Origin of the sequence: Tenacibaculum piscium (assembly GCF_021390755.1) — a bacterium.
GTDB classification, from domain to species: domain Bacteria; phylum Bacteroidota; class Bacteroidia; order Flavobacteriales; family Flavobacteriaceae; genus Polaribacter; species Polaribacter piscius.
Genome location: NZ_JAJGWR010000003.1, coordinates 173,015 through 230,685 on the forward strand (window position 1 = coordinate 173,015; position 57,671 = coordinate 230,685).

Annotated in this window: 56 protein-coding genes (2 of these 56 running past the window's edge); 18 read left to right on the forward strand and 38 right to left on the reverse strand. The window is 31.2% G+C overall.

Annotated elements, in window-relative coordinates; genetic code table 11:
* From rpsE to rpsL, 22 genes are all read right to left on the reverse strand, one after another.
* On the reverse strand, positions 1-518 hold the 5' portion of the coding sequence (gene rpsE, locus L0U72_RS07005) for a 30S ribosomal protein S5 (protein ID WP_101903633.1). The gene continues 7 nt to the left of window position 1, outside the view; 518 of the gene's 525 nt are visible here — the first part of the coding sequence; it begins with the start codon at positions 516-518; its stop codon lies off the left edge, out of view.
* Positions 519-526: 8 nt separating this feature from the next.
* Entirely contained in the window at positions 527-877 is a 351-nt protein-coding gene (gene rplR, locus L0U72_RS07010) for a 50S ribosomal protein L18 (protein WP_101916652.1), read from the reverse strand.
* Between the two features lie 18 nt (positions 878-895).
* Positions 896-1,441, reverse strand: a complete 546-nt coding sequence (rplF, locus tag L0U72_RS07015; protein WP_233883539.1) for a 50S ribosomal protein L6 — start codon at positions 1,439-1,441, stop codon at positions 896-898.
* 12 nt (positions 1,442-1,453) lie between these two features.
* Entirely contained in the window at positions 1,454-1,852 is a 399-nt protein-coding gene (rpsH, locus tag L0U72_RS07020; protein WP_101916654.1) for a 30S ribosomal protein S8, read from the reverse strand.
* 629 nt (positions 1,853-2,481) lie between these two features.
* Positions 2,482-2,751, reverse strand: a complete 270-nt coding sequence (gene rpsN, locus L0U72_RS07025) for a 30S ribosomal protein S14 (protein ID WP_233883541.1) — start codon at positions 2,749-2,751, stop codon at positions 2,482-2,484.
* A gap of 3 nt (positions 2,752-2,754) precedes the next feature.
* Positions 2,755-3,306, reverse strand: a complete 552-nt coding sequence (gene rplE, locus L0U72_RS07030; RefSeq protein ID WP_101907017.1) for a 50S ribosomal protein L5 — start codon at positions 3,304-3,306, stop codon at positions 2,755-2,757.
* 2 nt (positions 3,307-3,308) lie between these two features.
* Complete coding sequence (gene rplX / locus L0U72_RS07035) at positions 3,309-3,617, reverse strand: 50S ribosomal protein L24 (RefSeq protein WP_233883543.1); 309 nt, start codon at positions 3,615-3,617, stop codon at positions 3,309-3,311.
* Between the two features lie 12 nt (positions 3,618-3,629).
* Positions 3,630-3,998 carry a 50S ribosomal protein L14 gene (gene rplN / locus L0U72_RS07040; protein WP_058885427.1) on the reverse strand — a complete coding sequence of 123 codons (369 nt, stop codon included), beginning with the start codon at positions 3,996-3,998 and terminating at the stop codon, positions 3,630-3,632.
* A 1-nt stretch (position 3,999) separates the two neighbouring features.
* On the reverse strand, positions 4,000-4,257 hold the full coding sequence (rpsQ, locus tag L0U72_RS07045) for a 30S ribosomal protein S17 (protein WP_058885428.1): 258 nt from the start codon (positions 4,255-4,257) through the stop codon (positions 4,000-4,002).
* An 18-nt stretch (positions 4,258-4,275) separates the two neighbouring features.
* Positions 4,276-4,467 (reverse strand): 50S ribosomal protein L29, encoded by a 192-nt coding sequence (rpmC, locus tag L0U72_RS07050; RefSeq protein WP_058885429.1) that lies wholly within the window; start codon positions 4,465-4,467, stop codon positions 4,276-4,278.
* An 11-nt stretch (positions 4,468-4,478) separates the two neighbouring features.
* On the reverse strand, positions 4,479-4,910 hold the full coding sequence (gene rplP / locus L0U72_RS07055; RefSeq protein ID WP_101916655.1) for a 50S ribosomal protein L16: 432 nt from the start codon (positions 4,908-4,910) through the stop codon (positions 4,479-4,481).
* Positions 4,911-4,932: 22 nt separating this feature from the next.
* Entirely contained in the window at positions 4,933-5,658 is a 726-nt protein-coding gene (gene rpsC, locus L0U72_RS07060; protein ID WP_101916656.1) for a 30S ribosomal protein S3, read from the reverse strand.
* Between the two features lie 11 nt (positions 5,659-5,669).
* Positions 5,670-6,074, reverse strand: a complete 405-nt coding sequence (gene rplV / locus L0U72_RS07065) for a 50S ribosomal protein L22 (RefSeq protein ID WP_101916657.1) — start codon at positions 6,072-6,074, stop codon at positions 5,670-5,672.
* 9 nt (positions 6,075-6,083) lie between these two features.
* A complete protein-coding gene (gene rpsS / locus L0U72_RS07070; protein WP_101914885.1) occupies positions 6,084-6,362 on the reverse strand; it encodes a 30S ribosomal protein S19 in 279 nt (92 codons plus the stop codon).
* Positions 6,363-6,365: 3 nt separating this feature from the next.
* On the reverse strand, positions 6,366-7,190 hold the full coding sequence (gene rplB / locus L0U72_RS07075; protein ID WP_101916658.1) for a 50S ribosomal protein L2: 825 nt from the start codon (positions 7,188-7,190) through the stop codon (positions 6,366-6,368).
* Positions 7,191-7,201: 11 nt separating this feature from the next.
* On the reverse strand, positions 7,202-7,492 hold the full coding sequence (gene rplW / locus L0U72_RS07080; protein ID WP_101916659.1) for a 50S ribosomal protein L23: 291 nt from the start codon (positions 7,490-7,492) through the stop codon (positions 7,202-7,204).
* 7 nt (positions 7,493-7,499) lie between these two features.
* Positions 7,500-8,129 (reverse strand): 50S ribosomal protein L4, encoded by a 630-nt coding sequence (gene rplD, locus L0U72_RS07085; protein ID WP_101916660.1) that lies wholly within the window; start codon positions 8,127-8,129, stop codon positions 7,500-7,502.
* Positions 8,129-8,746 carry a 50S ribosomal protein L3 gene (gene rplC / locus L0U72_RS07090; protein WP_058885437.1) on the reverse strand — a complete coding sequence of 206 codons (618 nt, stop codon included), beginning with the start codon at positions 8,744-8,746 and terminating at the stop codon, positions 8,129-8,131. Before rplC ends, rplD begins: the two co-directional genes overlap by 1 nt.
* Positions 8,747-9,038: 292 nt before the next feature.
* Positions 9,039-9,344, reverse strand: a complete 306-nt coding sequence (gene rpsJ / locus L0U72_RS07095; RefSeq protein WP_058885438.1) for a 30S ribosomal protein S10 — start codon at positions 9,342-9,344, stop codon at positions 9,039-9,041.
* Between the two features lie 12 nt (positions 9,345-9,356).
* Positions 9,357-11,474 (reverse strand): elongation factor G, encoded by a 2,118-nt coding sequence (fusA, locus tag L0U72_RS07100; protein ID WP_233883545.1) that lies wholly within the window; start codon positions 11,472-11,474, stop codon positions 9,357-9,359.
* Between the two features lie 3 nt (positions 11,475-11,477).
* On the reverse strand, positions 11,478-11,954 hold the full coding sequence (rpsG, locus tag L0U72_RS07105; protein ID WP_058885440.1) for a 30S ribosomal protein S7: 477 nt from the start codon (positions 11,952-11,954) through the stop codon (positions 11,478-11,480).
* Between the two features lie 32 nt (positions 11,955-11,986).
* Positions 11,987-12,361 carry a 30S ribosomal protein S12 gene (rpsL, locus tag L0U72_RS07110; protein ID WP_028887479.1) on the reverse strand — a complete coding sequence of 125 codons (375 nt, stop codon included), beginning with the start codon at positions 12,359-12,361 and terminating at the stop codon, positions 11,987-11,989.
* Between the two features lie 372 nt (positions 12,362-12,733).
* Here rpsL and L0U72_RS07115 point away from each other — a divergent pair, with 372 nt between their 5' ends.
* The 3 genes from L0U72_RS07115 (at position 12,734) to rlmB (ending at position 18,356) form a co-directional block, all read left to right on the forward strand.
* Positions 12,734-15,973, forward strand: coding sequence for a SusC/RagA family TonB-linked outer membrane protein (locus tag L0U72_RS07115; RefSeq protein ID WP_233898759.1), 3,240 nt, complete (start codon positions 12,734-12,736; stop codon positions 15,971-15,973).
* Positions 15,974-15,983: 10 nt separating this feature from the next.
* The gene (locus L0U72_RS07120) at positions 15,984-17,531 is read left to right on the forward strand and encodes a SusD/RagB family nutrient-binding outer membrane lipoprotein (RefSeq protein ID WP_233898760.1); all 1,548 of its coding nucleotides are present in this window, start codon (positions 15,984-15,986) and stop codon (positions 17,529-17,531) included.
* An 87-nt stretch (positions 17,532-17,618) separates the two neighbouring features.
* Entirely contained in the window at positions 17,619-18,356 is a 738-nt protein-coding gene (rlmB, locus tag L0U72_RS07125) for a 23S rRNA (guanosine(2251)-2'-O)-methyltransferase RlmB (protein WP_233897395.1), read from the forward strand.
* 67 nt (positions 18,357-18,423) lie between these two features.
* Here the strand turns inward: rlmB and L0U72_RS07130 are convergent, their stop codons facing one another.
* The gene (locus L0U72_RS07130) at positions 18,424-19,227 is read right to left on the reverse strand and encodes a rhomboid family intramembrane serine protease (RefSeq protein ID WP_233883552.1); all 804 of its coding nucleotides are present in this window, start codon (positions 19,225-19,227) and stop codon (positions 18,424-18,426) included.
* A gap of 76 nt (positions 19,228-19,303) precedes the next feature.
* Between L0U72_RS07130 and L0U72_RS07135 the strand changes: the two genes are divergently transcribed.
* Positions 19,304-20,575: a replication-associated recombination protein A gene (locus L0U72_RS07135; RefSeq protein ID WP_193699743.1), complete on the forward strand. Its 1,272-nt coding sequence runs from the start codon at positions 19,304-19,306 to the stop codon at positions 20,573-20,575.
* Here L0U72_RS07135 and L0U72_RS07140 read toward each other — a convergent pair.
* The 3 genes from L0U72_RS07140 to L0U72_RS07150 are packed head-to-tail and all read right to left on the reverse strand — an operon-like array spanning position 20,572 to position 23,362.
* A complete protein-coding gene (locus tag L0U72_RS07140; protein ID WP_101916667.1) occupies positions 20,572-21,270 on the reverse strand; it encodes a hypothetical protein in 699 nt (232 codons plus the stop codon). The genes L0U72_RS07135 and L0U72_RS07140 overlap by 4 nt on opposite strands.
* Before the next feature lie 56 nt (positions 21,271-21,326).
* On the reverse strand, positions 21,327-22,013 hold the full coding sequence (locus L0U72_RS07145) for a YjjG family noncanonical pyrimidine nucleotidase (RefSeq protein WP_233883553.1): 687 nt from the start codon (positions 22,011-22,013) through the stop codon (positions 21,327-21,329).
* Positions 22,014-22,054: 41 nt separating this feature from the next.
* The gene (locus L0U72_RS07150; RefSeq protein WP_233897391.1) at positions 22,055-23,362 is read right to left on the reverse strand and encodes a polysaccharide deacetylase family protein; all 1,308 of its coding nucleotides are present in this window, start codon (positions 23,360-23,362) and stop codon (positions 22,055-22,057) included.
* A gap of 142 nt (positions 23,363-23,504) precedes the next feature.
* Between L0U72_RS07150 and trkA the strand changes: the two genes are divergently transcribed.
* The 5 genes from trkA (at position 23,505) to L0U72_RS07175 (ending at position 30,719) form a co-directional block, all read left to right on the forward strand.
* Positions 23,505-24,851: a Trk system potassium transporter TrkA gene (gene trkA / locus L0U72_RS07155; RefSeq protein WP_101916670.1), complete on the forward strand. Its 1,347-nt coding sequence runs from the start codon at positions 23,505-23,507 to the stop codon at positions 24,849-24,851.
* Complete coding sequence (locus tag L0U72_RS07160; RefSeq protein WP_101916671.1) at positions 24,851-26,350, forward strand: TrkH family potassium uptake protein; 1,500 nt, start codon at positions 24,851-24,853, stop codon at positions 26,348-26,350. Before trkA ends, L0U72_RS07160 begins: the two co-directional genes overlap by 1 nt.
* 138 nt (positions 26,351-26,488) lie before the next feature.
* Positions 26,489-28,531, forward strand: a complete 2,043-nt coding sequence (locus L0U72_RS07165; protein ID WP_233898761.1) for a T9SS type A sorting domain-containing protein — start codon at positions 26,489-26,491, stop codon at positions 28,529-28,531.
* 3 nt (positions 28,532-28,534) lie between these two features.
* Positions 28,535-29,653, forward strand: a complete 1,119-nt coding sequence (locus tag L0U72_RS07170) for a phosphoenolpyruvate carboxykinase (ATP) (RefSeq protein WP_233898762.1) — start codon at positions 28,535-28,537, stop codon at positions 29,651-29,653.
* Positions 29,643-30,719: a nucleotidyltransferase domain-containing protein gene (locus tag L0U72_RS07175; protein WP_233898763.1), complete on the forward strand. Its 1,077-nt coding sequence runs from the start codon at positions 29,643-29,645 to the stop codon at positions 30,717-30,719. The genes L0U72_RS07170 and L0U72_RS07175 overlap by 11 nt, the downstream gene beginning before the upstream one ends.
* Here the strand turns inward: L0U72_RS07175 and L0U72_RS07180 are convergent.
* The 3 genes from L0U72_RS07180 to L0U72_RS07190 form a co-directional block, all read right to left on the reverse strand.
* Positions 30,716-32,068 (reverse strand): UDP-N-acetylmuramate--L-alanine ligase, encoded by a 1,353-nt coding sequence (locus L0U72_RS07180; RefSeq protein ID WP_233898764.1) that lies wholly within the window; start codon positions 32,066-32,068, stop codon positions 30,716-30,718. The two genes, L0U72_RS07175 and L0U72_RS07180, sit on opposite strands and share 4 nt — an antisense overlap.
* A 162-nt stretch (positions 32,069-32,230) precedes the next feature.
* Positions 32,231-33,382 (reverse strand): iron-containing alcohol dehydrogenase, encoded by a 1,152-nt coding sequence (locus L0U72_RS07185; protein WP_101914710.1) that lies wholly within the window; start codon positions 33,380-33,382, stop codon positions 32,231-32,233.
* A 116-nt stretch (positions 33,383-33,498) separates the two neighbouring features.
* Positions 33,499-34,335 carry a helix-turn-helix domain-containing protein gene (locus tag L0U72_RS07190; protein WP_233897385.1) on the reverse strand — a complete coding sequence of 279 codons (837 nt, stop codon included), beginning with the start codon at positions 34,333-34,335 and terminating at the stop codon, positions 33,499-33,501.
* Between the two features lie 204 nt (positions 34,336-34,539).
* On the opposite strand from L0U72_RS07190, the gene L0U72_RS07195 reads away from it, so the two are divergent.
* Positions 34,540-40,986 (forward strand): alpha-2-macroglobulin family protein, encoded by a 6,447-nt coding sequence (locus L0U72_RS07195; protein WP_233898765.1) that lies wholly within the window; start codon positions 34,540-34,542, stop codon positions 40,984-40,986.
* 84 nt (positions 40,987-41,070) lie between these two features.
* Complete coding sequence (locus L0U72_RS07200) at positions 41,071-43,008, forward strand: PLP-dependent aminotransferase family protein (protein ID WP_233898766.1); 1,938 nt, start codon at positions 41,071-41,073, stop codon at positions 43,006-43,008.
* A gap of 136 nt (positions 43,009-43,144) precedes the next feature.
* On the opposite strand, the gene L0U72_RS07205 is transcribed toward L0U72_RS07200, so the two are convergent.
* Positions 43,145-43,960, reverse strand: coding sequence for a DUF1338 domain-containing protein (locus L0U72_RS07205; protein ID WP_233898767.1), 816 nt, complete (start codon positions 43,958-43,960; stop codon positions 43,145-43,147).
* A 166-nt stretch (positions 43,961-44,126) separates the two neighbouring features.
* On the opposite strand from L0U72_RS07205, the gene L0U72_RS07210 reads away from it, so the two are divergent.
* The gene (locus L0U72_RS07210; protein WP_233883574.1) at positions 44,127-44,585 is read left to right on the forward strand and encodes an Lrp/AsnC family transcriptional regulator; all 459 of its coding nucleotides are present in this window, start codon (positions 44,127-44,129) and stop codon (positions 44,583-44,585) included.
* A gap of 18 nt (positions 44,586-44,603) precedes the next feature.
* Entirely contained in the window at positions 44,604-47,522 is a 2,919-nt protein-coding gene (locus tag L0U72_RS07215; protein ID WP_233898768.1) for an FAD-binding and (Fe-S)-binding domain-containing protein, read from the forward strand.
* 104 nt (positions 47,523-47,626) lie between these two features.
* Here L0U72_RS07215 and L0U72_RS07220 read toward each other — a convergent pair whose 3' ends face one another.
* The 4 genes from L0U72_RS07220 to L0U72_RS07235 form a co-directional block, all read right to left on the reverse strand.
* Positions 47,627-48,490 (reverse strand): OmpA/MotB family protein, encoded by an 864-nt coding sequence (locus tag L0U72_RS07220; RefSeq protein ID WP_233898769.1) that lies wholly within the window; start codon positions 48,488-48,490, stop codon positions 47,627-47,629.
* A gap of 69 nt (positions 48,491-48,559) precedes the next feature.
* A complete protein-coding gene (gene ctlX / locus L0U72_RS07225; protein WP_233898770.1) occupies positions 48,560-49,489 on the reverse strand; it encodes a citrulline utilization hydrolase CtlX in 930 nt (309 codons plus the stop codon).
* Positions 49,490-49,530: 41 nt separating this feature from the next.
* Positions 49,531-50,571 carry a flavin-containing monooxygenase gene (locus tag L0U72_RS07230; RefSeq protein WP_101916683.1) on the reverse strand — a complete coding sequence of 347 codons (1,041 nt, stop codon included), beginning with the start codon at positions 50,569-50,571 and terminating at the stop codon, positions 49,531-49,533.
* 217 nt (positions 50,572-50,788) lie between these two features.
* Entirely contained in the window at positions 50,789-51,583 is a 795-nt protein-coding gene (locus L0U72_RS07235; protein ID WP_193706360.1) for a S1/P1 nuclease, read from the reverse strand.
* A gap of 172 nt (positions 51,584-51,755) precedes the next feature.
* Here L0U72_RS07235 and L0U72_RS07240 point away from each other — a divergent pair, with 172 nt between their 5' ends.
* The 5 genes from L0U72_RS07240 to L0U72_RS07260 all read left to right on the forward strand — a co-directional run bounded on the left by L0U72_RS07240 (position 51,756) and on the right by L0U72_RS07260 (position 55,265).
* Complete coding sequence (locus tag L0U72_RS07240; RefSeq protein WP_233898771.1) at positions 51,756-52,337, forward strand: hypothetical protein; 582 nt, start codon at positions 51,756-51,758, stop codon at positions 52,335-52,337.
* Positions 52,338-52,358: 21 nt separating this feature from the next.
* A complete protein-coding gene (locus L0U72_RS07245) occupies positions 52,359-52,646 on the forward strand; it encodes a winged helix-turn-helix domain-containing protein (protein ID WP_101916686.1) in 288 nt (95 codons plus the stop codon).
* Entirely contained in the window at positions 52,647-53,126 is a 480-nt protein-coding gene (locus L0U72_RS07250) for a DUF2306 domain-containing protein (protein WP_233898772.1), read from the forward strand.
* A gap of 91 nt (positions 53,127-53,217) precedes the next feature.
* Complete coding sequence (locus L0U72_RS07255; RefSeq protein ID WP_233898773.1) at positions 53,218-54,525, forward strand: DUF819 family protein; 1,308 nt, start codon at positions 53,218-53,220, stop codon at positions 54,523-54,525.
* Between the two features lie 41 nt (positions 54,526-54,566).
* Positions 54,567-55,265: a DUF4369 domain-containing protein gene (locus L0U72_RS07260; RefSeq protein WP_101916689.1), complete on the forward strand. Its 699-nt coding sequence runs from the start codon at positions 54,567-54,569 to the stop codon at positions 55,263-55,265.
* A 95-nt stretch (positions 55,266-55,360) separates the two neighbouring features.
* Here L0U72_RS07260 and L0U72_RS07265 read toward each other — a convergent pair whose 3' ends face one another.
* The 4 genes from L0U72_RS07265 to ccoG all read right to left on the reverse strand — a co-directional run.
* Positions 55,361-56,200 (reverse strand): universal stress protein, encoded by an 840-nt coding sequence (locus tag L0U72_RS07265; protein ID WP_317170474.1) that lies wholly within the window; start codon positions 56,198-56,200, stop codon positions 55,361-55,363.
* 80 nt (positions 56,201-56,280) lie between these two features.
* Positions 56,281-56,979: a sulfite exporter TauE/SafE family protein gene (locus tag L0U72_RS07270; protein WP_101916690.1), complete on the reverse strand. Its 699-nt coding sequence runs from the start codon at positions 56,977-56,979 to the stop codon at positions 56,281-56,283.
* The gene (locus tag L0U72_RS07275; protein ID WP_193699733.1) at positions 56,979-57,425 is read right to left on the reverse strand and encodes a FixH family protein; all 447 of its coding nucleotides are present in this window, start codon (positions 57,423-57,425) and stop codon (positions 56,979-56,981) included. Before L0U72_RS07275 ends, L0U72_RS07270 begins: the two co-directional genes overlap by 1 nt.
* Positions 57,426-57,543: 118 nt before the next feature.
* Positions 57,544-57,671, reverse strand: the end of a protein-coding gene (gene ccoG, locus L0U72_RS07280) for a cytochrome c oxidase accessory protein CcoG (protein WP_193706358.1). Its footprint extends 1,294 nt past the window's final position; only the last 128 of its 1,422 coding nucleotides appear in the window; the start codon falls outside the window, past its right edge; it ends in the stop codon at positions 57,544-57,546.

The window sequence follows — 57,671 nt, forward strand, 5'->3', positions numbered from 1 at the left end:
TTAAAAACTTTCTCTAAAGAAATACCTCTTTGCTTAGCAATAGTTGCCGCATTACGTAATTGTAATAAAGCATCAAAAGTTGCTTTCACTACGTTATGAGGATTTGAAGATCCTTGAGATTTTGATAATACGTCTTTAACACCAACTGATTCCAATACTGAACGTACTGCACCACCGGCGATAACCCCTGTACCATGTGAAGCAGGCTTGATGAATACTTTCGCACCACCAAATTTACCTTTTTGTTCATGAGGTAAAGTACCGTCTAGAAGAGGAATACGTACTAAACTTTTCTTTGCATCTTCAATCGCTTTAGCAATTGCAGAAGCAACATCTTTAGACTTTCCTAATCCATGACCTACAACACCATTACCATCACCTACAATTACGATTGCAGAGAAACCAAATGCTCTACCCCCTTTTGTAACCTTAGTAACACGTTGTACACCTACTAATTTATCTACAAGCTCTAATCCGCTTGGTTTTACTCTTTCTACGTTTTTATATCCTAACATAATATAATTTCTTAAAATTTTAAACCAGCTTCTCTAGCAGCTTCAGCTAATACTTTAACTCTACCGTGGTATAAAAATCCATTTCTATCAAAAGAAACAGTTTCAACACCTTTTCCAGCAGCTCTTTCAGCAATTGCTTTTCCTACTGCAGTAGCAGCTTCTGATTTAGAACCAGATGTAATTTCTTTATCTCTTGATGATGCAGATGCAATTGTAGCACCAGTAACGTCATCAATTAATTGAGCATAAATTTCTTTGTTACTTCTGAAAACTGATAACCTAGGTTTAGCAGCTGTTCCAGTAATAACTTTTCTAATTCTATACTTAATTCGTTGTCTTCTTTCAAGCTTTGATAATGCCATAATAATTTCTCTTATTTATTATGCAGATTTACCTGCTTTTCTTCTTAATACTTCACCTACAAACTTAATTCCTTTTCCTTTATATGGCTCTGGAGCACGGAAAGAACGAATTTTCGCTGCAACTTGACCAACTAACTGCTTGTCAAATGAAGATAACTTAATGATTGGGTTTTTCCCTTTATCTGATACCGTTTCAACCTTTACTTCAGGAGCTAAGTTTAAAACAATATTATGAGAGAAACCTAAAGCTAAATCTAACTTTTGCCCTTGGTTAGATGCTCTGTAACCTACACCTACTAACTCTAATTCCTTAGTATAACCATTAGAAACACCTTCAATCATGTTACTGATTAAAGAACGGTATAAACCGTGCGCTGCTCTATGATCTTTACTATCTGATGCTCTTTTAACTGTTAAAACACCATCTTCAATTTCTGCAGTAATTTCAGACTTTAACTCTTGAGTTAATGTTCCTAATTTACCTTTTACTGTAACCACATTTCCGTCTACTTTAACTTCAACACCTTGTGGTAATGCGATTGGATTTTTCCCTATTCTACTCATCGTACAAAGTGATTAATAAACGTAACATAATACTTCACCACCAACATTTTCAAGTTTTGCTTTTTTGTTTGTCATTACACCTCTCGATGTAGAAACAATAGCAATACCTAAACCGTTTAATACTCTTGGCATTTCTTTAGCGCCAACGTATTTACGTAAACCTGGTGTTGAAATTCTTTGAATCTTTCTGATTACTGATTCTTTCGTGTCTCTGTCGTATTTTAAAGCGATTTTGATTGTTCCCTGAACTTTATCTTCATTGAACTGGTAGCTTAAAACATAACCTTGATCGAACAAAATTTTCGTCATTTCCTTCTTCAATTTTGAAGCAGGAATCTCAACCACTCGATGATTTGCTGCAATAGCATTTCTCACTCGAGTAAGAAAATCCGCAATTGGATCTGTATACATAATTAATTAAATTATGGTTTTGGTTTTCAATAATTCTTTTTCTTTGCAGATAAAAGAGACTACCGAACCTGAAACCCGTTAATATTTATTTTTAGTTTTTAAGATAAAATCTCATAAGCATTATACTATATTTAGAGAGTATTTACTTACAAGGCACAATTTATCTTACAAAACAGAGTGCAAATATAATAAAAAAAATCAGAAATAAACATTTTTATGAATTATCATTTTGGTTTTTAATCTATTGGCGTATTTAAACCTTTAAAATTATTCATTTTAATAGAAATCAATAATTAAATTTTACGTGTTTTATATAAAGCCTGTTTAAATTTTATTCAATAAAAAATTTCTAAAGGAATTCATAAATAACTTATCAATTCAAGAAATTTTTTAGCTTCAAAATGAATGAAATTTGCAAAAAATAAAAACCGTCGTATATAGAGGAGACAAAACTAAAATAAATTCAGTTTGACAATTTTTTTTATTACTTACTTGGAAGTAAAATTAGAAGTAAAAACTAAAATATATTTTTTATACAACAAATAATATCACTATTAAAAATATCACATATAAAAAAAAGCATACCACAAAATTGTGATATGCTTTTTATTTTTTATAAAAAGTGCTGTTTACCAGCTTGCTTTTTTAACACCTGGAATTAATCCATTGTTAGCCATTTCACGGAAAGTAACACGTGAAACACCGAACTGACGCATATATCCTTTCGGACGACCTGTTAATTTACAACGATTGTGCATTCTAACTGGTGATGCATTCTTAGGTAACTTTTGTAAACCTTCATAGTCTCCAGCTGCTTTTAAAGCCTTTCTCTTATCTGCATACTTTGCTACCGTTTTAGCTCTTTTACGCTCACGCGCTTTCATTGATTCTTTAGCCATCTTCTAGTTCTTTTTAAATGGTAAACCTAATTCAGTTAATAAAGATTTAGCTTCTTTATCAGTGTTTGCAGACGTTACAAAAGTAATATCCATTCCACTAATCTTTTTTACTTGATCAATATTAATTTCAGGGTAGATGATTTGTTCAGTAATTCCTAAGTTGTAATTACCTCTACCATCAAAACCGTTCGCTTTAATTCCGTTAAAGTCTCTTACACGTGGTAAAGAAGCAGTAACTAATCTGTCTAAAAATTCGTACATTTTAACTCCTCTTAACGTAACTTTCGCACCAATTGGCATCCCTTTACGTAATTTGAAGTTTGCAACATCTTTCTTAGAGATCGTTGAAACTGCTTTTTGACCTGTAATTGTACTTAACTCGTCAATAGCGTATTCTATTAATTTCTTATCTGCTATAGCTGCACCAACACCTTTATTTACAACAATCTTTTGTAATTTAGGCACTTGCATTACATTACTATAACCGAATTCCTCAGTAAGAGCTTTTATAACTCTGCTCTTGTACTCCTCTTTTAATCTTGGTACGTAACTCATTGTTATATTGCTTTATCCGATTTTTTTGAAAATCTAATTTTCTTACCTTCTTCTACTTTATAACCAACTTTTACAGCTTCACCGTTTTCGATTAACGCTAAGTTAGATATGTGTAAAGAAGCTTCCTTTTTTACAATTCCTCCTTGAGGACTAGCTGCAGATGGTTTAGTGTGTTTAGACACCATGTTCACACCTTCTACTAATACTCTGTCCTTATCTCTAAGGATTTGTAAAACTTTACCTTCCGATCCTTTGTGATCTCCTGCTAATACTCTAACAGTATCTCCTGATTTTATTTTGAACTTCTTCATCTTAATGTCGATTTAAAGCACTTCAGGTGCTAATGATACTATCTTCATAAATTGCTTATCACGTAATTCACGGGCAACAGGACCAAATACACGTGTCCCTCTCATTTCCTCAGTAGGATTTAAAAGTACACAAGCATTATCATCAAATCTGATATATGATCCGTCCTTACGTCTAATTTCTTTTTTAGTACGAACAACAACAGCACGAGATACTTGACCTTTCTTTACACTTCCATTTGGAGTTGTAGATTTGATTGTAACAACAATCTTATCACCAACACTAGCGTAACGCTTTCTTGTTCCTCCTAATACTCTAATCACTAAAACTTCTTTTGCTCCAGTGTTATCTGCGACTCTTAATCTTGATTCTGTCTGTAACATATTATTTAGCTCTATCTAGGATTTCTACTAATCTCCAACGTTTAGATTTACTCATAGGACGTGTTTCCATGATCCTAACAGTATCTCCTTCGTTGCAATCGTTATTCTCGTCATGTGCAACGTACTTTTTCGTCTTTAATACGAACTTACCGTACATTGGGTGCTTGGTTCTTTTTACCTCATTAACAACAATAGATTTCTCCATTTTGCTACTAGATACTACACCTATTCTCTCTTTTCTAAGATTTCTTTTCTCCATCTTTAAAACTGACTAGAATTATTGTAATTCTCTTTTAGTTAACTCTGTAGCAATTCTTGCTACAGTTTTTCTTAAGCTTTTAATCTGCATTGGGTTCTCCAATGGAGTTATGGCGTGAGCCATCTTAAGATCCGTATAATTTTTCTTTAACGTCACTAACCTTCCTTGTAAGTCGGTAGTGGTTAATTCTTTAATTGCTGATTGTTTCATTGTATATAGAATTAAGCGTTAAAATCAAAATCTCTTGCAATAACAAACCTCGTTTTAACTGGAAGTTTTTGTGCAGCTAAACGTAAAGCTTCTTTTGCTACATTCATTGGTACACCACCAATTTCAAACAAAATTCTACCTGGTTTAATTACTGAAACAAAATGATCTGGAGCACCTTTACCCTTACCCATACGTACTTCTAAAGGTTTCTTTGTAATAGGCTTGTCTGGAAATATTTTAATCCAAAGCTGTCCTTCTCTCTTCATGTGACGAGTTGCCGCAATACGAGCTGCCTCTATTTGGCGCGAGGTAAGTAAATTCTGATCTAATGATTTGATACCAAACGTTCCGTTAGAAAGTTGAGCACCTCTACCAGAGTTACCTTTCATATTTCCTTTCGCCTTCTGTACCTTACGGTATTTTACTCTTTTTGGCTGTAACATTTTTAATTTCTAATTTTAAAAATTATTTTCTTCTGCGAGGTTGTTGACGTTTAGCATTACCGCCACCTTTATTAGCACCACCTTTTTGTTTAGATAGTCCTGCTAATGGAGATAATTCACGTTTTCCATATACCTCACCTTTCATGATCCATACCTTAATACCTAATCTTCCGTATTGTGTATGTGCCTCAACAAGTGCATAATCGATATCTGCTCTAAAAGTAGAAAGAGGAATTCTTCCTTCTTTATAGTGCTCAGAACGTGCCATTTCTGCTCCATTCAAACGACCAGAAATTTGGATTTTAATCCCTTCTGAATTCATTCTCATTGCTGCTGTAATAGCCATTTTGGTAGCACGCTTGTAAGAAATTCTATTTTCAATTTGACGCGCAACACTAGCTGCTACTAAATTAGCATCTAATTCTGGACGCTTAATTTCGAAAATATTAATTTGAACTTCTTTTCCTGTAATTTTCTTAAGCTCTTCTTTTAACTTGTCTACCTCTTGCCCACCTTTTCCAATAATAATACCAGGTCTAGCAGTAGTGATAGTAACGGTTACAAGTTTAAGTGTGCGCTCAATAATAATTCTTGATACACTTGCTTTAAATAAACGAGCACTAACATACTCTCTTATTTTATAGTCTTCAGCTAATTTATCTCCGTAGTCGTTTCCACCGTACCAGTTAGATTCCCATCCTCTGATAATTCCTAAACGATTTCCAATTGGATTTGTTTTTTGTCCCATATCTACTTTGATTAATTGCTTTTAATTTTAGTACCTAACTCTAAAGTAACGTGATTAGAACGCTTACGAATTCTATGAGCACGACCTTGTGGAGCTGGTCTTAATCTCTTTAACATACCTGCGCTATCTACACAAATAGATTTCACGAATAATCCAGCATCTTCGATACTAGCGTCTTCATTTTTAGCTTGCCAGTTTGCAATTGCAGACAATAACAATTTCTCTAAATTTGTAGCTGCTTCTTTCGAGCTAAATTTCAAGATTTGTAAAGCTTTTTCAACTTCAACACCTCTTACTAAATCTGCTACCAAGCGCATTTTTCTTGGTGATGTAGGACAATTAGTTATTTTAGCGAAAGCTTTAGACTTTCTTGCTTCTTTTAACTGTGTTGCCATGTTATGTTTACGACTTCCCATAATTTCCTACTATTTTTTTCCTTTATTTTTTGCACCAGCGTGCCCTCTAAAAGAACGTGTTGGTGAAAATTCGCCTAATTTATGACCTACCATGTTTTCAGTAACGTAAACTGGTACAAACTGACGTCCATTATGAACGGCAATTGTTTGCCCAACGAAATCTGGAGTAATCATACTTGCTCTTGACCAAGTTTTGATAACTGAAGTACTCTCAGTTTCAACGTTAGCTAACACTTTTTTCTCTAATTTATAGTGAACGAAAGGTCCTTTTTTTAATGATCTTGCCATGGTTTATTTCTTTCTACGTTCTATAATATACTTATTACTAGCTTTAGTTTTAGATCTAGTCTTAAACCCTTTAGCTGGAATACCGTTTCTTGATCTTGGATGTCCTCCTGAAGAACGTCCTTCACCACCACCCATTGGGTGATCCACTGGATTCATACGTACAGCGTTCGTTCTTGGACGCTTACCTAACCATCTAGATCTACCAGCTTTACCAGAAACTAGTAATTGGTGATCTGAGTTCGATACAACTCCAATAGTTGCCATACAAGTTAACAAGATTAATCTTGTTTCACCTGAAGGTAACTTTACTGTTGCATACTTTCCATCTCTTGCCATTAATTGAGCAAATGAACCAGCTGAACGAGCCATAACAGCTCCTTGACCTGGGTGTAACTCAATACAAGAAATTGTAGTTCCTAAAGGAATTTCGCTTAAGAATAAACCATTCCCTACTTCTGGAGCTAAGTTTTTTCCTGAAACGATTACCTGACCTACTTTTAAACCGTTTTGTGCAATTACATAACGCTTCTCACCATCAGCATAACTAAGTAAAGCAATAAATGCAGTACGATTTGGATCGTACTCTATAGTTTTTACTGTTGCAGGAATACCATGCTTATCTTTTTTGAAATCGATAATACGATATTTTTGTTTATGACCACCACCAATGTTACGTGTTGTCATTCTACCCTGGTTGTTTCGACCTCCAGATCGTTTTTTCGGAGCTAATAAAGATTTCTCCGGCTTATCAGTTGTTATGGTGTCGAACCCATTTACAACTCTAAAACGCTGACCTGGTGTTATTGGTTTTAATTTTCTAACTGACATGTTGTCTTTTCTTAAAGATTGTTATAAAAATCAATAGCATGTCCTTCAGCTAACTGAATGATTGCTTTTTTGTATCCACTTGTTATCCCTGTAACTAAACCTTTTTTGGTATGTTTAGTATTTCTTTTAATAGGATAATTCATAGTTTTCACAGACTTAATTGCTACACCGTAAGTTGCTTCAACAGCACTTCTGATTTCCAATTTATTAGCCTTACTATTTACCACAAATGCATAACGATTATTAACTTCGCTATCCTGTGTTGCTTTTTCCGTAATAATAGGTTTTATTAAAATACTCATATCTTTCCTATTTACTTAAATTAGATTGAATTCCTTCTAAAGAGCTTTCAGAAATAATTACTTTGTTAGCGTTTAAAACACTGTAAGTATTTACTCCTGTAGCATTTACAACTTTAGTTCCTTTTAAGTTACGAGATGATAAATAAACATTAGCATTTTCTTCTCCTAAAACGAATAAAGACTTAGTAGTCTCTAAATCTAAAGCTTTTAAAACATTGATAAATTCTTTAGTTTTTGGAGATTCAAAATCGAAATCTTCAATAACTACTAAATTACTATCTTTTGCTTGAATACTTAAAGCAGACTTACGTGCTAAACGCTTTAAGTTTTTATTTAACTTGAAAGAATAGCTTCTTGGTCTTGGTCCAAACATACGTCCACCTCCTCTGAAAACTCCAGATTTAATAGAACCCGCACGTGCAGTACCTGTTCCTTTTTGCTTTTTAATCTTTCTTGTACTACCTGCAATCTCAGCTCTTTCTTTAGCTTTATGAGTACCTTGTCTTTGATTAGCCAAGTACTGCTTTACATCTAAATAAATTGCGTGATCATTTGGCTCAATTGCGAATACCTCGTTAGAAAGTTCAACTTTTCTACCGGTATCTTTTCCTGTAATATCTAAAACTGCTACTTTCATTATTTTTCGATAGTTACAAAAGTATTCTTGTGACCAGGAATTGCTCCCTTAACTACGATAAGATTCTTATCAGCAACCACTTTTAATACTTTTAAATTTTGAACTTTTACTTTGTCTCCACCCATACGACCTGCCATTCGCATTCCTTTGAATACTCTTGCAGGATATGATGCAGCACCAATAGAACCAGGAGCTCTTAAACGGTTATGCTGACCGTGAGTTGCTTGACCAACACCGGCAAAACCATGACGTTTAACAACACCTTGAAAACCTTTACCTTTTGAAACTCCAGAAACATCTACGAATTCTCCTTCAGTAAAGTAATCAACGCTAATTGAATCACCTAATTTATACTCTCCATCAAAACCTTGAAATTCAATGACTTTTTTCTTAGCAGATGTACCAGCTTTTGTAAAGTGTCCATCTAAAGCTTTATTAGAGCTTTTTGCTTTTTTGTCATCGAAACCTAGTTGTAACGCACTATAGCCGTCAACTTCTTCAGTTCTGACTTGGGTAACCACGCATGGCCCTGCTTCGATTACTGTACAAGGAATATTCTTCCCGTTTTCGTCGAATAAGCTGGTCATACCTACTTTTCTACCTATTAACCCAGACATATTTGTTAATTTTAAGACGATAGATTTAATTTATGTATCCAGCGCGTCTATTAATAATAATTATTTGAAACGAATGTTTCATTTTTCCCTTTTTAAGTTTTGAGCAAAAAAAAGAGCTGAAAAAACACCTTCGCTCTGAATTTGTTTTTTACCATCTTTCCCTTGCGAAACCCTCAGGACATGTTAAACTCTGATTAAAAACCAGAATTTGTACACCACAGAACCTAAATTCCGGTGTGCAAAAGTATAAAAAACTTTCGGTTTAAAAAAATTAAACCGAAAGTTAGTTGTATTATACTTTTATTTCAACTTCAACTCCACTAGGTAACTCAAGTTTCATTAAAGCATCAATAGTTTTAGAAGAAGAACTATAGATGTCTAATAATCTTTTGTAAGCAGATAATTGAAATTGCTCTCTAGATTTTTTGTTTACGTGTGGTGAACGTAATACAGTAAAAATCTTTTTATTTGTTGGTAAAGGAATAGGACCGTTTACTACAGCTCCAGTAGCCTTTACTGTCTTTACAATTTTTTCAGCAGATTTATCTACCAAGTTATAATCGTAAGATTTTAATTTAATTCTAATTTTTTGGCTCATCTTAATATCTTATTAACCTTTAGCTTTTGCAATTACATCTTCAGAAACATTTGAAGGAGTTTCTGTATAATGAGAAAATTCCATAGTAGAAGTAGCTCTACCAGAAGACATCGTTCTTAAAGCAGTAACATAACCGAACATTTCTGATAACGGTACTAATGCTTTTACAACTTTAGCTCCAGCACGATCACTCATGTCGTTTACCTGCCCTCTTCTTCTGTTTAAATCCCCTACGATATCTCCCATGTTCTCCTCTGGAGTTAACACTTCGACCTTCATTAACGGCTCCATAATTCTGGCTTTGGCAGCTTTAGCAGCAGCCTTATACCCCATTTTTGCAGCTAACTCAAAAGATAATGCATCAGAATCCACAGGGTGGAAAGATCCATCTCTTAAAGTTACTTTCATTGAATCCATTTCGTATCCTGCTAAAGGACCGTTCTTCATAGCTTCTTTGAATCCTTTCTCTACAGAAGGAACAAATTCTTTAGGAACGTTTCCACCTTTAATTACAGATTCAAACTGTAACCCTTGAACACCCTCATCAGCTGGTTCCATAGTAAATACAATATCAGCGAACTTACCACGACCTCCAGATTGTTTCTTATAAACTTCTCTATGTTCTGCAGCAGCTGTAATAGCCTCTTTATATTCTACCTGTGGCTGACCTTCGTTTACTTCTACCTTGAATTCACGTTTTAAACGATCAACAATAATATCTAAGTGTAACTCGCCCATTCCAGAAATAATAGTCTGTCCTGAAGCTTCGTCAGTTCTAACTGTAAATGTAGGATCTTCTTCTGCTAACTTCGCTAAAGACATTCCTAATTTATCAACATCTGCTTTCGTTTTAGGCTCAACCGCGATACCAATTACCGGATCAGGGAAATCCATAGATTCTAAAACAATAGGATGCTTTTCATCAGATAAAGTATCTCCTGTTTTAATCGATTTAAATCCTACCGCTGCTCCGATATCCCCTGCTTCGATGTAAGGAATAGCGTTTTGCTTATTAGCGTGCATTTGATAGATACGAGAAATACGTTCTTTTTTACCTGAACGGTTATTTAAAACATAAGAACCAGCGTCTAAACGCCCAGAATAAGCTCTAAAAAAGGCTAAACGTCCTACGAAAGGATCCGTAGCAATTTTAAATGCTAAAGCAGCAAAAGGCTCCTTAACATCTGGCTTTCTTCTTTCTTCTTCACCTGTACTAGGATTTGTCCCGATAACAGCTTCCTTATCCATTGGAGAAGGTAAATAACGACATACAGCATCTAACAAGAACTGAACACCTTTATTTTTAAATGCTGATCCACAAATCATAGGAATGATAGACATATCCATTACAGCAGCACGAAGTGCAGCATGCACCTCATCTTCCGTAATTGAATCTTCATCTTCCATGTATTTTTCTAAAAGATTTTCATCATAAGCAGCAACCTCTTCAATAAGTTTCCCTCTTAATTCAGCAGCTTCTTCTTTTAAATCCTCTGGAATTTCAATTTCATCAAACGTAGCTCCTTGTGTTGCATCATGCCATATAATAGCACGATTCTTCACTAAATCTACAATACCTTTAAACTCATCCTCATCACCAATGTTCATCACAATTGGCACTGCATTTGACTTTAACATATCCTTTACTTGCTGACAAACAGCCATAAAGTTAGATCCCTGACGGTCCATTTTATTCACAAATCCAATACGAGGTACTTTATAGTTATCAGCAAGTCTCCAGTTAGTTTCTGATTGAGGCTCAACACCATCAACAGCACTAAATAAGAATACTAAACCATCAAGAACTCTTAATGAACGATTCACCTCTACCGTAAAATCAACGTGACCAGGAGTATCAATAATATTAAAGTGATATCCTTTTGTTTGATCAGTAGCTTCACCGTTATTTAATGGAAACTTCCACTCACAAGTGGTAGCAGCAGAAGTAATTGTAATACCTCTTTCTTGCTCTTGCTCCATCCAGTCCATAGTTGCGGCACCATCATGTACCTCACCTATTTTATGGCTCACACCTGTATAATACAATACACGCTCTGTAGTAGTGGTTTTACCTGCATCAATATGTGCAGCAATACCAATATTTCTAGTAAATTTTAAATCTCTAGCCATTTCTTAGAATCTAAAGTGTGAGAATGCTTTGTTAGCTTCAGCCATTTTATGCGTATCAGTACGCTTTTTAACAGCGGCTCCTTCTTCTTTAGCCGCAGCTAAGATTTCAGCAGCTAAACGCTGTGCCATTGTTTTCTCATTACGCTTACGCGTATAAGTAATCATCCATTTAATTGCCATAGATACTTTACGATCTGGGCGAATTTGCATTGGTATCTGGAAAGTTGCTCCACCTACACGACGAGAACGAACCTCTACATGTGGCATAACATTAGACAAACCGTCTTTCCAAATTTCTAAAGCTGACTTTTCCTCGTCAGTCTTTTTTTCATTTACGATGTCTATTGCATCATAAAATACTTTAAAAGCCACAGACTTTTTACCATCCCACATTAAGTTATTCACAAAACGTGTTACCAATTGGTCATTAAACCTTGGATCCGGTAAAAGGACTCTTTTTTTCGCTTTTCTTTTTCTCATGTCTTTACATTAAAAAAGTTAGTTGATTAATTTTACTTCTTTGGGCGTTTTGCTCCGTACTTAGACCTACGTTGGGTTCTACCCTCAACTCCTGCAGTATCTAACGCACCACGTACTACGTGATACTTAACACCTGGCAAATCTTTTACCCTTCCACCTCTAACTAATACTATCGAGTGCTCTTGCAAGTTGTGTCCTTCACCTGGGATATACGCGTTAATTTCGTTACCATTTGTTAATCTTACCCTTGCTACCTTACGCATTGCTGAGTTAGGTTTCTTAGGTGTAGTGGTATATACACGCGTACAAACTCCACGTCTCTGAGGACAAGCTTGTAATGCAGCCGATTTACTCTTCTTAGTTATTTTGGTTCTTCCTTTACGAACTAATTGTTGAATAGTTGGCATACTATTATTGCTTGTTTTTAATTTGTACTTAAATTACTCTGTTTTAAAAGAGTGTGCAAACTTACGTTTTTTTTTCTAAACATTCAAATATCAGTAAGTTGTTTTACAAAATATTTATTTTAATCTCCTGAAAATAAAATATTGACACACCAAATCAATAATAACATTATATAGAAACTACATATTCATATTTTTTTAAAAAAATATGAATATAACAATAACAAGCCAAAAGAGCTATTACTGTTAAAAATGTGATACTAAAAAGTATCAATAAACATCAAAATTAATATTTATTTAAGAAAACTTTAAGGAAAAGTTTGGCTACTTAACATAAAATCAGGATATTTAGAAGATAATTCAAACTTACACAAAATGAAAACAACGTTTAATGGAATTTTAACGCTACTACTAGCGTTGATTGTGCAAATATCGTTTGCTCAAGAAAAAACGGTTTCTGGTACAGTATCTGACGAATCAGGTCCTTTACCTGGAGTTACCGTATTGAAAAAAGGAACGAATCAAGGTACCGAAACTAATTTTGATGGTAAATACACTATCAAAACTAAAACTGGTGATGTTTTGGTTTTTAGCTTTATCGGTATGAAGAGTATCCAAAAAATAATTGGATCTTCAAATACCATTAATATTATTATGAAAAATGATAATATTCTTGATGAAGTTGTCGTTACTGCTTTGGGAATTTCTAGAGATAAAAAATCGTTAGGATACGCAACTCAAGAAGTAAAAGGAGACGAATTAACAACCAATAAAAGTGGAAATTTTGTAAATGCTTTATCTGGGAAAGCCTCTGGTATTCAAATTAGAAAGAACAATAACATGGGAGGATCTACCAATGTAGTAATCCGTGGAAATGCATCTCTTACAGGAAATAACCAAGCTTTATTTGTTATTGATGGTGTGCCAATTGGTAATTCAAGCTCAAACGCTTCTAGCCAAGCTGAAGGAGTTGGTGGATATTATGATTATGGAAATCCTGCTTCAGATATTAACCCTGAGGATATTGCTTCTATTAACATTCTTAAAGGAGCTGCCGCTTCTGCATTATACGGTTCTAGAGCTGCCAATGGTGTTATTATGATTACCACTAAAAAAGGAAAAGATTCAAAAGGAATTGGAGTAACTATTAATTCTGGTGCATCTTTTGGTAAAATTGACAAAAGTACTTTTACAAAGTTTCAAACAAAATATGGTGCTGGTTACGGTCCTTTTTATGATGGTCCTGGTAGTCAATGGCTTTTAGAAGATATTAATGGTGATGGAACAAAAGATTTAGTAGCTCCTTATATGGAAGACGCTTCTTATGGAGCTGCTTTTGATCCTAAATTATTAGTATACCAATGGGATTCTTTTGATCCTGCTTCTCCTAATTATAAGAAAAAAACGCCTTGGGTTAGTCCTAAAAATGGGCCTATCGAGTTTTTTGAAACACCTATCACAATTACAAATTCAATCTCTTTAGATCAATCTTCTGAAAAAGGTAATTTTAGAATTAACTATACACAGTTTGATCAAACAGGATTAATGCCTAACAGTTCTCAGAAAAAACATAATTTTTCGATGAGCGGTAACCTTAAAATGACAGAGAAATTTACAGCAACAGCCTATGCGAATTACATCAAATCAAAAGCAAAAGGACGTAACTCTACTGGATATAATGACAATATCTTAACAATGTTCAAGCAATGGGGACAAACAAATGTAGATTTACAACAACAAAAAGATAGCTATTTTTCAACTAAAAGAAACATAACTTGGAATCCTGCAACATCTGACGCTGGTTCTGCTCCTATCTTTTGGGATAATCCATACTGGAAACGATACGAAAATTATCAAAATGATTCAAGAGATCGTTTTGTAGGAAATATCTCTTTAAATTATGAAATAAACGACTGGTTAAATGTTACTGGTAGAATATCAACAGATACTTACAACGAAATTCAAGAAGAAAGAAGAGCAAACGGAAGTGTTCCTGCTGCTTTTGGTGTTAGTAGAGGTAATGTTGATGCTGGTTATGGTAGAAAAAATATTTCTAATACAGAAACAAATTATGATTTCATGTTTAACTTAGACAGAAATTTAACCGAAGACCTTAATTTAAAAGCCATTGTAGGAACAAACATCCGAAGAAATACATTTAAATCTATATATGCTTCTACAGCTGGTGGATTAAGTGTGCCTAAACTTTATTCTTTACAAAACAGTATTGGTCCATTACCTTTACCTATTGAAAGAGATGAAAAAGTTGGGGTAGATGGAGTTTACGGAAGTGCCTCTTTAGGATTCAAAAATACGTTCTTTTTTGATGCAACTATAAGAAGAGACCACTCCTCTACCTTACCTAATGATAATAGTACTTTCTACTATCCTTCATTTGCTGGTAGTTTTGTATTTTCTAAACTATTAAATCAAGATTGGTTATCATTTGGTAAATTAAGAGCAAACTACGCAGAGGTAGGAAACAGTGCTCCTTTTGATTATTTAAATGATACCTATAGAGTAAATATTGCTCCTGGAACACCAAGTACATCAGTAGGAAATACCAAAAAAAATATAGATTTAAAACCTGAAAGAACTGAAAGTATTGAAGTTGGTCTTGAAATGAAAGTATTACAAAATCGTTTAGGTTTTGACCTTGCTTATTATAAAAATAATTCAATAGATCAAATTGTAGGAGTGCCTGTATCAACAGCTACTGGATACTCTAGTAAAATATTAAATGCTGGAGAAATTGAAAATAAAGGATTAGAAGTATCTATAAATGGTACGCCTATAAAAACTGATAATTTTTCTTGGAAAGCCAATGTAAACTGGTCTAAAAATGAAAGTAAAGTTATTTCATTAACAGAAGGTATTTCGAACTTACAATTAGGAGATTTTCAAGGAGGTGTAACCATTAATGCTACGGTTGGTCAACCATATGGTGTTATTCAAGGAACTGATTTCACCTATTTGAACGGTAAAAAAGTCGTTGATGCCGAAAGTGGTGAATATGTTAAAACAAGTAGTTCTGATAAAATAATTGGGGATACTAGCCCAGATTGGTTAATGGGAATTTCGAACAGTTTTAAATATAAAAATGTATCGTTAAGTTTCTTAGTTGATTTTCAAAAAGGAGGAAGTATTTTTTCTTTAGATCAATCGTATGGATTAGCAACAGGAGTAAATGCTGAAACTGCTTTTATAAATGATTTAGGCAACCCTGTAAGAAATTCTATTGCAGATGGTGGAGGTATGATTAATCCAGGTGTTAATTCTGATGGTGCAACCAATACTACGCGTATTAGAACTGATAGATACGGTGCTTTTGGATACCGAAGAGGATTACCAAATGCCGCTTTTGTATATGATGCTAGTTTCGTAAAATTAAGAGAAGTAGCAATAACTTATAACTTTACGGATAAAATGATGAACAATACCTTTTTAACAGGAGGTTCTATTAGTTTTTCTGGTTCAAATCTATGGATAATCCATAAGAATTTACCACACGCAGATCCAGAATCTGGTTTATCATCTGGTAACTTACAAGGATATTCTACTGGTTCACTTCCAACAACAAGAAATTTTGGGTTTAACCTTAAATTAAAATTCTAAAGACAACAAAATGAAAAAAATATTAATTTTAGTATCCGCAATATTTATTGCTTCTTGTTCTGATAATTTAGAAAGCTTAAATAAGAACATTAAAGATCCCGCAAACGTACCAGGAGAAAGTTTATTTTCTGGAGCACAGAAAGCTTTAGTCGATCAAATTGTTGATTTAAATGTCAATAATAATAACACAAAGCTTTGGTCACAATATTTACAGGAAACCACTTATACAGACGAGAGTAATTACGATCAATTAACACGTAGTATTCCTAAAAATCATTGGGACATTTTATATAAAGATGTCTTAAAAGATTTAGATCAGGCAAAAAAGACAATTAAAGCAACCACATATTCAACGAATGAATTAAATGCTTTAAAGTCGAATAAATTAGCAATTATTGAAATATTAAACGTGTATGCATACGCTTCATTAGTGGAAACGTTTGGCGATGTTCCTTACACGGAAGCTTTAGATATCGATAATCTTTTACCTAAATATGATGACGGATTAACAGTTTACAAAGATTTGATTGTACGTTTAACAACAGCAATTAACACGTTAAATCCTAATTTATCGAGTTATGGAGCTGCCGATAATATTTATAATGGAGATGTAACAAAGTGGAAAAAACTGGGAGCTTCTTTAAAATTAAGAATGGGGATTTTACTTTCTGATGTCGATAATACATTGGCTAAATCGACTATTGAATCTGCGGTTGCTACGGGTGTTTTTACAAGCAATGCTGATAATGCAACTTTTACGTATTATTCTGCTGATCCAAATACCAATCCAATTCATGATAACTTAGTATTAAGTGGAAGAAATGATTTTGTTGCAGGAAAGACAATCATCGAAATTATGCAACCAAGAACCTATGAATATTTAACAGATTCGAATGAAGATGATGTTATCGATTCAAAAGATAATGCAACGGTTGTTCCAGGTTCTGTAACTTTTACAGATCCAAGAATGGCTTCCTATTTTTCTTCAAATGTAGATGCTGATCTTACGGTACCTCAAGTTGTTTATTTAGGTGGTGAAATTGGAAGTTCTTCTAATTTCAAGAAACACACACAAGTTGCTGACGTTATAAAAGCAGCAACGACCAAAGGTGTTATTTTTGATTATTCGGAAGTACAATTTTTACTAGCGGAAGCTGCGGCTCGTTCTTTTTCAGTTGGAGGAACTGCTAAGAGTCATTATGATATGGCAATTACCGCTTCTTTTGAAGATTGGGGACTTTCTACCGCAGATGCTACTACATTTTTAGCTGCACCAAGCGTAGATTATAACACACTTTTAGCAAGTAAAACTTGGAAAGAAATAATTGGTACACAAAAATGGATTGCTTTATACAACAGAGGATTAGAGGCTTGGACATCAATCAGGCTTTTAGATTTTCCTAAATTAGCGACTCCTACGGATGCTTATTCTGGTTTTCCAAACCGATACACATATCCTGTGGTAGAACAAACGTTAAACGGAAGTAATCACAAAAATGCTTCTTCAGCAATTGGAGGCGATACTACGGAACAAAAATTATTTTGGGATAAGTATTAACACTTTTTTTTAGATTTATTTTATTTTATTAACGCTCTAATTTATTAGAGCGTTTTTTTGTTAAAAAAATTCAACTACCTTTGCCGTATGGAAGAAAACACTACTATTTTTGGTATTAGAGCAATAATTGAAGCGATTGAAAGTGAAGCATCAATTAACAAAGTATATTTACAGAAAGGACTTCGTGGAGAATTATTTTTTGAATTAGATAAATTATTAAGAAAAAATAAAATTTCCATCAGTGTTGTTCCTACAGAAAAACTAGATAGATTATCTAAACATAGTAATCATCAAGGAGCGGTTGCAAGAATTTCTCCTGTTGATTTTCATGATTTAGAAACCTTAATTGAAACGACTTTAGCATCTGATAAAATTCCATTGTTCTTATTATTAGATCAAGTATCTGATGTTCGAAATTTTGGAGCAATTATTAGAACTGCTGAGTGTACGGGTGTAAACGGAATTATCATTCAAAAAAGTGGAAGTGCTCCTGTAAATGCAGAAACGATTAAAACATCAGCAGGTGCTGCTTTTAAAATTCCTATTTGTAAGGTTGATCATATTAAAGACGCAATGTTTCAATTACAGGCTGAAAACATAAAATTAGTTGCCGCTACTGAAAAGACAGAAGATTCTGTTTTTGATGTTGATTTTAATCAGCCAGTTGCTATTATAATGGGTTCTGAACATAAAGGAGTTAGTAATTCTGTATTAAAAATGGCAGATTATAAAGCTAAATTACCATTACTTGGTGAAATAGAATCTTTAAATGTTTCTGTTGCTTGTGGCGTTTTTCTTTATGAAGCTATCCGTCAAAGACAATAAAAAGAGATAATACATTTATTAGAGAATTATAAAAATTAAAATCCTGCTTTTTGCGGGATTTTTTTATTTATGATTTATGATTGTTTTCTGTATAAATATACTTGTAATTTAATTCTGATGATTTTTCTATTTCTTTTTTTTCTTCGGATATATTAATTTCTATTTTTTTATCTTCTTTCTCTTCTTTCTCTTTTTCAGTATCTTCTTCTGATACAATTTCTTCTTGAATTACTGGTGGAACGTAATTTCCATTTTCATCAAACAATTCATCAAAAGCTGTTTTAGAGAACACAAATTTTTCTTTAATTACGCCTTTTTTTCGATAAAAAATCGCCAATAAAATCCCTGTAATAAACCCTGATAAATGTCCTTCCCATGAAATACCATCTTTAATTGGCAACACATACCAAATCATACTTCCGTATAAAAATATCATAATTAACGAAACTGCGACAAGTCGATACTGTTTTTTTATAATTCCGCTAAAAAACACAAAACTAAACAATAAATAAACAACGCCACTCGCCCCAATATGATAGGATTCACGAGCAATACTCCACGTTAAAAAACCGGTAAATAATCCACCGAAAATCAATATTTTTAAAGCAACTTCTCTATAAAAATAAAATAAACTCGCCGAAAGCACAAATAATGGCACGGAATTATTAAACAAATGCCCTGTATCGCCATGGATAAAAGGTGACATCAAAATTCCTTTTAAACCACTTAGTTCTCTTGGTAAAATACCAAATTTATTGAAATTGAAGCCAAAAGTAATTTCTATCCAATAGATAATCCAAATAGAAAATACAAAAATAAATGGCAACAAAAAAATGCGGTTCGAATATTTTAATTGAGTAGCTGTTTTCATAATTACTAAAATATCAAAAATAAATCCAACTAAAAATTTCGGAACATCTGTCAGAAATCTTTGCTATTTTTACCAAATGAATCAACCTTTGGCAGAAAGAATACGTCCACAACATTTATCAGATTATATAAGTCAACAACATTTGGTTGGTGAAAACGGTATTTTAACCAATCATATTAAGCAAGGAATTATTCCGTCATTAATTCTTTGGGGTCCTCCAGGAATTGGAAAAACAACACTTGCCAATATTATTGCCAACGAATCTGGGAGACCTTTTTATACTTTGAGCGCCATTAGCGCAGGTGTAAAAGATGTGCGTGAAATTATTGAAAAAGCGAAGAAAAGCGGCGGATTGTTTAGTCAAAAAAATCCTATTTTATTTATTGATGAAATTCATCGCTTTAGCAAATCACAACAAGATTCTTTACTTGGAGCAGTCGAAAAAGGCTGGATTACCTTAATTGGCGCCACCACCGAAAACCCAAGTTTTGAAGTAATTCCTGCCCTACTTTCTCGCTGTCAGGTGTATATTTTAAATTCTTTTGATAAAAATGATTTAATCGCATTGTTACATCGAGCCATCGAAAAAGATGCTTTTATTGCTGATAAAAAAATAATTTTAAAAGAAACAGATGCTTTATTGCAAGTATCTGGTGGCGATGCTCGAAAACTTTTAAATATTTTTGAATTATTAGTTGCTCCTGAAACAGAAATCGAGATTACGAATGAACTTGTTTTATCAAAAATTCAAAAAAACACGGTTCGCTACGACAAAACTGGTGAACAACATTACGATATTGTTTCGGCTTTTATAAAATCAATCCGAGGAAGCGACCCAAATGGCGCAGTTTATTGGCTCGCTAGAATGATTGAAGGTGGTGAAGATGTCAAATTTATTGCCCGAAGAATGCTAATTGCAGCTTCTGAAGATATTGGAAACGCCAATCCAACAGCATTTATTATGGCAAATAATACGTTTCAAGCGGTTTCGGTAATTGGCTATCCAGAATCACGAATTATTTTAAGTCAATGTGCTATTTATTTAGCAAATTCGGCTAAAAGTAACGCTTCTTATATGGCAATTGGCGAGGCTCAAAACCTAGTAAAAACAACAGGCGATTTACCAATTCCGTTGCATTTAAGAAATGCTCCAACCAAATTAATGAAAGATTTGAATTACGGAAAAGACTATCAATATTCACATAATTATTCAGGAAATTTTGTAAATCAAGAGTTTTTGCCCGAAGAAATAAAAAATACCAAATTCTACGAACCAGGAAATAATCCTCGAGAAAATCAATTTAGAGAAATCCTTAAAAAACGCTGGAAAGATAAATATCAGTATTAAAATTTAACCTGATATTTTTCACGAATTTTACGACCATTTTGATAATATTCAGCCGTCCAAGTAGTGTTTGTTTTATATAAAATTCCTTTTTTATTTTTTAAGATAAAAATAGTTGTAAGTTCTGTTTTTAAGAGTTCCAAAATCACTTCAGACGAAGTATTTAAAAGTTTAAAACCATCAACAACTGGTGTCGCCGTCAGACGAATAACATCAGTTTGAACTTGCTGAGGACTTTTCTCGATTTGTGTATTTAAGACAATTTCATCTGTGAAATCATACTTATATTTGAGTGCTTCAATACTTTTAAAAGCATTTCGAATTGCCTGATGATATGCTTTTTTATAATTTTTCTCCCTACTTTTTCCTTCTTTTGATAAAAAAACAAGCGTATTAGAACAGTCTTTCAACGCTACTTTATTTTTTGTTGTTAACAATCCTGAATCATCTACAATAGTTGCTGTTAATGCTAAACATCTATTTTTTGCGACATCATCTGGTAATTTTTCATCAGCTAAAAATGCCGTAAAACCATATTTGTTAAACAAAAATTTTGTTAATGAACTTGTTTGATACTCATCTGTTGTTCTTAAAAAATCAAACTTCTTTTCAACGATAATATATTTATATGAATTTACTTCTTTTTGTGAAAATACTGATGAAGTTATCAGACATAGCATGAAAAATATTTTTCTCATTTCTTTTTATTAATTAGTAATTATTTTGTTTTTAAAGGCTTTTTTCTGATGAAATATTACAAATATGTTTTTAGTTCTATTAAATTTGAGATACGTAAAACACCTGTTTTATTTTGATATTCCTGATGTTCATTAGCAAAATGAATTGCTAACATCCCTGAATTTAAAGCTCCTAAAATATCTGCTTCATAACTATCGCCAATCATTAAAGCGTTTTGCGGTATCGTATTTGCTTTATTCAACGCAAATTCAAAAACTTTAGGATTTGGCTTTTTTAATCCGATACTTTGCGAGGTTATAATTTCTTGAAAATAACTAGCAATTCCCGATTTTTGTAATTTTAAATTTTGAACTTCATCAAAACCATTGGTAATTATATGTAAATGATATTTTTGTTTCAAATAGTCTAAAACTTCAATAGTTCCTTCAAATAAATGATTATATGTTGGTAAATAAGCAATGTATTTATCAGAAATAGTTGCAATTAAATCCTGAGAAATATTATAATTTAACGCATCAAAAGCATCTTTTAATCTGTTAGTTTTTAAAGATTCTCTTGATATTTTATCCTCTCGATACAACTTCCAATATTTTAAATTTATCGGCATATAAGCTTCTAAAAAAAAGCCCACTTCTAACGAGATATTTTGTTCACTAAAAATCTGCTGAAAAGCTAAAGCAGCGTTTTTATCAAAATCCCAAAGTGTGTGATCTAAATCAAAAAAAATATGTTGTATATTCATCTTTATATTTTTAGCTGTTTCCGCTATTTTTTATACTTAAATTATCCATTTTTAACTATTTTCAATGTCGCATTGTATACTCGCTTCCATCCTCTCCAACGCTGATAATTACTTAAACTTTCATTGTGAAAAACAGTAATAAAAACACCGTTTACAGCTTTTATAGCATTATTTAAATCTCTAATTTTACCTAAAGATTGCTTGGGTGTGAGCTTCATATAATCATTCAAAGTTGTATCGACCAAAGCAACAGGAAATATTTTTAAGGGAGTTTGAATCTCGAACGCTAAATCATAAAAATAAAAAGGCGTACAGGTACTTGCACGAAAACCGACATGCGTTTCATACCCCATTGAATAATCTTCTTCAATTTCTAAATCGATTAAATTTTGATACGTTTCTGGCAACGAAATCCGTAAATAATGCTGACGAGAACGCTTTATCGACATATTAATAATATGCTCTAAACGTTCTTTCTCTTTTTTTAATAACGCTGAATTATTCATCGTAAAATACGACGAATGCAAGCCTACTCGAGCATAATCAACCATATCTTTTATCAGCAATTTAAATTTGCGCTTTGAAGTAGAAACATTCGTATCAAAAGTGGTATAATCGCCTACTAAAAAGAAAAAAATAGTTCTTATCTCATAGTTTTTTTTTAACGCTATAATCGAATTAAAAGTATTAAAAGGATCGGGTTTCAAATTTAATAAAACCGCTAGACGATTCCAAATCATAAAAATTTTTAAATACCAAGCATCCTTTAAAAAACCACCAATAGTGCGTACAAAACTTTTATGCTTATAAGCAAATGCATTATCGACATCAATAATTGAAATATATTCATATTTTCGAGTCGCATGCACATACGCTGGAAATCTATTTTTTAAGATTTCTAAAAATTTATATGCCCAAATATCAACCAATGGTTTTTCTAAAAAATTATGCTGAAAAGCAATGCTTTCTTTAGCTGAAAACCTGCCATGAACATCTTTTACATACGGTAAATACTCTTCATATCTCGAAATTAAATAAAAAGTAGCCGCAAAAATATCAAAAGGAATTTCCGAAGAACTATCCGTAGCGAAAAAACAAGGAATACCGTCCCATTTTTGAACATCTACATCAAAATCTTTAATGCCTTGTTGTAATAATAAATCATTACTTTTAATGAAAAACTCACTTCCTAAAGCCACTTTCGTATAGGTAAATTTAGCGCCATTATATGCCACAAATTCTTCTACTTTTCCCGTAAATTGAATCGGAATCTGTAAAATACGCGTAAAAATATGTTTAAAAACATACCGAATACGAGGCGTAATTTTAGGAGTATAAATTAAAATCATGAATTTATTAAAAGCCTTTTTAAAGAAATTAGTACCTACTTGCAAAGCTACTTTTTTTAATCACTAATTTCCAGATAAATATAATTCATTTTTTGCACAAGCCAAAATACAAATGTATCTTTGCAAACAATATTTCTTACTTATGAAAATTATTATAGCTGGGGCTGGAGACGTTGGTTTTCATTTAGCTAAACTCCTTTCTTACGAATCGCAAGATACCTACGTAATTGATTTTGATGGCGAAAAATTAGATCATATCAACAACCATTTAGATGTTATTACCAAAAAAGGAGATGCTGCTTCTATTAGTTTATTAAAAGAAGTTGGCATTGAATCTGCCGATTTATTATTAGCCGTTACCGAAAGCCAAAATACCAATTTTACAGTTGCCGTTATCGGGAAAGCTTTAGGAGCTAAAAAAACAATCGCCAGAATTAACAATCCTGAATTTTTAAAAAACGAAAGTATCAATTTTAAAGATTTTGGCGTAGATTTTATGATTTCTCCAGAAGCATTAGCTGCCGAGGAAATAAAACTCCTTTTAAACAGATCGTGCTTTAACGATACCGTAGCTTTTGAAAATGGTGTTTTTAATATTATGGGAACAAATCTTAGTTATAAATCGCCAATATTAGGACTAACCGTTAAAGAAGCTAAAGATAAATTTAGTAATGTTGATTTTATCAGCATCGCTATAAAACGAGAAGGTATTGCTCAAACAATTATTCCTCGTGGTGATACCATCTATAAAATAAACGACCAAGTTTATTTTTCGGTACCAAGTTATAGTATTTCAGATTTATATCCTATTATCGGTAAAGAACAAGTAAATATTAAAAATGTAATGATTCTTGGCGGTAGTAGCATTGGGCGAAAAACCTCAAGAAGCCTTTGCAAAGATAACTTTAATGTAAAAATCATTGAACGTAAAAAAGAAAAAGCACTAAATCTTGCTGATGATTTAATTGACACCTTAGTCGTGCATGGCGACGGTAGAAATATACAACTTTTAGAAGATGAAAATATTCGAGGAATGGATGCTTTTATTGCCGTAACAGGCGATTCGGAAACTAATATAATGTCTTGTTTGGTCGCTAAATCTAAAGGTGTTAAAAAAACAATTGCCTTAGTTGAAAATATGGATTATATCAGTATTTCACAAACTATTGGTATTGATACACTTATCAATAAAAAATTAATTGCTGCGAGTAATATTTTTCGTCATATCCGTAAAGGAGAAATTTTAGCCTTGGCAAACCTACATAATATTGATGCTGAAGTTTTTGAGTTTGAAGTACGCGATAGCGCAAAAGCAGCTCAAAAACCAATTAAAGAATTACGTTTCCCTAGAGAAGCTGTTTTTGGAGGCGTTATTAGAGATGGAAAACCACACATGTCTTTTGGTGATTTCCAACTGAAAGCTGGCGATAAAGCTATTGTTTTTTGTTTGCCTGAAGCTGTATCAATCGTAGAAGATTTGTTTAACTAATGGAGAAATTTAATCTAAAATTAATTTATCGATTTTTAGGAATTACCGCTGTTCTTAACGGATTATTTATGTGGTTTTCATTACCTTTTAGTTTTTATTATGATGAATCATCTAAATGGGGAATCGCCACGGCAGGTATTATTACCGTTGGATTAGGCTTAATACTTTATTTTTTTAATAAACCTGATAGTAAAAAAATCAAAAAGAAAGAAGGGTATTTAATCGTAAGTTTAGGCTGGCTTATTTTAACACTTACAGGTATGTTACCTTATTTATTATCGGGCAGTATTCCGAGCGTTACCAATGCTTTTTTTGAAACAATATCAGGATATTCTACCACAGGTTCTTCTATTTTAACTGATATCGAATCCATGCCAAAAGGAATTCTTTTTTGGCGAAGTGCAACCCACTGGATTGGTGGAATGGGAATCATCGTGCTTACTATTGCAATTTTACCCTTATTAGGAATTGGAGGAATGCAATTATTTATGGCAGAAGCACCAGGTCCATCCGCAGATAAATTACACCCTCGTATTACCGATACCGCAAAGCGTTTATGGTTAATTTATGTACTGCTTACTCTTGCTGAATTTTTACTTTTAAAAGTTGCTGGCATGGGGTGGTTTGATGCGATAAATCATGCAATGGCAACCATTAGTACAGGTGGTTTTTCTACTAAAAATGCGAGTGTTGCTCATTGGAATAACGCTCCTTTTATACAATATATCATTATATTTTTCATGTTTTTAGCAGGTATCAATTTCGTACTTACTTATTTTGCCTTAAAAGGAAAGGTTCGAAAAGTTATTCAAAGTGAAGAATTTAAATATTATTTATTCGGAGTATTAGGTATTTCAGGAATTATAGCCATCATGATTATTTTTAATCAGGATCCATCGTTACATACTTCGATAGCACATCCGATGGTGTACGGAAAAGTTGAAAGCGCGATACGACATTCCTTATTCTCAGTAATATCAGTAGTAACCACCACAGGTTTTGTTACCGCAGATTTTACCATGTGGAGTTATTTTGTTACAGCAATTTTCTTTTCCCTATTTTTCTTGGGAGGTTCAGCAGGTTCTACCTCTGGAGGTGTTAAAATTGTACGACATATTATCTTACTAAAAAGTAGTTTTTTAGAATTTAAAAGAACCTTACATCCGAATGCAATAATTCCCGTTCGTTATGACGGAAAAGCGGTAAAACAAACCATTGTATTTAACATTTTATCATTCTTTGTATTGTATATGTTAATTTTTATTGTAGGAACAATTATACTTACTTTCTTTGGTTTAGATTTTTATTCTGCCCTAGGAGCTTGTGCCTCTTCGTTAGGAAATATTGGCCCTGGAATCGGTACGGTAAGTCCTGTTGATAATTTCAATCATTTATCAATCGGTGCAAAATGGTTTTGTTCCTTTTTAATGCTCATAGGTCGTTTGGAACTTTTTACAGTACTTATTTTATTTACTCCTTTCTTTTGGCGTAAAAATTAATATTTCATAATATCTTTATATTTTATAAAAAACAAATCATAAAATAAGAAAACCCCAATTTTATCGGGGTTTTTCTTGTTTATAACAATAAATTATCTTTATTTGTTAGCTTCAAGATAATCGCTAAAAAAATTAAAAATGAATGCAGATTCTTTTACTATTTTAAAATATAAACATATAAATAATACTTTTTCTTTATTTATTCTTTGTTTTTTTATTTTTATCTCTTCAAATATTGCACTTGCCAAACCAATAAATAGCAGTCCTAACGTACGCTTAAAGATCAGTACAGCTACCGCAGAAAGAAATACCAGAATATATTATACCCAAGGAAAAACAACAAATTTCGATAATGGATATGATGGTTCTTTATTTGGAGGAGTTGCACTTAGTTTTGCATTATATACACAATTAGTTTCAGATAAAAATGGGAAAAAATTAGGCATTCAAACAGTACCACAAGCGTATGAAAAAATGGTAATTCCTATTGGATTAATTATCAGTGCAAATCAAGAAATAACTTTTTCAGCAACAATTGAAAACTTCCCAGAAAACCTTGAAGTATACTTAGAAGATAGGGTTAATAATTTATTTATCAATCTATCAAAAGGTACACATAATCATACAATTACTAAAAACACCAATGGTGTTGGACAGTTTTTTTTACATACTTCTTTTACTGGTATTCCTACGCCTCCAAGCACAGCAACATGGACGGGAAATACCAATAATGATTGGCATATTTTCTCTAATTGGTTTTCAAATACCGTACCTTCCGCTACTAGCGATATTATTATTCCTGCTGATTTAAATAAGTATCCAACAGCAAATTCGGCGGTAACTTTTAAATCGTTAACCTTACATTCAGGAGCTTCTTTTATCCCTAAAGATAAAGTTACAGGTAACATCACCTATAAAAGAATGATTCCTGATACTAAATGGCATTTAATTTCATCGCCTGTTTTAGGAGAGAATACTCAAAATATTATTCAAAATGAACCTTTAGCAACAGGATTACAGACGAATATCGGACTTGCAAATTTTAGTAATAATGGAAATACTCCTTGGATTTACGCCACGAAAACAAGCAATAATGATATTTTATCAGGAAAAGGAATGTCTGTAAAATTAACAACTCCTAAAAGTTTCTCCTTTACAGGAAGGGCAAATACATCAAGTGTTTCTTACCCAATTTCAACAGGTTCTCGAAATAATTTTAATTTAGTCGGAAATCCATTTACAGCATATATAAATTCTCAAAACTTTGCACTTAGCAACACAAACGTACTTGAATCTCAAACAATTTGGATTTGGAATGGCTCATATTATGAAACGTATAATGCCAATAATCCTATTGAAATCGCACCAGGACAAGCATTTTTTGTGGAAGCAATAAGCAATGAAAATATTATTTTTGATGCTTCAAATCAAAAACATCAAACAACAGATACTTTTAAAAGACCACAAAAAAACCCGTCTTTTGAATTATTTGTAACAGATGAAAAAAACACAAAATCTACAAAAGTTTTCTATGTCGAAAACAAAACAACTGGCTTTGATAATGGCTATGATTCTAAAATATTTGGAGGCACAACATCTTCAAATTTTGAAGTATTTACCGAATTAATCACCAAAAATAAACAACATAAAAATCAACCAAAATTAGCCATACAAACATTGCCGACTTCTAAAATTGAAGAACTAATAATCCCTATTGGTTTAAACGCAAAAAAATCTCAAAAAATAACTTTTTCGATTCATAAAACAAACTTTCCTGAAAATATTCAAATTTATTTAGAAGATAGAATCAACAATACTTTTACGAATATTTCAACTAAAAAACATCCATTAATTTTAGAAAATAACACAAAATCTAGCGGAAGATTCTATATTCATACCACTACTGATAATTTAGAAAAAAATAATATTCAGAAAAAAATACAGAAAATTTCTATTTATAAATCAGCCAATAATACCCTTATAATTACAGGACTAGAAAATCAAGAAACACAAAAAGTATCTTTAAAAATATTTTCTATTTTAGGAAAAAAAATGCTCAACAAACAATTTAATGCCACGCAAACAAACATTATTGAAATACCAAAAATGGCAAAAGGGATTTATATTGTCGAATTACATACTGATTTAGGAAAAATCAACAAAAAAATTATATTTGATTAAATTATGATTTTAGAAAAAAAACTCGAAGATAAAAGGATTTTATGGCTTCAAAATAAAAATCAATATATTGTTGTTGAACCTGTTGTTGCACAAATAATAACGCTTTTAAATAATAATTTTTCAAACAAAGAAATTGCCCATACTTTAGCGGATAAAATAACCGTTCCTCAACAAGAACTAATTACTTTTATTCAAGAAATAGCCAACAATATACTTTCTGAAAATAAAGACGATAACAATCTTAAAAATAATATTATTTTGGATGTTCCTCAAAAATTTGAGTATCATTATTACTACAAAATGAATACTATTATCATTAAAGTAAGCTATTTATCGGATTATGAAAAATATTTAGTGCATCCAAAATTTGCACATTTAGAAATAGATAAACCTTCAGAAATAAGCCATCATTACAAAGTTTATAGCACTGAAAAACACATTTCTTTTTCTATTGATAATAACATTATTGATACTTGGGAGTTAAACGAAGTTCATTATTTTCAAGGGAAATTTTCTATGAAAATTGTAGAACATATCCACCAAAAAGAAGAAGCAGAATGGCTGGGAGTTTTTCACGCATCCGCAATAAGTAACGGCAAGGAATCAATGCTTTTTTTAGGTGATTCTGGTAACGGTAAAAGTACGTCTTTAGCCTTATTACAAGCCAATTATTTTACCTGTTTAGCCGACGATTTTGTGCCAATTGATGCTGAAAAAAAGCATATTTATAGTTTTCCTTCAGCGATTTCTATCAAAAAAAATAGCTTGCCTGCCCTACTTCCTATTTATCCTGAATTGGAAACTTCGGCAGAATATAATTTTGAAAGATTACATAAAATTGTACGTTACTTAATTCCTAACAACACCGATTATCAACAACATTTGCCTTGCAAAGCATTGATTTTTATCAAATATGAAAAAGATAGTGATTTACAGATTTCAGAAATATCAAACTTAAATGCTTTTGAGCAATTAGTTCCTGATTCTTGGCTATCGCCAATTGCTGAAAATGCGGAGAAATTTTTAAATTGGTTTGAAAAACTGCCTTGTTATCAACTTACGTATTCTGATAACAAAAAAATGATTGCTACCGTGCATAAAATTTTTAATGATGAATTATAAAGAAACGTTATTTTTTATCGGAAAATGTTTAACGATTACCCATGAAAAAGATAATCGTATTTTAGTTGAAAAAGAATTAAAATCCGATACTATAAATTGGGATAATATTGTTAAAATAACTACTGGTCATTATGTATTTCCTGCATTATATTGCAACTTAAAACGTGCTGATTTCCTTCATTATTTACCCGAAGATTTAGTAGAATATATGAAATATATTACTGACTTAAATCGGGATAGAAATCAGCAAATAATTAAAGAAGCTAAAGAAATAAACACACTATTATTAGCAAATAATATTACGCCTATTTTCTTAAAAGGAACAGGGAATTTATTAGAAGGTTTGTACCAAGATATTGCCGAACGAATGGTTGGTGATGCTGATATATTGGTCAATAATAACAATTTTAGAAAAGCAATACGTGTTCTAAAAGAAAATGGATACAGTGAAAAATCTGAAAATTTTGTAGATAATACACTTGTAAATAGACACTATCCTAAGTTAACAAAAAAAGGTAAAATAACTGCTATTGAAGTTCATTATAAAATGGTTCGTAACGAAAAAGGATTTTCCTATAATGATGTAAAAAACAGTTTAAAAACTTTAAAGGATACAACTACAATACTATCATATAATAATCAACTATTATTAACCTGCTTTAATAAACAAATTAATGATAGAGGACAATGGACAAAAAGTATTGCTTTTAGAAACTTTTATGACGTGTATTTATTATCAAAATTTACCGATACAGAAACAGTAATCAGCAATTTTAAACATTCTGAAGCGGATTATTTGAACAATTTTATAGCTAGTTGTAGTTATTTTTTTAATGCACCTATTTCCTTAAAATATACCAAAACAAAACAAGCTGAAAAATTTGTGAAAAAGCAAGTTTCATTAATTAAAAAGCCAAAAATTTTTAATTTAAATAAAAATTTTTGGCTTTCCTATTTTATGACAAAAGAAACGTTATCTGTTATTATAAGAGCATTTTACCTAAAAGAATATCGTACTTATATATTCGATAGAATAAAAGAACTTAAAACATCTAAACAGAATTAAATCAACTCCTTAACCGCTTCAAAATCTAACCCTCCATAATTACCTGAACTCATTAATAGTAAAGCAGTGTTTTCTAAATTTTGATTAAATAAAAATTCTTTGAAATCGGTAGGATTTGTATAAATAATTAAATCATCACGCTCAAAAGCGGTTGCTATTTGTTGCTCAGTAACGGCTTCTAATTGTTTAATTTTAACCGCATCTGGTGAATAAAATACAACGGCTTTATCAGCTTTAGCTAATGCGCCTTTATACTCTTTTAAAAATTCTGCATTTAAGCTAGAATAGGTGTGCAATTCTAAACAGGCTAAAACACTGCGTTCTTTATATTGATTTTTTACCGCCCTGGTAGTTGCTTTTACTTTACTTGGGCTGTGTGCAAAATCTTTGAAAATTACCGAATTTTTATTTTCCGCAATTTTTTCTAAACGTTTACTTGCTCCTTTAAAACTAGCAATTGCTTCATAAAATTCATCTTCATCAATTCCCATGTGCTGACAAATCCACTTTGCTCCTGCTATATTTTGTAAATTATGTTCTCCAAAAATTTCTAAAGGCAAATCACCGTCAGGAGAATCTAAATACGTAATTCCATTATCAATAAAATATTCAGGGGTTTTATACGGATAAATTTTAATAGCATTTGTTGAGTTTTCAACGATATCTTTTACAACCGTATCTTGCTCATTATACACCATCATTCCTCCGTTGGTAAGCGAATCTGTAAAAATTTTAAACTGCTCATTATAGTTTTCAATAGTTGGAAATACGTTAATATGATCCCAAGAAATTCCGCTTAACAAGGCTATATTTGGTTTGTATAAATGGAATTTAGGACGCATATCTATTGGCGAACTTAAATATTCATCGCCTTCTAAAACAATAAATTCATTTTCTTTGGTTAAATGCACCATGGTTTCAAAGCCATCTAACTGAGCTCCTACCATATAATCAACCTCTCTTTCATGATAATTCATCACATGTAAAATCATTGAAGTAATGGTTGTTTTTCCGTGAGAACCACCAATAACGACACGCGTTTTATCTTTAGATTGCTCATATAAAAATTCAGGATATGAATATATTTTAACACCTAATTCTTGTGCTTTTAACAATTCTGGATTGTCTTTTTTAGCGTGCATTCCTAAAATTATAGCCTCTAAATCAGTGGTTATCTTTTCAGAGAACCAACCAAATTCGTTCGGTAATAATCCGTGTTTTTCTAAACGAGTTTTAGATGGATTATGAATTGTATCATCACTTCCTGTTACGATGTCTCCTTTTTGATGTAGGGCAATTGCTAAATTATGCATTGCACTTCCGCCGATAGCTATAAAATGTACTCTCATTTAAATATTCTAAATTTTATGTAAAGATAATAAACTATAAAAATGGTTTACTAGTTTGTTTATAAAAAATAATTAGAATATTTTCTTCGGATACATAAAAAACAGTAAAAAAGGCTTCCAAAATTGGAAGCCTTTTTTCTCTAAAAACTAAAAATACTATTATTATACCGTAGCAGCTACACCATTATAACATGCTTGATAAATGGCTTTAATTTCTTCGAATTTTGGTTTTCTTGGGTTAAAAAGCGTACAAGGATCTTTCATTGCATTTTCAGTTAATGTATCCAATTTAGCTTCCCAATCTTCTTTTGAAATTCCGTATTCTTTTAAAGAACCAACAACTCCAGCAGTTTCACGTAAAGTTGAAATATCTTGTGCAAAATCTTCTGCAGTAGATTTCCCTAACATTTTAGCTAAAATTTCGTATTTATCGGTTACTTTTGAGTTGAAACGAACAACATTTGGCATTAAAATAGCATTCGCACATCCATGAGGAATACCAAAAGTACCACCTAATTGATGCGACATTGAATGTACAATTCCTAACCAAACATTGGTAAACGCCATACCTCCCATACAAGAAGCATCATGCATTATTTGACGTGCTTCTAAGTTTTGTGGCTCCTCAAGAACGGTCGGTAATGTTTTAAATACTAAATCAATAGCTTCTTTTGCTAAAGCGTCATTATACCTGTCGGCAATATTTGAAGCAAAAGCCTCTACCCCATGACTTAACACGTCTAAACCTGTGTTTGCAGTAACATGTTTTGGCATACTTACACAAAGCTCACCATCAATAATTGCAACATCTGGTGTTAATTCGTGCGATACAATTGGGTATTTTGTTCCTTTTTCTCTATCAGTAATTACTGAAAGTCCTGTAACCTCAGTTCCTGTTCCACTTGTTGAAGGTATTGCTACAAAAATTGCTTTATTACGCAAAGGTTTTACAGCAAAAGGAGCTGCTAATTCTTCTAGTTTTGAATCTGGATATTCATAATAAATCCACATTGCTTTTGCTGCATCAATAGCCGAACACCCTCCTAAACCGATAATAATATCTGGTTGTTCTTGTGTGAAAAAAGCCGCACCTTTAAGTACTGTATCAATTGATGGATCTGGCTCTACTCCTTCAAATATTGAAGATTCTATTGAAGCTTCTGAAAGAAATTTTTGAGTTCTTTCTAAAGAACCATTTTTCTTTACAGAACTACCACCGATAACGATAACTGCTTTGTTTCCTTTTAAGTTTTTTATGTTTTCAAGACTTCCTAGTCCGTGATGTATTTCTTTTGGTACAATAAATTTTGCCATCGTAATGTTGTTTTATAATTATGATGCAAAACTACTGCGACGCTTTCAAAAAAGAATTACTAATATGGTTCAACTACTTATGAAAAAAGTCCAAGTTTGTTTTATCGAGTTTTTATCTAATAAATATCTCTAGGGTTTACACCAAATTTATTCTTAAAGGCAATACTAAAATTAGATAAATTGTTATACCCGTACTCTAAATAAATATCAGAAGCTTTTAAACTACCGTTTTCTAAGGCTTCTTTTGCTTTTTGCAAGCGCTTGTCCTGCAACCATTTTCCCGGTGTTACGTTGTATTCTGAGGTGAAATGACGTTTAAAGGTAGATAAACTCATGTTGCATAAAAAGGCGATTTCTTCTAATTTTAAGTTAGAATACACATTACTTTCTACCGTTTTTTTAAAAGATGAACTTTCTTTAGCTATTAAGGAATGTAAGTAAATTTCAAATTTTTCGCCATATTTACCTAATAAATAGAGCATTATCTCTTCAAATTTAACCGAAAGAATTTTATCTTTAAAAGCGGTATTTGTTAATGTAATACTTGTTAGCGAATTTAAATACCAAGTAATATACGCATCATTTTCAATAACAAAATAAGAAATTTCTTCAGGTTTAATTTTAGTTAATGTTGCATGTTTTTCTAAAAAACACTTTAATTTATCTTCAGAAAAAAAAAGAAGTTTACAGTAATAAATATCTTCATTATCTAATAATTCTGTCCACAAACAATTACCATTTTTTATAAGTAACGACTGCTCTTTATTTACAGAAACAGCGGTATCGGCAAAATGAACCTGTTTTTTACCTACTTGCAAAAAACTAAACATATTCATGCTTAAATTCACCTTACTTTTTATAACATCATTTGTCATTTTAAAATCATAAACAAATAATTCAGGTTTTGTAATTGTAGCACCTAAATATGCTTCGGGAATGTTTTCTATAGCCATATTTCTAAAAATAAAGGACAAATATATTATTATATTTAAAAAATATCATTAATAAATTATGTAGTATTTTAAACAATAAGATGTTAGCATTTAACATCAAAAAAAACAATAATTGGCCCGCTTTTTGACCTACAACTCCCTTTAAAAATCAGAATTTTAATTTACATGCTTACTAACGCCTGACCGACCAAAAAAACATCCGTTATGAAAAAAGTCACAACACTGTTATTTATGATTACATTTTTCGCTACTACACTAAACGCTCAAGAAAATTACGAAAATCTTTGGGAACAGGTACAGAAATTTGAAAAAGAAAATTTACCAAAATCAGCTTTAAAAGTCGTAGAAACTATTTACGCTAAAGCGGATGTTGCTAAAAATTCGCCACAAATTATTAAAGCACTTTTTTATAAAAGTAAATTTTCGTTGACTTTAGAAGAGGATGCGCAATTAAAAATTATCAATCAATTTAAAATACATATTGATAAAAGCGCTTTTCCTACAAAAAATGTATTGGAAAATATATTGGCAAATTTATATTGGCAATATTTCAATCAAAATAAATGGAAGTTTTATAACAGAACAAAAACAAGTGAAAAAGTTGATACTATCGATTTTAGAACTTGGGATTTAGATACACTTTTTGCCGAAATTCATACACATTATCAAAAATCATTAGAAAACGGATTATTATTACAACAAACCGATATTCGTGAATTTTCTGATATTTTATATATCGTACAAGGTTCAAAAGAATACCGTCCTAGCTTATTTGATTTTTTAGCACATAACGCACTTGATTTTTATAAAACATCAGAAACAAATATTACAAAACCTAGCTATCAATTTAAAATTGATAATTCGGAATTAATAGGAACTGCAAAAAAATTTACGCAACTAAACTTGGTTACAAAAGATGCAACATCGCTTCAATTTAATGCCTTAAAAATTTATCAAGAATTAATTAATTTCCATCTAAAAAACAAAAATTTAAAAGCCTTAGCTACCGTAGATTTAGAGCGTTTAAATTTTGTAAATAGTCATGCTATTTTTAATGATAAACAAGATTTATTTTTACAAACATTAAAATCATCCGAAGAAAAACAGCAAAAAAATGCTACTTCAGGATTGTATAGTCATCAAATTGCAGAAGTTTACAGACAACAAGCAAACAGTTATCGTCCTAATAAAAATGAAGATTTCCGTTTTAAAAATAAAGAAGCTTTAACTATTTGTGATGCTGTAATTTCTAAATTTCCGAAGAGTGTTGCATCAGAAAAATGTAAGGCTTTAAAAGGACAAATAACAAACAAATCACTGTCACTTTTATCAGAAAAATTTAGTCCTATAAATACAGCTTCTCGATTATTAATTACCTACAATAATATTGATAAACTTTATTTTACAGCTTATAAAATTGACAAAAATAAAATAACGGAATTAAACAATCTTTACAAGGAAGAAGAGCGAATCAATTTTATTAAAAAACTAACCAAAGTAACTTCTTGGAATGATAAATTAAGAAATGAATTTGATTACAAACAGCACACCACAGAAGTAATTATTCCGAAACTTACGCAAGATAATTATTTAATTGTAGCTCATGAAAATAGCGTTTTAAATACCGATACTTTATACGCTACCGCAAATATTCAAGTAAGTAATTTAGTGTTAATTGAAAATACTGATAACAATATAACAAAGTATCAGATTGTAAACAGAAACACTGGAAAACCAATTGAAAATGCCCAATTATTATTACAAAATAATGAACGTAGAGGCGAAAAAAAACTACATCAAAAATTAATTACAGATAAAAATGGTTTTGCAACTTATATAAGTAATGATAGATATTATAATGTATCAATAACAGTTACATCGAAAAATGACAGCGCTATTTTTGGCGATTATTATTTATATAAACATGAAAAAAATACGGTAAAAAAGAACAAAGAAAGTATTACAATAAAACCATTTATTTTTACTGATAGAAGTATTTATCGACCTGGGCAAACGGTTTATTTTAAAACGATTTTAATTCAAAAGAAAGGAGAAAAAAACACCTCTTTTTCAGATTCATATATTGAAGTAACCTTAAATGATGTAAACGGACAAAAAGTAAAAACCTTAGATTTAAAACTTAATGAATTTGGTTCGGCATCTGGTGAAATTATATTGCCAAATACAGGTTTAACAGGTGAATATAATTTTTCTATTCGTAAAAGTTCAAAAGAAAAAAACAGTCTTATAAACGGTATTCCTTTTTACTTTGAACGAGAAAATAATATCAACAATATTTTAGTTGAAGAATATAAACGTCCAAAATTTGAAACCGATTTTAAACCCGTTACTCAAACTTTTAAAGTAAATGATATTATTACCGTAAACGGATTTGCAAAAGCTTTTTCTGGTGCAAATGTTACCGATGCTAAAGTGGTATATCGTGTACATAGAAAAGTACAGTATCCGAGTTGGTGGTATTGGCGTGGTGCTAATTCATCGGTAGAAGCTCAAGAAATTACACACGGAGAAAGCATTACAGATGCATCAGGTAATTTTTCAATTCAATTTAAAGCAATTCCTGATGAAAGTGTAAACAAAGAAAGTTTGCCTGTTTTTAACTACGAAATTACCGCAGATATTACCGATGTAAATGGCGAAACACGAAGTACAACAACTATTGTAAATGTTGGATATCATGCTTTATTGGCTTCGTTACAAATTAATTCGACCATAAATAAGGACGATAAAAAGCACGAAAAACAGCACGAAATAACTATTACAACCAATAATTTAAACGGGCAGTTTGCACCTAGCAGAGGAACTGTAAAAATTTACAAGCTTCAAGCTCCTAAAAACCCGTTGCGTAAAAGACCTTGGAATACGCCTGATTATCAAGATATTTCTGAAAATGAATTCAATAAATTATTTCCGCATGATGCCTATTCTAAAGAAGAAGTAAATCAAACTACTTGGAAAAAAGGTGCGCTTGTTTTTGAAGAATCTTTCGATACACAAAAATCAACAGCACTTATTTTAAATCATCTTAAAAATTGGACTTCAGGAGCATATATTGCTATTTTAAATACTACAGATAAATTTAATCAAAAAGTAACAGACAAAGCACATTTTAATATTACGAGTACATCCGAAGAAAAAGTAGCTGATAATCAATTATTTTTTATCAAAACAGATAAAAAGTCTTATAATATTGATGAAACTGTTTGTGTACAAATTGGCTCGGCATCAAAAGATATGACCGTAATTGTTGAAATTGAAAAAGATTATAAAACGATTGACACTAAATTTATTCATCTAAATAATGAGATAAAAAATATTGAAATCCCTGTTCATAAAGATGATGTTAAAGGTTTTGCTATCAAATATTATTTTGTGAATTATAATTCTTTTGATACTGGATTGTTAAATATTTCAGTAGAAAATGAACAAGAAAATATCAGTATTGAAACCAATACTTTTAGAGATAAATTACAACCTGGAACTACCGAAAAATGGAGTTTCACTATTAAAAACGATAAGAAAAACAAAGTAACTGCCGAAGTTTTAGCAAGTATGTACGATGCTTCTTTAGATGAATTTAAATCTCATAATTGGTCATTTAACCCAATAAGAACAGCGACTTATTATTCTCGTGGAAATTCGGCAAGTGCACATCATAGTTTTGGAAACGAACATTTTCGAGTTTTTAATAGATATTATTCGAATAATAGTTATCCGAATCAACAATATGATAAACTAAAATTGTTTGGATTTAGTTTTAATAATAATAATTGGGCAAATAAAAACTATAGAAGAAAAATAGCGCAGCAAAGAATACAAGAAAAAGAAAAAATTGAAACTTCTGGAAAATACTCTGGTGTTATATCGGGTACTATTTCTGATGAATCTGGACCATTACCAGGAGCTAGTATTATAGTAAAAGGAAGTACAGAAGGTACAGAAACTGATTTTGATGGGAATTTTACTATCAAAGCTAAAAAAGGAAGTGTTCTAATTATTAGTTTTGTTGGCATGAAAACTGTTAAAAAAACTATTGGTGATTTTTCAAAAATTAATATCACTATGGTTAGTGATAATAATTCTTTAGATGAAGTTATTGTTACAGCTTTAGGTATTAAAAGAGTTAGCAAAAGTATTAGTGCTTCGCTTTCTGATAGAGCCGATGGAATAGCTATAAACAGCATTGAAGGTGAAGAAGGAGCTCCTCAAGGTTCTGTAAAAAAAGAGTCTTCTAATTCTGAAAAAATAGATTTAAAAGGCATTAAAATTCGTAAAAACTTACAAGAAACTGCTTTCTTTTATCCGCATTTAACTACGGATAAAAAAGGGAACATCTCTTTTAGTTTTACAACTCCTGAGGCATTAACCAAATGGAAATTACAATTATTAGCACACACAAAAGAAGCTTTATCAGCAACTAAAACACTTACAACCATAACTCAAAAAGAGTTAATGATTACACCAAATGCACCACGATTTTTAAGAGAAGGTGACAACATAACATTGAGTGCTAAAATTTCGAATTTATCCGAAGAAAATTTACAAGGAATTTCTCAATTAATTTTAACTGATGCCATTACAGGAAAAGAAATTCAATTATTAGATAACTCAACTAAAAATCAAAGTTTTAGTGTAAATTCAAAAGGAAATACCAGTGTTTCTTGGAACTTGGCTATTCTTGATAATATTCAAGCTGTTCAATATAAAATTGTAGCAAAAGCTGGCAATTTTTCTGATGGAGAACAAAATATGTTACCTGTTTTATCAAATAGAATGTTAGTTACCGAAACCTTGCCGATGTGGGTGCGTTCGAATCAAACAAAAACTTTTACCTTAGATAAATTGAAAAACAATACTTCTACAAGTTTAAAACATCATAAATTAACGTTAGAAATAACTTCAAATCCTGTGTGGTATGCAGTGCAAGCTTTGCCGTATTTAATGGAATATCCGTATGAATGTAGCGAACAAACTTTTGCACGTTATTATGCAAATACCTTGGCAAGTTTTATAGCAAATTCAAATCTGAAGATTCAAGAAGTTTTTAAGCAATGGAAATCGAGCGATGCATTATTATCAAATCTTGAAAAAAATCAAGAGTTAAAATCATTGATAATTCAAGAAACGCCTTGGCTTCGTGATGCACAATCGGAAAACGAACAAAAGAAACGTATTGGGTTATTATTCGATTTGAATAAAATGAAAAACGAGCAAGAAAATGCAATCAATAAACTTCAAAATATGCAAATGAGTAACGGAGGTTTTCCTTGGTTTAAAGGAGGGATTTATCCAAATACTTATATTACGCAGCATATTGCTAGCGGGTTTGGACACTTAAAAAAATTAGGCGTATCTAATTTTGATACTAAAACAACACAAGTTTTAGAAAAAGCAGTTCGTTTTTTAGATGCTGAAATAGCAATTCAATACGATAATTTACTAAAAGAAGCGGCAAGAATAAAAGCCAAAAAAGGACAAACTGCATCAGAAGAATATCTAAAGAAAAATCATTTGAGTTATGCAACTATTCAATATTTATATATGCGTAGTTTTTATCCTGAAATAAATGTTGCTTCTAAAACCAAAACAGCAATTTCATATTATAAAAAGCAATCTGCTACTTTTTGGAAAGATTACAATTTATATGCACAAGGGCAAATATCTTTAATTCAATTTAGAGATAATAGTAAAACTCTTGCCTCTAAAATTTTAAAATCATTAAAAGAAAATAGTATTACTTCGGATGAATTAGGAATGTATTGGAAAAGTAATGTTGCAGGATATTACAGTTATCAAGCACCAATTGAAACGCAATCTTTGTTAATTGAAGCTTTTTCTGAAATTGAAAATGACACAAAAACTGTTGATAACTTAAAAATCTGGTTGCTTAAAAATAAGCAAACAAATCGTTGGAAAACAACAAAAGCAACTACCGAAGCCGTTTACGCCTTACTTTTACAAGGAAGCGACTGGCTTTCAATTACCGATATGGTGGATGTGAAAATTGGAAATAATAAAATTGAAGCATCAAAACTAGAAAATGTAAAAGTAGAAGCTGGTACAGGATATTTTAAAACATCGTGGAATGGTAACGAAATTACACCAAATATGAGCGAAGTTACTATTTCTAAAAAAGGAACAGGTATTGCTTGGGGAGGTGTATATTGGCAGTATTTTGAAGATTTAGATAAAATTACATCGGCAGAAACTCCGTTGAAATTACGTAAAAACCTATTTAAAAAAATAACTTCGGATACTGGTAAAGAACTTATCAAAATAACCGATAAAACAACCTTAAAAGTTGGCGATTTAATTACTGTAAGAATCGAATTACGATGCGATAGAAACATGGAATTTGTACACATGAAAGATATGAGAGCTTCAGGAGTTGAACCAATAAATGTACTTTCGCAATATAAATCACAAGACAATTTATATTATTACGAAGCTACAAAAGACGCTTCAACAAATTTCTTTTTCGACCGTTTACCAAAAGGTGTTTTTGTATTCGAATATGATGTTCGTGTAAATAATGCTGGTAATTTTAGCAACGGAATTACAACTATACAAAATATGTATGCACCAGAATTTAGTAGTCATTCAAAAGGAGAAAGATTAGTTATAAAATAGTTTTTCAAACAAAATAAGCGCTTAAATTCGCTTTTAAAACATCCTATATTAACGTATCTTGTACCCTTATAAAAGGCAATAATTATGCAACAGAATCAACACACAAACATAGCAAACTATATCAACGAAGTTTTAAAAAACATGCCCGAAGATTGGCTGAAATTAACAACACATCGATTAGATATTTATAATGAAAAATTAGCGAAAACACAATTTTTAGAACAGTTTCAAAACTTATACATCAATAATAATTCAGACAATAAAGCACTATATCAACTGCCGACAGCTTACGATTATATTCGTTTAGGACATCCGCTTTCTTGTATTTTAGAATGGAGTATCGCTACAGAAAAACAATTAAAATCAGAAAACATAATTAGTTTTTCGTCTAAAACAATGCCTGTTTTAGCTATCCTAAGAAAAAATTTACTCGAAAATAAAAATACCAAAATTTTTTATATCGAAAAATTACCAAGTAATTTTGATGCTGAAATATTAAAAAATACCTACGGATATCAATTTGAATTACAAAAAATAAGTCAAAAAGAACTTGCTGATTTCTCTAATATTTATAAATCTGAAACCTTTGAAGGTAGCACTATTTTAATCGCTGAAAAAGAAAATATTTGTGATTTTCAACTACTGCCAACTATTGATTTTTGTGTCAATACAAACAACAAATTAGGAAGTATTATCATTATAAATAATAAAATTGAAAATGATAAAATTGATACCAAAATAAAAGAAAATAATCAAGCAGAAATCAACAATTATATTGCTGCTATTCAACACGTAAGACGAAGAGAGTCAATTGCAATGACTCCTGAAAACTCGCTTATCGCATTGCAAAAATTTACAGCAAAAGAAAATAATCAAGAAATAAAAAAAGACGTAAAAAAAGACATAAAAGAAGCAAAAAAAATAGTTTTAGAAACCATTTCAAAAATTACAACATCAAGCACAAAACCCTTAGTTGCCTCTAGCGGATTATCAATGCAATACGCCATTATGATGGGACTTATTGATGATGCACAACAAAATCATCCATCAAAAAAGATTAAATTTATTGTGCCTCCAAATTGTTATGGCGGTACCAACGACCAAGCCAGACGTGTCGCAGATTCTATTGAAAATGTCGCTGTTGTCGATTTATTAGTCGATGGTGATAATGAAATGGTACAAAGTTTAGACCGTATTTTAGCCGAAATCGCTGAACAAGATGCAATTCCGTATATCATTGCCGAAATTCCTACAAACCCAAGAGTTGAAGTACCAAATCTTCAAGATTTAAACAAGGTTTTAAGTACAAAACGTAGCACAAAAACAGGCGAAATGGCAATTGCTCCTGTTTTTATTTTAGATCAAACTTTTTGCCCAAACGTACACTTTTTAGGCGAAAATGATATTCTTTCAAACGTTAACGTAATTTCGTATGTAAGTGGTTCTAAATTTCCTAGTGGAGGAAAATGTACCGCTGGATATTGTGTCGGAAATGCAAAAACGCACGCGTTAATCGAAAAAATTGACACACATTTAACCATTTCTGATAACCAAGCAACGGATTATCAATATGAAATATTAGCAAAACAATTGCCTTCGATGAATCAACGAATCGAAGATGCTTATAAAAATACCCGTGAATTTGTTACCTTTATCAGTGAAAAATTACCAACAGCTAACATAAATTTTGTATCCGAAGAATTAGCTTCTCAAAGTTTTATGCCCTCTGTTTTTTCTTTAGATTTACCAACAAAAGGAAATACGCATCAAGAAAAAGAAAGCTATAAAAGAGCCTTAAATTTAAAATTAATCAATTTAATGATTACTAAAATTCCGCAAGAAAGTAAATTTTGCGTAAGTTATGGGCAATTAAATGGCTGTTATTGGACAATTCCCGCAACATCAACCCAAGGAACAACCAAAGAAGGCGACAAGGATTATATTGTACGAGTTTCAATTTCTCCTACTATGGATGTAGAATTGCACAAAAAAGTGTTTTCAGAATTTGTTGAAATGCTATAAAAATTAATTCTCTATTTTTTGATTATTAAATAGAAAACCTTGCATCAAATTTTATATCAAAAATAAGTTGAAAAATATAAAATAATGATGCAAGGTTTTTTTATGCTCTTAAAAAATTGTTATTTGTAAATAAATATTACAATTTCATATCGGTACTTTCGAAAATTTTATCAGCTGAACCTGCAATAAAACCAGAATATAATTCACCATTTTCCATCGCATGACGGAACGCAAATTCATAATAACAAGACGTGATTTCTTTAGTAACTTCGGTTTCATTTTGTTTAAAAACTACAGGAATTCTATCCGCTAAAATACTTGATTGCTCTAAAAATACCGCTGGAGTTCCTTTAATTTCGCCACCAGAAGTGTTCATTTTAAAGCCATTATCTTTTAAAAACTCGTTCACTTCTTGTAACGATTTAAAAGTAGCTAATTTATTTACATCTACCGTAAAATGATTTGAGCAAAATCCGTTTACATATAACCAAGCTGCGTATTCCGTTTCTGCTTGTAATTTTTCATAAACTTCAAAAGAAGGTTGTTCCCATAAACGACCTTTAAAAACTAATTCGGCAGGGTTTAAATCTTCTTCAGATAATCCATCGATTAAACGTTTAACCGTTGCTTGTAATTCCGAAGAAAACTCTTTTGTTTTTAATTGACTAATAAATACACGTGGCGCGTTTTTATCCGTTGTATGCTCGTAATGTTTTGCGTATAATTTTTTAGCTTCAAAAATATAATCACCACATTCTTGGTAACCAGCTTCTAAAAATGGCGTTGCTAATACTTCAATATTAACACGTTCATCATCAAAAGTTCGAATAGCGATATGATCATTATATACCGTATTTCCTTTTTCTGTTAATAAATTTTTAATTTTTTGTGCAGAAGGAGTACGTTCTGTATACTCTTTCCATAATTTGTCGAATATTTGTACTGCTGTCATAATTATGTAATTTTTACTTCAAAAATAAATCATATTACTTAAAAAGAAGAATTAAAATAGTTAATTTTACCACTTATTATATACTTTTATATTGAATTACACGATTATCAAAATAAAAATAATCAAAATAACATTACCTTAACTAAAATCATCTAAAAAATAGAAAATGAATAATCAATTTGATTATATTGATACACAAATACTTTTAAAACTACGTTCCGATGCTCGAAAAGCATATTCGCAAATAGCCGAAGAATTAAAAGTTTCTAATTCATTAATTCATCAACGGATAAAAAAACTAACTTCGGAAGGCGTTATAAAAAATGCCGAATTTGTTTTAGATGAAAAAATGTTAGGTTACAAAACAAAATCATACACAGGTATCCGTTTACGAGAAGCACGTTTTGCAAAAGACGTTATGAAAGAATTAGAAAAAATTCCCGAAATTACCGAATGTAACTTTGTATCGGGTAATTACGCCATTTTTATTTTAATTTACGCTAGAGATAATGAACATTTACAAAAGGTTTTATACGATAATGTACATTTAATAAATGGTGTAGCAGGTACTGATACTTTTATTTGTTTTGATACTTGTTTTAAAAGAAATATTCCAATTGAATAAAATTGAATACTTGAAAAGATGACAGCGACAATAAAAAAAACACTATTATTAAATTTAGATAAAAGCTTACAAGGTCAATTATTTTTTGATGATTTACACAAAACCTTATACGCTACGGATGCTTCTGTATATCGAAAAATTCCGTTGGCAGTTGCCTATCCGAAAGATGCAGAAGATATAAAATTATTGATTTCTTTTGCTACGGAACATAAAATTACTTTAATTCCTAGAACTGCGGGAACTTCGTTAGCAGGGCAATGTGTTGGCGATGGAATTGTGGTCGATGTTTCGAAACATTTTACCAATATTTTAGCTTTTGATGAAAAAAATAAAACAATTACCGTACAACCTGGAATTATTCGTGATGATTTAAATCGGTTTTTAAAACCCTACGGATTATTTTTTGGCCCGAATACTTCCACTTCTAATCGCTGTATGATTGGTGGAATGGTTGGAAATAATTCATCAGGAAGTACTTCAATTCGCTACGGAGTTACTCGTGATAAAGTAATTGCTATCCAAGGGATTTTATCTGATGGAAGCGATGTTCTTTTTTCAGAAATTACTTCGAAAGAGTTTCATCAGAAAAAAATAGCGAATACTTTAGAAGGAGCTATTTATAAAACTATTTACAATGAACTTTCTCAAGAAGCAATTCAAAAAGAAATTATAAATGAATTTCCAAAGCCAGAAATCCACAGAAGAAATACAGGATATGCTGTTGATGAATTTTTAAAATCTGATTTATTCGGAGGAAATGAAACCACTATAAATCCTGCAAAATTTTTATCAGGAAGTGAAGGTACATTGGTTTTTTCCACAGAAATCACCATACAATTAAACGACTTACCTCCTACTTTTAGTATTATGGTTTGTCCGCATTTTACAAGTATCAACCAAAGTTTAAAAGCTACGGTTACCGCCATGAAACACAAATTGTATGCCTGTGAATTAATGGACAAAGTTATTTTAGATTGTACTAAAAACAACCGAGAACAAGCTAAAAATCGATTCTTTTTACAAGGAGATCCTGAAGCAGTTTTAATGTTAGAAGTTTCTTCGGATACTTTAGAAGATGCAGAAATTCAAGCTAATAAATTAATTGAAGATTTAAAAGCGAATAATTTTGGACATCATTATCCGAAAGTTTATGGCGATGATATAGCAAAAGTACATCACTTACGAAAAGCAGGTTTAGGTTTATTAGGAAATATTGTTGGCGATATGAAAGCCGTTGCGTGTATTGAAGATACCGCCGTTGCTTTAGAGGATTTGCCAGAATATATTGAAGAGTTTACTCAAGTTATGGATAAATATCAGCAAGATGCCGTTTATTATGCGCATGCTGGTGCTGGAGAATTACATTTACGCCCTATTTTAAATCTGAAGAAAAAAGAAGATGTTGTTTTATTCCGAAAAATAACCACAGAAACTGCCGAACTTGTAAAAAAATATAAAGGTTCGTTTAGTGGCGAACATGGAGATGGAATTGTTCGTGCCGAATTTATTCCTTTAATGATTGGCGATAAAAATTATCAATTATTAAGAAGGATAAAAAAAGCGTTTGACCCAAATAATGTTTTTAATCAAGGAAAAATTACAGACGCTTTTCCGATGGATAAAAATTTACGATATGAAATTGACAGAAAAGAACCTGTTATAAAAACATTGCAAGATTTTTCTGAAAGCGAAGGAATTTTAAAATTAGCTGAAAAATGTAATGGCTCGGGAGATTGTAGAAAATCACCAGAAGCAGGCGGAACATTATGCCCAAGTTATAGAGCCACCAGAAACGAAAAAGAAACAACGCGTGCAAGAGCAAATATGTTGCGAGAAGTTTTAACAAATAATACCGCTAAAAATAAATTTGATTCCAAAGAATTGAAGCAAGTTTTAGATTTATGTTTAAGTTGTAAAGCTTGTGCTACGGAATGTCCGAGTAATGTTGATATCGCTTCAATGAAAGCCGAATTTTTATATCAATATCAAGAAACAAACGGTTATTCTTTTAGAAGTACTTTATTTGCGAATAATGCAAAATATAATAAACTAGGAAGTAAAATTCCTGCTCTAACCAATTTTTTAACCAACACTTTATTAGCTAAAAAAATAATGGGTGTTGCTGTAGAACGAACTGTTCCAAAGTTAGCAAAACAACCTTTATCGGCTTGGCTTAAAAATACACCTTCAAATATAAATGACAAAACAGCTAAAAAAACAGTGTATTTATTTAACGATGAATTTACCAATTTTTACGATGCCGAAATTGGTAAAGACACTGTTATTTTATTAGAAAAATTAAGCTACGAAGTTAAAAATATTCTACACGAAGAAAGCGGAAGAAGTCATATTTCTAAAGGTTTTTTAAACGAAGCAAAAATGCTGGCTAATAAAAACATAGCTATTTTTAAAGATTTAATATCTGAAGAAACGCCATTAATAGGAATAGAACCTTCTGCAATTTTAACTTTTAGAGATGAATATATCCGTTTAGCTGATGATAAAATATCTGCTAAAAAAATAGCTAAAAATGTGTTTACTTTTGAAGAATTTTTAGCATCTGAACATCAAAAAGAAAATATAGATACAGCATTATTTACAACAAATACTAAAACACTAAAAATTCATGGACATTGTCATCAAAAAGCATTGTCATCAACTCATGCTAGTTTTTCAATTTTAAATATTCCTGAAAACTATAAAGTTACTATTATGAACACTGGTTGTTGTGGAATGGCTGGTTCTTTTGGGTATGAAAAAGAACATTACAAAGTAAGTATGCAAGTTGGGGAAGATACGTTATTTCCGAAGATTAGAAATTGTTCAAAAGATACCGAAATTGTAGCTGCGGGTACAAGTTGTCGTCATCAAATTTTTGACGGTACAAAACGAATAGCAAAACACCCTGTTACTATTTTAAGAGAAGCTTTGATTTAATTTTAAATCAAAAATAACAAAATAGGAAAATCTAAAAATAACAAAAGCTTTCGATTTATAATCGAAAGCTTTTGTCTAGAATACGTTATCTGTATTTTAAGGTGTTATGGCTGAATTACTTCTTCTTCAGCTAATAAACCAAAAAACTTATCTAAGTTAGGTAAAATAACAATTTTTGTTCTTCTATTTCTAGCTCTGTTTGCACTTGTTTTATTATCTACTAGCGGTAAAGATGAACCTCTACCTGCTGCTATTAATCTGCTTGGATTAATACCATATTTATTTTCTAAAATACGTACTATAGAAGTAGCTCTTTTTACACTTAAATCCCAGTTATCTTTAATTACTTCGTTATGGATTCCTCTTGAATCGGTGTGTCCTTCAATCATAACATCCATACTTGGCTCCGATTTAATAATATCTGCTAATTTTTTAAGCGTACTATAAGCCTTACTATTTACATTATAACTTGCTGTTTTAAACAACATTTTATCTGAAATAGAAATCATCACAACTGTTTTGTCAATATTTACATTAACATCATCAGAATTTTCTAATTGTGCAACATTTATCGATTTATTTAACTGATACGCAACTGCTAAATTCATCGAATCTTTTAATGTTTTTGCATTTGCTAGTTTGGTTGCGTCAACATTCGCTAAAGTTTTACGCATTTTTACTTTCATCGAATTAGACATTACAGTTCCTTCCACCATATCTAATTTTACATCATTTTTTTGTTTTAGATCAGAATTAATTCCTTTTAATGAATTGATTTTAGTGTTATAACGATCTACTCTTTGCTCAATTTTAGCAAATTTAACTTCTAACTGTTGTTTTTCAAAAGCTGTTTTCTGGAGTGCTCCCTGAGTTGCTTTATAGTTTTTTTCTAATTGAACATACTTTTTTTTAGAGACACAAGATGTTCCCATTATAACGACTGCTACTAAAATGAAAATTTTTTTCATTACTTTTATATTTATTGGTTAGATACTAATAAACTTAACTTTTGATGGTTTAGTATAACAAATATTACTTTATTTTAAAAACACCTCAGCCATCATACAGCGGGCACTTCCACCACCACAGGTTTCAATAGTTTCTAGTGATGAATGAATAATTTTGGTATGTTTATTTATCTCTTGTAATTGATTATTTGTCAAAGAATTATAAGCAGATGAACTCATAATTAAAAAGCGTTCTTCATTTTTCCCTTTTACTTGTAGCATATTTCCTGCAAATTGCACTACTTGTTCTTCCGTTATTCCAATTACCTGTTTTCCGCTCGATTTTAAGTGTTTTACAACCGATTTTTTTTCTTTTTTATCATCAATAGACGCTAAACAAAGAATGGCAAAAGTTTCAGCAACGCACATCATTACGTTGGTATGATAAATCGCTGCAATTTCTCCGTTTACAGTTTGATTTGCTGTAAAAATTACGGGCGTATATTCAAAATCTTCACAAAATTCAATAAATAATTCTTCGTCAGCTCTTGGCGATAAAGCACAATATGCTTTTCTATTAGCACGATCTAAAACCATACTTCCCGTACCTTCTAAAAAAATTCCTTCTTTTTCGGCATCAGAATAATCAACAATACTATTTATTTTAAACCCTTTTTCTTCTAAAAGATCCAATATATCTTCTCGTTTTTCTAAACGTCTATTTTCGGCAAACATCGGATACATTGCGACATCGCCATTTTCATGAAAAGAAATCCAATTATTAGGAAATAATGCGTCAGGAGTATCTGTTGTTTTGGTATCTTCAACAACAATAACCTCAACACCAACAGCTTTTAATTTGAGTACAAAAGCATCAAATTCTTGTTGTGCTTTTGCGTTAATTGTGGCAGGTAACATATTTTTTAATTCTTGCTGATAAAAATTATTTACAGCGGTTTGCTCGTTCATTCTGAAACTCGCAGGGCGAATCATTAAAATAGTATTGGTCGTTTGTTGCATGCGCTTAAAAGTATTAAATTTAAAATGTACTTGTATAAAATTTATTTATTTCTGATGATATCGGCTAAATAATTAGCATCTTTTGATACGCCTCCTAAAGTTGCAGAACCACGCGTAAACATCCACGGTAATCCTATAAAATATAAGCCATCAATAGTACTTACGCCTCTATAATTTTTAGGATAACCATCTTTATCTAATTCTAGGCTTTCAATCCATGAAAAATTAGGGCGATATCCTGTTGCCCAAACAATATTTTTGATACTAGAAATCGTTTCTTTTTCAAAAGTAATATCAGTATTTGATGCTGTTTTTGTTCGTCCTACGGCAATTACATTTTTTCTTGAAAGTATTTCTTTCACATTCGTTCCGATAACAGGTTGTATTGATGAATTTATTTTTTTACCAATCCAGCTATATTTGCTGTAACTTAAAAACCCGATAAGTGTAAACCACCACCAAAGTGTTTTTCCTAGAAATTGTTGTGGTAATGATTTTACGTTGGTATTTCCTGAAAAATAAACGGTTCTTGTTCCATCTTTAGAAATTTCATCTAAAATTTGATAGCCAGAATCTCCTGCTCCAACAACTAACGCATCTCCTTTTTGTAACTGATTTTTACTTTTATAAAAGTTACTATGCATTTGCAAAACGCTTTCAGAAATTTTGGTATGACAAGGCGGTGTATATGGAATATGGAAAGGTCCTGTGGCAACGATTACATTTTCGGTTTGAATTTCGCCATCTTTATAGATTACGCAAAAACCTGTTTCATTTTTTTTCACCGATGTTACTAAGGTATCTAATTGTATCGGGATTTTAAATTCAGTAACATACTTTTTGAAATAATTACTAACCTCAATTTTCGTTGGATAATGTCCTTTTGGAGCGTCAAATTTTAAACCTGGTAAATGATTATATTCTGTTGGTGTAAATAATTTTAAGGAATCCCATCTGTTTAACCAAGAAGCGCCAATTTCTTTTTCTCCATCTAAAACGATAAATTTTTTATCTAGTTTTTTTAAATGATACGCCATTGATAATCCAGCTTGAGCACCTCCAATTATTACATAATCCAACATTGATTTTCTTATTTATAGTTTATCTTTCAAAGATAGGAAAAATAAGAGGCATCAATTTCCGACATTTAAAACAGATTATCAGTATTTCGGCTATTATTTTATAGTATTATTATTTTTTACTGATATTTTAAAGTAAACTCATAAATATAGGCGTGATTTTAACTAAAAACAAGAAAAATAACAAGGGGGTTTTAATCCCTTGCTTTTACGTTTAATTTTAGCTAAAAATTTCGTTTAATAATTTTGCTAAACGCAATCCGCCTTTTTGTAATTGTTCTCTAACGACAGGAAAATAATCATACGAATAACGATAGCTTAATTTATCGCCTTTTTCTGCTGATGCATATATTTTTTTGGTCAATGTATGCGTATCTTTCATCCAATCGATTACATTTCCTTTTTGAAGATTTTTAATTTGATTTTTTGATAAATCTTTGGCGTTATTGGCTAATTCCATGTAGCTCATATCCCATTTATTGATTAAATCTTCATCCCAAACTCGGTGTAAATTAGATCCTTTTCCATGCCATTGTACTTGTATTGCATTTCCTCCTTTATCTTCTTTTTGTCCAATGTGCATTGGTTGATGTAAATCGCCAACTAAATGGACTAACATTTTCAAATAAAAACGTTTATCTTCGATTGAACTTTCTTTTGATTGTAAGATTTCAATACATTCTTTAATTCCAGTAATTAAATCGCCTTTCGGATTTTTTTTCACTTCATTATAGTTTCCATCTAAGGGCATATTTACGTAATGCCATGCGTAAAATTTCCCATATTTTTTTCTATCTGATTTTATTTCATCGCCAAAAGTAGCTACGAATGCTAGACTTTCGCCTTGCAATAGTTTATCAATTTGTCGTTTTGCTTTTTTGGTTAAATTATTTTGAGCAATTTCTCCTGTAGCTCTGTGTCCTGTTGGTCCCCAGAAATCTTCTCCAAAATGTTCATTGTTTGCAATTGCCGATACACTTATTAAAAAAGCAGAAAACAATACTAATATTTTCATAAATAAATTACGTTTAAATTTTCGCAAAAATATACATTTATTTCTTCGGATATTTTAACTTATTGTTATTTAAACTTTATTATTATTTCTTTTTTAATGAAAAAACATTTGGTTTGTATTACAAACTATATTATTTTTGAGAAGTAGTTTATAACTTTTTAATTAATTTATTATGAAAAATCAAAATCAACTTAATCCAACTGAAAGTTTACAAATAATTTCTGAAGCTATTCATCAAACAAAGGAGAATATTAAAGAACAAAGTTTTTATTACATAATGTGGGGCTGGATTATTGCAATTGCTTCTTTTACGCACTATTTATTATTAGCTTTCACTAATTTGAAACAATCTCATTTAGTTTGGTCAATACTAATACCTTTAGGCTGGATTCTCAGCATAATTTATACTATAAAAAAAGAGAAAAAATTAAAATATGAAACCTATTTAGATACATTTTTAAAAAATTTATGGATAGTAATAGGAGTCTCATTTTTTATTATAAAATTTATTTCCTTTTCTTTAAAAGTAAATCCAACAGCCTTTCTTCTTTTATTAACAGGAATTGGTACACTTATATCAGGATTAACAATGAAATTTAAACCACTCGCTATTGGTGGAGTTTTACTCTTTATTTTTTCAATAATTTCATTATATGTTAATAATTCTGAAACATTATTAGTAAATGGAATTGCTATTATAATTGGCTTTTTAATTCCTGCTTACTTGCTTAAAAATTTAAATAATTCTAACTAATTTTTAAATCATTTTTAAATTATGTATGATAATTTAGATTCAATATTAAATCAACAAATAAGATTAGCCGTTGTTTCAATATTAATTAAAGTTAAAAAAGCTGATTTCAAATATCTTAAAGAACAAACACAAACAACACAAGGAAATTTAAGTCATCAATTGAAAAAACTCAAAGAAGCTGAATATATAAATATCACAAAAACCTTTGAAAAAAACTATCCTAAAACTTATTGTAGCTTAACTTCAAAAGGAAAAAAAGCATTTGAAGAATACGTTAAGCAAATGAAAAAATATTTAAACTTGAATTAAATGGAAATATTTAAAGAAATAATTAGTTGGACTCATATAATATCTGCAACGCTATCCCTAATTTTTGGTGTAGTTGTATTATTTGGAAAAAAAGGAGATATAAAACATAGAAAAATAGGACTTTATTATTTCTATGCTATGCTAATAAATAATCTAACAGCACTAGTTATTCTAAATGCTATCGGAAAATGGTTTTTCCCTCATTGGCTCGCCGTTGCTTGTTTAATTGTAATTATTCCTGGAATATTAGCTATAAAACTAAAATGGACTAAACATTGGCTTAAAATTCATATAATTTGTTTAGTAATCAGTTATTATCTTTTAATTGGAGGAGCAATAAACGAAGCCTTTCTTCATATTGAAAGTTTGAGACCACATATAATTAATAATGACCCAATCGTTAGAATTACTCATATAATTGCACAGTTAGTATTTATTGGTTTACTAATTTATTATTTGAGAAAATACAAGGAAAATTAAATAGAAATAAGACTCAAAAATAAAAGCTAGTAATAAAACTTCGGTTTTTTTATGCTATAATTTTGATACTTTAGCAGAAAATTAGATATTAATGACAGCACCAACAATTACAAACGATGCCATTGTTTTCGGAATTTTAATGATTTCTTTAGGCTTTGTATTTTATACGGAATCAAAAACTACGGGTTTTTGGCATAAATTTTATAAAATAGTTCCAGGATTATTCATGGCATATTTTATACCTGCACTTTTCACCACTTTTGGCGTTATTTCTCCCGAATGGGAAACAATAAATTCGGTAGGAGAATTAGTGAAAGGAAAATCGCAATTATATTATGTAGCGAGTCGATTTTTATTACCCGCCGCATTGGTTTTAATGACCATAAGTATCGATTTGAAAGCCATATTTAACTTAGGCTCAAAAGCCTTAATTATGTTTTTTACAGGAACTGTCGGAATTATTATCGGAGGACCAATTGCTATTTTATTAATTTCGATATTTTCACCAGACACCGTTGGCGGTGCTGGTTTTGATGCCGTTTGGCGAGGACTCTCAACCCTTGCGGGAAGTTGGATTGGCGGAGGTGCAAATCAAACAGCAATGTTAGAGATTTATCAATATAATCCTCAAAAATACGGCGGAATGGTATTTGTTGATATTGTGGTTGCCAATATTTGGATGGCTATTTTATTAATCGGAATTGGTAAAAAAGATAAAATAAATAAGTGGTTAAAAGCCGATACTACTGCTATCGAAGAGTTAAAAGAAACGATGTCGAGTTTTGCAAAAGGCGTAGAAAGAAATCCTAGTTTAACTGATTTTATGTTGATGTTGGCTATCGGATTTGGTACGGTTGGTTTTGGACATTTTGCATCAGGATATTTAAGTACTTTTTTTAGCGATGTAGTTTCAAGTATTGAATCACAAAGTTGGCGTAATATTTTTTCATTTTTAGGCTCAAGTTTCTTTTGGTTGATTAGTATTTCTACAATTATCGCCATTGGATTATCGTTTACAAAAGCCAAGAATTATGAAGGTGCGGGTGCGAGTAAACTCGGAAGTATTTTCATTTATATTTTAGTGGCGACTATCGGAATGAAAATGGATTTAACCATGATTTTTGATAATGTTGGTTTAATTGCCATCGGTATTGTTTGGATGAGCATTCACGCAGGATTGTTAATATTTGTAGCAAAATTAATAAAAGCACCGTATTTCTTTTTAGCCGTTGGAAGCCAAGCAAATGTTGGTGGTGCCGCCTCTGCCCCGATTATTGCACAAGCTTTTCACCCGTCATTAGCGTCTGTGGGCGTTTTATTGGCAGTCTTCGGATACGCCATCGGAACAGTCGGAGCGATCATCTGTACAATTTTAATGGAATTATCGGCTACTTTATAAGAGAATTTCAGCATATTTGCAACTCAAAAATTATACTCATTATGAAAAAAATTATCGCACTTTTAGCGTTTTCTATACTGGCTTTTGCTTGTTCTTCTAAAAAAGAAGGAAACATGATTGTAAAAGGTCAAATTAAAGGATTGAAAAAAGGAACGTTATATCTTCAGAAAATGAAAGATACCAACTTAATTTCTGTCGATTCAATGGCTTTATTAGGAAATGATACCTTTATTTTATCTGATAATGTGAGCTCTCCTGTTATGTATTATTTAACTTTTGATGGAAATACCAAAGACAAACATCTTATGTTTTTTGGTGAACAAGGAGAAATCACGATTAACGATAACTTAGAGGAATTTGGTTTTAATCCAGAGATAAAAGGCTCTAAAAATCAAGATATACTTCAAGAATTTCGACAAATCGATAACAAATTTAAAGACCAACGTTTAGATTTTATCAAAAGAGATTTTGAAGCACGTCAGGCAAAAAACGATACACTTGTAAAAAAATTAGAAACCGATTATAAAAAAATGATGCGTCGTCGTTTTTTATTTTCAACAAACTTTGCCATCGCTCATGCCGATAACGAAGTCGCTCCTTATATCGCTTTATCAGAATTATTTGATGCTAATTTAGTCTTATTAGATACCATTAATAATAGCCTTTCAGACAATGTTAAAAGTTCTGATTATGGAAAACGTTTACAGAAATTTATCACCGAAATTAAAGCTAAAAAGTAATTTCAAATTAAAATTTTAAATACTAAAAACTCGATACCAATTATGATATCGAGTTTTTTTAGTGCTTCAATTTATAAAATTAGTAGAATTATAAATTATTCGATTTTAAAAGAAATAATCGGTAATTTACTATGATTTGCAATATCTTCAGAAATACTTCCTTCAAAGAAATGAGAAATTCCTTTGCGTCCATGCGTTGCCACGGCGATAATATCGGCATTACTTTTATCAGCATAATACAACACGCCACTCTCTACGGTGTATTCCGAAATAATTTTTACATTTTTCAGATTTGAAGCATCTTCTCCTGCTTTTTCAAAGAAATCTAGCATACTTTGTTCAATCTGTTGACTACTTTTAAAACTAATTGTTGGCGTACTTACATATAATAATTCTAATTCACAATCTAGTTTTTCAAAGAAGTTTTTAGCTTTCAAATACGAGGCTACATCATCAGTTGAAAATTCACAAGCAAATACCGCTTTTTGTAATTGTGAAGTAATTGGCGCGTCTTTTACCACTAAAACAGGCGTCGTTGCATATCGGATTACCTTTTCGGTATTCGAACCGATAAACATCTCTTCAATACCGCTTGTCCCTTTAGAACCGATAACAATTAAATCGACCTCTTCACGCTTTGCCAAGGCATCTAATTCTGTGAAAATTTTAAAATGTTTAATAATTGGTGTTACTTTAATGCCTGATAAATAGTCTTTTTCTAAAAATTCGTTAAACTTTTTTTTCGCCAATTCTAATAGAAAAACCGATTCTAATTGCGTAAAATTTGCCGATTGATTCATCATCGCATGTGAGAGTTCTAACATATGAACTACGATAATTTCTGAATTATTTTTTTTAGCTAAAGAAGCGGCTGTTTTTAGCGCATTTTCTGAATATACTGAAAAATCAACAGGAACAATTATTTTTTTCATCATGATATTTATTTAGGTTTTAGTACTCACTAAAGTTACTAAATATTATTGACAAAAAACCTGATTTACAGCATCTAATTACCTTAATAACACCCTTGCACTGGAGTCGCTAAATTGCTAACTGGCACTGGTGAAACATACGGAATCCCTAAACCTAAACCACGTAAAATAAATAGAATCCCTATAAAAACAACTACGTAAGGAATCGCTTGCTGAATTCTTTTTCGGATTAAACCGTTGGCAAAATTTCCAACATATACGATAATCGTCATTAAAGGAACTGTTCCTAATCCGAAGATAAACATATACAAACTTCCTGAAAAAGGATTTGAAGTTGCTATTGCACCAAAAACAGCCATGTAAACTAATCCACAAGGTAAAAATCCGTTTAAAAAACCGATCGTGAAAAAAGTATCATTGCCTTTCTTTTTTAATTCTTTTCCTAATGATGACTTCACTTTCATTACCAATTTAGTAATCGGTTTTGAAAAATTATACTTTTGAAATGTCTTTGGCAATAAAACCATCGAAATCATTAAAACACCCGTTATTATTGATAATTGTTGCTGAAATCCAAAGAAATAAAACCCTTTTCCTAACAAGCCAAACAACAATCCAATTAAACTATAGGTGAATAATCGCCCAAAATGATAACTTAAAATCTGAAAGAATTGTTTAATTTTATTGCTTCTATCAACAGGCAACATAAAGGCAATAGGACCGCACATTCCAATGCAGTGAAAACTACCTAATAAACCAAATATGAGCGCAGAAAGAAACATTAATAAATCAACTCTTTCTCAAATAAATATGGCGTATTTTTGTAATTCCAGGAAACAATAATGTTCCATCGACCACCTAACAAACGTTTCTCAGGCACGAGCAAATATGTATCAGAAATTGAAATAGGGGTTTCAAAATCTAATTGTTTATTAGATGGTCTATATAGGAACACTTTTCCTGTAATCTCTTTAGGATTAAATGCTGTTGGAAAATAGACTTTTAATCCTTCTGGCACTTTTTTTACTTGAATATTTTCTGTTAATGCTTTCGCATTTTTGGTAGCATCAATATTATCTTGAAACACCAATTCTTTTTGATAGTATTCTTCGGATACCAAATCATGAGTATAATTCTGCCCCGTACTCATCGATATAACGAAATATAGTATAAAACTCATAAACGCTATAATTGCAATGACAATTCCTGTACCCCAGTTTAGTTTCATGTTACTTATTTTTAGGTAATATTATATATAACGTGAAGTAATCTATTTTAACCAACAGATTACTTCACGTTATTTTATATGCTATTTAACTTAATATTTTTTGTTTTTTTCTTGTTTTTTAGCGATAACTTCTTGGTCCTAAGAAATTAGTTTGTGTAGTTTCAATTAATTTATCGCCACTATAAACGCCAATTCTAAGGTTTACTTTTTCATCTTCCATTTCAGATTGATGCATTTCAATAAATA

What these genes read in the sequence shown, in the direction of transcription:
- L0U72_RS07175 (WP_233898763.1), top strand. Translation starts at nt 29,643, where the DNA reads ATGAATTATAAAGAAACGTTATTTTTTATCGGAAAATGTTTAACGATT.
- rplN (WP_058885427.1), bottom strand. Translation starts at nt 3,998, where the DNA reads ATGTTACAGACAGAATCAAGATTAAGAGTCGCAGATAACACTGGAGCA.
- rplR (WP_101916652.1), bottom strand. Translation starts at nt 877, where the DNA reads ATGGCATTATCAAAGCTTGAAAGAAGACAACGAATTAAGTATAGAATT.
- L0U72_RS07220 (WP_233898769.1), bottom strand. Translation starts at nt 48,490, where the DNA reads ATGAAAAAAATTTTCATTTTAGTAGCAGTCGTTATAATGGGAACATCT.
- rplW (WP_101916659.1), bottom strand. Translation starts at nt 7,492, where the DNA reads ATGAGTATTTTAATAAAACCTATTATTACGGAAAAAGCAACACAGGAT.
- rpmC (WP_058885429.1), bottom strand. Translation starts at nt 4,467, where the DNA reads ATGAAACAATCAGCAATTAAAGAATTAACCACTACCGACTTACAAGGA.
- L0U72_RS07275 (WP_193699733.1), bottom strand. Translation starts at nt 57,425, where the DNA reads ATGAAACTAAACTGGGGTACAGGAATTGTCATTGCAATTATAGCGTTT.
- trkA (WP_101916670.1), top strand. Translation starts at nt 23,505, where the DNA reads ATGAAAATTATTATAGCTGGGGCTGGAGACGTTGGTTTTCATTTAGCT.
- rpsG (WP_058885440.1), bottom strand. Translation starts at nt 11,954, where the DNA reads ATGAGAAAAAGAAAAGCGAAAAAAAGAGTCCTTTTACCGGATCCAAGG.
- rpsC (WP_101916656.1), bottom strand. Translation starts at nt 5,658, where the DNA reads ATGGGACAAAAAACAAATCCAATTGGAAATCGTTTAGGAATTATCAGA.
- L0U72_RS07190 (WP_233897385.1), bottom strand. Translation starts at nt 34,335, where the DNA reads ATGGCTATAGAAAACATTCCCGAAGCATATTTAGGTGCTACAATTACA.
- rplC (WP_058885437.1), bottom strand. Translation starts at nt 8,746, where the DNA reads ATGTCTGGGTTAATAGGTAGAAAAGTAGGTATGACCAGCTTATTCGAC.
- L0U72_RS07185 (WP_101914710.1), bottom strand. Translation starts at nt 33,382, where the DNA reads ATGGCAAAATTTATTGTACCAAAAGAAATACATCACGGACTAGGAAGT.
- rplE (WP_101907017.1), bottom strand. Translation starts at nt 3,306, where the DNA reads ATGAGTTACGTACCAAGATTAAAAGAGGAGTACAAGAGCAGAGTTATA.
- rplF (WP_233883539.1), bottom strand. Translation starts at nt 1,441, where the DNA reads ATGAGTAGAATAGGGAAAAATCCAATCGCATTACCACAAGGTGTTGAA.
- L0U72_RS07180 (WP_233898764.1), bottom strand. Translation starts at nt 32,068, where the DNA reads ATGAGAGTACATTTTATAGCTATCGGCGGAAGTGCAATGCATAATTTA.
- rplD (WP_101916660.1), bottom strand. Translation starts at nt 8,129, where the DNA reads ATGAAAGTAGCAGTTTTAGATATTACAGGAAAAGATACCGGTAGAAAA.
- rlmB (WP_233897395.1), top strand. Translation starts at nt 17,619, where the DNA reads ATGGAAGAAAACACTACTATTTTTGGTATTAGAGCAATAATTGAAGCG.
- L0U72_RS07140 (WP_101916667.1), bottom strand. Translation starts at nt 21,270, where the DNA reads ATGAGAAAAATATTTTTCATGCTATGTCTGATAACTTCATCAGTATTT.
- L0U72_RS07205 (WP_233898767.1), bottom strand. Translation starts at nt 43,960, where the DNA reads ATGACAGCAGTACAAATATTCGACAAATTATGGAAAGAGTATACAGAA.
- L0U72_RS07115 (WP_233898759.1), top strand. Translation starts at nt 12,734, where the DNA reads ATGAAAACAACGTTTAATGGAATTTTAACGCTACTACTAGCGTTGATT.
- L0U72_RS07255 (WP_233898773.1), top strand. Translation starts at nt 53,218, where the DNA reads ATGACAGCACCAACAATTACAAACGATGCCATTGTTTTCGGAATTTTA.
- L0U72_RS07265 (WP_317170474.1), bottom strand. Translation starts at nt 56,200, where the DNA reads ATGATGAAAAAAATAATTGTTCCTGTTGATTTTTCAGTATATTCAGAA.
- rpsN (WP_233883541.1), bottom strand. Translation starts at nt 2,751, where the DNA reads ATGGCTAAAGAATCAATGAAAGCGCGTGAGCGTAAAAGAGCTAAAACG.
- L0U72_RS07150 (WP_233897391.1), bottom strand. Translation starts at nt 23,362, where the DNA reads ATGATTTTAATTTATACTCCTAAAATTACGCCTCGTATTCGGTATGTT.
- L0U72_RS07210 (WP_233883574.1), top strand. Translation starts at nt 44,127, where the DNA reads ATGAATAATCAATTTGATTATATTGATACACAAATACTTTTAAAACTA.
- fusA (WP_233883545.1), bottom strand. Translation starts at nt 11,474, where the DNA reads ATGGCTAGAGATTTAAAATTTACTAGAAATATTGGTATTGCTGCACAT.
- L0U72_RS07120 (WP_233898760.1), top strand. Translation starts at nt 15,984, where the DNA reads ATGAAAAAAATATTAATTTTAGTATCCGCAATATTTATTGCTTCTTGT.
- rplX (WP_233883543.1), bottom strand. Translation starts at nt 3,617, where the DNA reads ATGAAGAAGTTCAAAATAAAATCAGGAGATACTGTTAGAGTATTAGCA.
- L0U72_RS07245 (WP_101916686.1), top strand. Translation starts at nt 52,359, where the DNA reads ATGTATGATAATTTAGATTCAATATTAAATCAACAAATAAGATTAGCC.
- rpsL (WP_028887479.1), bottom strand. Translation starts at nt 12,361, where the DNA reads ATGCCAACTATTCAACAATTAGTTCGTAAAGGAAGAACCAAAATAACT.
- rpsJ (WP_058885438.1), bottom strand. Translation starts at nt 9,344, where the DNA reads ATGAGCCAAAAAATTAGAATTAAATTAAAATCTTACGATTATAACTTG.
- L0U72_RS07160 (WP_101916671.1), top strand. Translation starts at nt 24,851, where the DNA reads ATGGAGAAATTTAATCTAAAATTAATTTATCGATTTTTAGGAATTACC.
- L0U72_RS07215 (WP_233898768.1), top strand. Translation starts at nt 44,604, where the DNA reads ATGACAGCGACAATAAAAAAAACACTATTATTAAATTTAGATAAAAGC.
- rplP (WP_101916655.1), bottom strand. Translation starts at nt 4,910, where the DNA reads ATGTTACAGCCAAAAAGAGTAAAATACCGTAAGGTACAGAAGGCGAAA.
- L0U72_RS07260 (WP_101916689.1), top strand. Translation starts at nt 54,567, where the DNA reads ATGAAAAAAATTATCGCACTTTTAGCGTTTTCTATACTGGCTTTTGCT.
- L0U72_RS07240 (WP_233898771.1), top strand. Translation starts at nt 51,756, where the DNA reads ATGAAAAATCAAAATCAACTTAATCCAACTGAAAGTTTACAAATAATT.
- rpsS (WP_101914885.1), bottom strand. Translation starts at nt 6,362, where the DNA reads ATGGCAAGATCATTAAAAAAAGGACCTTTCGTTCACTATAAATTAGAG.
- L0U72_RS07165 (WP_233898761.1), top strand. Translation starts at nt 26,489, where the DNA reads ATGAATGCAGATTCTTTTACTATTTTAAAATATAAACATATAAATAAT.
- rplV (WP_101916657.1), bottom strand. Translation starts at nt 6,074, where the DNA reads ATGGGAAGTCGTAAACATAACATGGCAACACAGTTAAAAGAAGCAAGA.
- L0U72_RS07195 (WP_233898765.1), top strand. Translation starts at nt 34,540, where the DNA reads ATGAAAAAAGTCACAACACTGTTATTTATGATTACATTTTTCGCTACT.
- L0U72_RS07270 (WP_101916690.1), bottom strand. Translation starts at nt 56,979, where the DNA reads ATGTTTCTTTCTGCGCTCATATTTGGTTTATTAGGTAGTTTTCACTGC.
- L0U72_RS07230 (WP_101916683.1), bottom strand. Translation starts at nt 50,571, where the DNA reads ATGTTGGATTATGTAATAATTGGAGGTGCTCAAGCTGGATTATCAATG.
- L0U72_RS07170 (WP_233898762.1), top strand. Translation starts at nt 28,535, where the DNA reads ATGATTTTAGAAAAAAAACTCGAAGATAAAAGGATTTTATGGCTTCAA.
- L0U72_RS07135 (WP_193699743.1), top strand. Translation starts at nt 19,304, where the DNA reads ATGAATCAACCTTTGGCAGAAAGAATACGTCCACAACATTTATCAGAT.
- ctlX (WP_233898770.1), bottom strand. Translation starts at nt 49,489, where the DNA reads ATGCAACAAACGACCAATACTATTTTAATGATTCGCCCTGCGAGTTTC.
- rpsH (WP_101916654.1), bottom strand. Translation starts at nt 1,852, where the DNA reads ATGTATACAGATCCAATTGCGGATTTTCTTACTCGAGTGAGAAATGCT.
- rplB (WP_101916658.1), bottom strand. Translation starts at nt 7,190, where the DNA reads ATGTCAGTTAGAAAATTAAAACCAATAACACCAGGTCAGCGTTTTAGA.
- L0U72_RS07145 (WP_233883553.1), bottom strand. Translation starts at nt 22,013, where the DNA reads ATGAATATACAACATATTTTTTTTGATTTAGATCACACACTTTGGGAT.
- L0U72_RS07250 (WP_233898772.1), top strand. Translation starts at nt 52,647, where the DNA reads ATGGAAATATTTAAAGAAATAATTAGTTGGACTCATATAATATCTGCA.
- rpsQ (WP_058885428.1), bottom strand. Translation starts at nt 4,257, where the DNA reads ATGGAGAAAAGAAATCTTAGAAAAGAGAGAATAGGTGTAGTATCTAGT.
- L0U72_RS07200 (WP_233898766.1), top strand. Translation starts at nt 41,071, where the DNA reads ATGCAACAGAATCAACACACAAACATAGCAAACTATATCAACGAAGTT.
- L0U72_RS07130 (WP_233883552.1), bottom strand. Translation starts at nt 19,227, where the DNA reads ATGAAAACAGCTACTCAATTAAAATATTCGAACCGCATTTTTTTGTTG.
- L0U72_RS07235 (WP_193706360.1), bottom strand. Translation starts at nt 51,583, where the DNA reads ATGAAAATATTAGTATTGTTTTCTGCTTTTTTAATAAGTGTATCGGCA.